We start from the raw sequence: 57,671 nt of genomic DNA on the forward strand, positions 1-57,671 counted from the left end.
ACGGTTTTGATCTAGGAAATCCAGATCATCGCAGGTGGGAGGCACCCTTCTCCTGTCAGGGCATCAGGTCACGGCCGCAGCTGAATACATGAGGTCAAGGCTCCTAACCCGACGCCACGCCGCAGTTCGAACTCAGCGACATTCCCGCGCTCTGGAGGAGTCGTCCGATTGCTCAACGCGCAGACACGGCAGCTTGCAGCGACCCTTCACATCTGATTACGTACAGTCTGTGACCGATATCGCACCTTCTGTGCGCGACAGTGCCCGTCGCCCCTTGAAGGCCGTGTCCGGCGATGAGAGAGTTCTCGGCCCTACACTGCCTTTCCCGTTCGGCTGGTTCTGCCTGGGCCTTTCCCGTGAACTGCCCAGCGGCGGCGTTGTGACGCGCCGGCTCATGGACCAGGACTGCGTGCTGTATCGCACCCGCGACGGCGTCGCACGGGCGGTGGAGGCCCACTGCCCGCATCTGGGCGCCCACCTCGGTCACGGCGGCAAAGTCGTCGGGCAACTACTCGTGTGCCCCTTCCACCGGCTCGGCTTCGCCCCTGATGGAGCTTGCGTCTCGTCCCCCAGCGGGTCGCCGCCGCACGCCCGGCTCGGCCACCTGCCGCTACGGGAGGTCAACGGGCTCCTGCTGGTCTGGCACGGGCCTGCCGACCCGCAGCCCTCATGGGAGCCGCCTGCCCTGCCGGGCTGGGCCAGACCGACGGCGCTGTGGAAACGCGAGGTGGTCGCGCACCCCCAGGACGTCATGGAGAACTCCTTCGACTGCCGCCACGCCTCCGAACTGCACGGGCTGCGCATGCGGCCGGTGGCACCACCCGAGGCGGACGGCCCGTTGATGCGTACCCGCGTGCGCATCCATCCCGCGAAGGGACGTCTTCTGCCCAGGCTGGACGGTGTCCTGGCCCACCAGACGATCACGATGGCCGGGCTGGGAATGCACACCACCGAGGTCATCGTGGACCGCCTCGGCCTGACCACATACCTGTGGACCCTGCCCACCCCCATCAGCCCCACCCGGACCGTCCTGCGCTTCGCGACCACGGCCGCCGTGACCGACAGCGCGAGGCTGCCCGGTGGGACAAGCCCGTTTCTGCGGACTGCCGCGTCCAGGGCTGCAGCACGCATCCTGCTGGGCACCGCCGTCAAGTACGCATACGAAGACATCAGGATCTGGGCTCACAAGCGGTACCTGCCCCACCCCAGACTCGCCTCCGACGAGCAGGCGATCGGGCAGTTTCGGCACTGGGCCCGCCAGTTCTATCCCACGTCTTAGCCTCGCCGTTTCGGTTGGGGTGATGAGACGCTGCTTGGGCATGCCGGCGTCCCGGCGCGGTGGTCGGGTTGTCCGGGGTCCCTCGGGTCGCGGGCGAGGAGGGTGGCCTCAATCTTGCATGAGGGTCCGTCAGCTTGCTGACGGACCCTTTCGACTTGTTCGGGGCGGAGATTTGTGCGGGTGAGCATGCTGGCGGCCCGGCTGTCGCGTCGGGTGGGCGCCGGGTTCCACGGCTCATGGGGCGGTGGGTGCTCGTCGAGGTCGTTGTCGCTGGTCAGCCGGCGTTCGGGAGGGCTCGTAGTCGCTCGAATGCGCTGGTGGTCACGTCGGTCCAGGGCCGGTGGCGGGCGAGGCGGAGGAAGCGGCGGCGGCCGGTGGTGACGAGCTGGGCGGCGGCGGAGAACAACCGCAGCCGCAGGCGCTTGGGTTCCCGTCGCCGGGCGGGCCCGGTCAGGGCGAGCATGGGCATCCGGGCCAGCAGGTCGAGCGGGATCCGGAGGATCCGCAGCCAGACCTGGTTCTGCGCGGTGTGGTGGAGAGGCAGGTTGCGCAGGCCGATGTCGCGGGCGGCGCGGATGCGGTCCTCGGTCCGAGCCCGCTGGCGGTGCCGCAGCTCCGGGTGCGCTATCGGCGTGCCTGCGGTGTTGGTGGCGAAGCAGGTCAGCGGCACTCCGTCGGCGTCGGTGAAACGCAACTGCGCGCCAGGACACGGCCGTTCCTTGCGGACCATCAGCCGTATCCCCTTGGGCCGGCCATCCAGGACGCCCCCGGCGAGTTCGGCCACCCAGGCATGCCTTCTGCTTCTCGCCTTCGCCACGACCTACTTCATCACTACGACCGTGCCGTGCATGAACGGGTGGATCGTGCAGTAGTACGCATATGTGCCCGGCGTATTGAAGGTGTAGTTGTACGAGCCGCCCTTGTTGAGTGTCCCGGAGTTGAGCGGACCGGAGCCGCTGCTCGTCACCGTGTGCGGAGTGGCGTCATTGTTGGTCCAGGAGACCGTGGTGCCCTCGCCGACGGTGAGCGTCGCGGGCGAGTACGCGAAGTTCGCCATGGTGACGTGCTGTGCTGCGGCGGCCGGAGACTTGGGCGTGGCCTTCAGGACCACCTGCGACACCATGGAAGCGGCAGCGCCGTGCGAGGGCGCGCCTGCCGGGGTCCAGGCGCCGAGTGTGGCGATTCCCACCGCGGCGCCGGCGGCCACCAGGGGCCTCGCGATCCGATTCCGCGCGTGGCCATTGCCGTCGGTGTTCGTGGACGACCTCTCAGTCACGATGCCCACCCCATGCGTGTGTCGGCTTGCCGCAGGTGAATTTAACGCGGGGTCGCTGCCTGGGCATCTCGGCAGCACATCCACGTCCGAATCAATTCAACTCGGCGTCGACTGACGCAAATAAGAGTTCGCGCTCGAGTGAGTCAGAACGCCTTTCCCACGTAGGCTGAATGCAACCTGATCGTGCATGACCCGTGCCAGGCCGGTCACGCGCGACTCCCGGAAGTAATAGGACGGTCGGAAATGATGACACGCAGAAGCGGCAAAAGCAACCGGGGCGAAGTGCGGCTTCACCTACCACCATTGTGGCTACTCCGGGTGGTGACCGTCGCCGCGTTGGTGATTGACGCGTACGTCCACGCCGACCTCGCCCCGAGTTACGACGCGGTGCGGGCAACGGTCAGTCAGGGGCAGCTCTTCAGGATCGAGGCGGCGGCGGCGGCCCTGGCCGTGGTGCTCCTCGTGGCCACCGGCACCCGGCGTGCGGTATGGGCGTACGCATTCGTCACGGCGCTGGCCGGATTGGCCGCGGTCCTTTTGTATAGATACGTCAACGTCGGGCAACTGGGGCCGTTTCCGAATATGTACGAGCCGATGTGGTACGGAGAGAAGACAGCATCCGCGGTGGCGGAGGGGGTCGGGGCGGTCACGGCACTGCTGGGGCTGCGGAGGGTATGAGCGAGTTCCTTGCGGGTGTGGTGGGGTTTGGGACGCAAGGTGATCCTGCTGGCTTGGGGCTGTTTTGAGTGCGCGCGAAATGCGGATCATCGGGCGTGACCGCCGCCGCGATGTCCGCGAGGTCGAGCGACCCGTCCTCCCGGTGCGGCAACGAATGCGGCTGAATCCCTCCGAGCGCGGCCGCACCGCCACCCTCGTGGCTGTAAAGGGGCTCGCAGTAGAGGGTGTAGTCGGGGTCTGTCGGTTTTCGAGGTCGCCGGCACCAATTTCAGGCTCGGCTGCACTCCTGTCCGAGCGCGACGAGACGTGCGCCGGGGAACGAGCTATGCACGCTCGACGGCTACCAGGTCACGCTCCACGACCGCGCTTGATCGACCAAACGCCACCGGACGATCATCAGCGGTTGCGCCCCAGTGACCTGAGTCGGAGATTCTCTGACAGTAGGCGGCGACTTTGTCGAGGATCTCGTCGGCGGTCTTCGTCCAGTGCGGTCACCCGACCGGGGCCTTCGGGGCGGTCGTGGTGGATCGGGGTCGGTGCGCCGGTCAGCGGTATGCCCGACCCGCCCCGGCGCGCCGCGACGATCTCGGCCGCGATGGACAGGGCGGTCTCCTCCGGCGTACGGGCACCCAGGTCGAGGCCGATCGGGGAGTGCAGACGGGCCAGCTCCTCCTCGGTGACACCCGCCTCGCGCAGCCGCCGGTTGCGGTCCTCGTGGGTGCGGCGCGAGCCCATGGCGCCGACGAACGCGACCGGCAGCCGCAGCGCCTCCTCCAGCAGCGGGACGTCGAACTTGGCGTCATGGGTGAGCACGCACAGGACCGTGCGGGCGTCGGTCCCGGTGCTGCGCAGATAGCGGTCCGGCCAGTCGACCACGATCTCGTCGGCCTCGGGGAAGCGGGCCCGGGTGGCGAAGACGGGGCGGGCGTCGCAGACGGTCACGTGGTAGCCGAGGAACTTGCCCGTCCGCACGAGCGCCGCCGCGAAGTCGATCGCCCCGAAGACGATCATGCGGGGCGGTTCAACACTGGACTCGACGAACAGCGTCACACCGCCCGGGCAGTGCGAGCCGTCCTCCGAGACGTCGACCGTGCCGGTGCGACCGGCGTCCAGCACCGCGAGGGTCTCGGCGGCCGCCGTCCGGTCCAGCCGCGGATCGGCGCCGAGACCGCCCTCGTACGCCCCGTCGGCGCGGACCAGCAGTGCGCGGCCGAGCAGTTCGTCCGGGCCCCGGACCACGCGGGCGACCGCAACCGTCTCCCCACCGGCGGCGGCCGAGAGCGCCGCCTCGAACACCCGCCGGTACGGCGCGTCCCCACGGACCGGGGTGACCAGGACGTCGATCACCCCGCCGCAGGTCAGGCCCACCGCGAAGGCGTCCTCGTCGCTGTAGCCGAACTGTTCCCGTACCGCGCGGCCGTCCTGGAGCGCCTGGACGCACAGGTCGTACACCGCGCCCTCCACACAACCGCCGGAGACCGAGCCGACGGCCGTGCCGTCGGCGTCGACGGCGAGCGCCGCGCCCGGCGGGCGGGGAGCGCTGCCGCCGACGGCCACCACCGTGGCCACGGCGAAGTCACGGCCCTCCGCCGCCCACCGGTGCAGTTCGATTGCGATGTCAAGCATCTCGGCCGGCCATCAGGACCCGGTCGGGCCGGATGGGCAGGTGCCGGTGGCGTACGCCGGTCGCGTGCCAGACCGCGTTGGCGATCGCCGCCGCGGCTCCCACGATCCCGATCTCACCGATGCCCTTGATGCCGACCGGGTCGTCCGGGTCGGGGTCGTCCACCCAGTCCGCCTCGATGACGGGGACGTCCGCGTTCGCGGCGAAGTGGTAGCTCGCGAAGTCCGCGCCGACGTGTCCACCCGTGGCCCGGTCCCGGACCGCCTCCTCGTGGAGCGCCATGGACAGGCCCCAGACCATGCCGCCGACGAACTGGCTGCGCGCGGTCAGCGGGTTGACGATCCGGCCCGCCGCGAACATCCCGAGCATCCGCCGTACCCGGACCTCGCCGGTGGTGACGTCGACGGCGACCTCGGCGAACTGCGCGCCGAAGGAGTACCGTTCCTTGCTCGTCAGCCTGCCGATGGCCTCGGCGGTGTTCGAGCGCGCCGTGATGCCCTCCGGCGGAATGCCGTCCGCGAGTGCCAGCCGCTCCCGCAGGTCGGCTGCCGCGGCCACGATCGCCCAGGACCAGGAACGGGTGCCCATCGAGCCGCCGGCCAGGATCGCCTGGCCGAAGTCGCTGTCCGCGATCCGCACCCGGATGCGCTCGGGCGCCACCTCCAGCGCGTCCGCGGCGACCAGGGTCAGCGCGGTGCGCGCCCCGGTCCCGACGTCCGCCGCGGTGATCCGTACGGTGAAGGTGCCGTCCGCCTCCGCCGTCACGGCCGCCGTCGACGGGGCGACCAGTACGGGGAACGTGGCCGCGGCCGTGCCGGTGCCCAGCAGCCAGCGGCCCTCGCGGCGCACGCCGGGGCGCGGGTCGCGGTCCGCCCAACCGAACCTGCGGGCGCCCTCCTCGAAGCAGGCGAGGACGTTGCGGCTGCTGAACGGCAGGCCGGAGAGGGGGCCGGCGTCCGGTTCGTTGCGGGTGCGCAGCACGATCGGGTCGAGGCCGCACTTCTCAGCGAGTTCGTCCAGCGCGGACTCCATCGCGAACGAGCCCGGCGCCTCGCCCGGCGCACGCATATAGGTGGGGGTCGGCACGTCGAGCCGTACGACACGGTTGACGGTGTGGTGCGCGTCGGCGTCGTACATCGAACGCCCGTAGTCGGCGCTGCGCTCGACGAACTCGTGGTTGGTGGAGGTGAGGCACTCGCCCTGGTGGTCGAGCGCGCGCAGCCGTCCGTCGGCGTCGGCGCCGAGCCGGACGCGCTGTGCGGTGGGGCTGCGGTAGCCGGTCAGGGAGAACATCTGGCGACGGGTGGTGACGACCCGGACCGGCCGGTGCAGAACGGTCGCCGCCATCGCGGCGAGGACCAGGTGCGGGCGGGTGCCCTTGGCTCCGAAGGCGCCGCCGACGTGTTCGGACAGTAAGCGTACCGAGCCGGGGTCGAGGGAGAAGATATGGGCGAGCTCGTCCGCCACGAACCTGCTGCCCTGGTTGGAGTCGACCACCTCGAGCCGGCCGTCCTCCCAGCGCGCGGTCGCCGCATGCGGCTCCATCGGGCTGTGGTGCTCCTCCGGCGTGCTGTACTCGGCGTCCACGACGACGGCGGACGCGGCGAGTTCGGCCTCCAGGTCTCCCTTCGACATCTCCGTCGTGGGGCCCTCCGGCAGGTACGCGTCGGGGTGCCCGGCGTGGAACTCGACGTCGTGCGGCTCCACGTCGTACTCGACGACCAGGGCCTCGGCCGCCTCCCTGGCCTGCTCGGAGGTCTCGGCCACGACCAGCGCCACCGGCCAGCCGACATACGGCACCCGGTCGTGCTGGAGGGGCTGGAGGATCGGGTCGGGCGGTCCGAACGGGCCCGCGTAGTTCCCGTCGACCCTGGGGGCGTTGCCGTGGTGCAGGACGGCGACGACGCCGGGCATCTCCAGAACCCGGGCGTCCTGCACCGAACGGATCCGGCCGCGGGCGACGGTGGACAACGCCATCCAGCCGTGGGCGAGTTCCGGGTACGGGACCTCTCCCGCGTAGCGGGCCGCGCCGGTGACCTTGGCGACGCCCTCCACGCGGGTGTGCGCGGTGCCGACGGCCTTCGTGACCGCGGCGGCCGGGGTGGTCGTGGTCATCGGGCGGCCTCCTCGGCGAGTTCGGTCAGCACGGCCACGACGAGATTGCGCGTCAGCGGCACCTTGTATCCGTTCTTCGGCAGCGTTTCGGCGGCTTCCAGTTCGGCGTCCGCGGCGGCGGCGAACGCCTCGGCCGTCGCCGGGCCTCCGGTCAGCAGCCGCTCGGCCTCCCGGGCCCGCCACGGCCGGGACGCCACCGCTCCGAGGGCGAGACGCACGTCTCGTACGACGCCGTCCTGGACGTCCAGCGCGGCGGCGAGGGAGCCGATCGCGAAGGCGTACGAGGCGCGCTCGCGCACCTTGCGGTAGCGGGAGTTGGCCGCGACCGGGTTCGGCGGGAGTGTGACGGCGGTGATCAGCGCGCCCGGCGGCAGGGCGGTCTCCAGATGCGGGGTGTCGCCCACGGGCAGATAGAACTCCGCGAGCGCCGATTCCCCCGGCCCGTCCGCCGTTTCGTACGAGACGACTGCGTCGAACGCGGTGAGCGCCACCGCCATGTCCGAGGGATGCGTGGCCACGCAGTGCTCGGAGGCGCCGAGGATCGCGTGGTTGTGGTGTTCGCCCTCGACGGCGGGACAACCGCTGCCCGGGACACGCTTGTTGCACGGTTTCGTCAGGTCGGTGAAGTAACCGCAGCGGGTGCGCTGGAGCAGGTTTCCGCCCACGGTCGCCATGTTGCGCAGCTGGCCCGAGGCGCCGGCCAGGACGGCCTGCGTCAGCGCCGGGTAGCGTCGTCGCACTTCGGGGTGGGCGGCGAGATCGCTGTTGGTGACGGTCGCACCGATGCGCAGTCCGCCGTCCGGCGTCGACTCGACCCCGTCCAGGGGCAGTTCACGCACGTCGACGAGGCGGGCGGGCCGCTCCACGCCTGCCTTCATCAGGTCGACGAGATTGGTGCCGCCGCCGAGGAAGCGTGCGTCCGGGTCGGCGCCGAGCAGGGCGACCGCTCCGTGGACGTCGAAGACCCGCTGATAGCCGAACTCCCTCACGCCGCGGCCTCCTCGGTCTCGGTGGTCTCAGTGGTTCCGGCAGCATCGGCCTGCGCCGCCCGCGCGACCGCCTGGACGATGGACACGTAGGCGCCGCAGCGGCACAGGTTGCCGCTCATCCGCTCACGGATCTCCTCGGGGGTGAGCGGGGACGTTCCCGCCTCGGGGCGCACGTCGGCGGTCGCCGCGCTCGGCCAGCCGGCGGCGTGTTCCTCGATCACCGCGATGGCCGAGCAGATCTGCCCCGGAGTGCAGTAGCCGCACTGGAAACCGTCGAGGTCGAGGAACGCCTGCTGCACCGGGTGCAGGCCGTCACCGTCGGCCACACCTTCGATGGTGGTGACCTCACGGCCCTCGGTGGCCACCGCCAACTGCAGGCAGGCCAGGGCCCGTCGGCCGTCCACCAGCACTGTGCAGGCGCCGCACTGACCTTGGTCGCAGCCCTTCTTCGTACCGGTCAGATCAAGACGCTCGCGCAGGGCGTCGAGCAGGGTGGTGCGGTGGTCGACGGGCAGCGTGTACTTCTCACCGTTGACGTTGAGCGTGATGGCGCTGGACGTCAATGGGCCCATGGTCAGCCTTCTTTCACGTTCGTGGTGCGCGTCGAAGTCGTACGGACGATCCTCGGACGTGGGGCGGGCGGGGGAATACCGGTCGCCGAATGGTTCCGGCCATCCACAAAGGCCGCGACTGCCGCTATCGTGAGTCCAAGCGGACAGCTGTCCGTTACGGATGAACCTAGCGGACAGTTGTCCGCTTAGCAAGGGTGGTCCGGCCGCGACTCCCACGGCGGAAACCGGCCGCGATTGCGGAAGGAGGACGGGTGCAGCAGAAGAAGGACGGCCCCCTGCGCTCGGACGCGCAACGGAATCGCGAGCGCATCCTGGCCGTGGCGCTGGAGGAACTGACCCGTTCGGCGGACGCCCCGCTCAGCGCGATCGCGAAGAAGGCGTGTGTCGGGCAGGGGACCTTTTACCGCAACTTCCCCAGCCGCGAGGCGCTCGTGCTGGAGGTCTACCGCTACGAGGTGCAGCAGGTGGCCGACACCGCGGCCCACCTGCTGGAGACCCGAGCTCCGGACCAGGCCCTGCGCGAGTGGATGGACCGGCTCCCCCGGTACGCCATGGCCAAGGCGGGCCTCGCCGAGGCGCTGAGCAAGGCCACCACCGCGGGCGGCACCCTGATGAACCTGAGCCGCGGCCCCATGACCTCGGCCGTCGCGCTCCTGCTGAAGGCGAACGAGGAGGCCGGCACGATACGCCCGGGGGTCACCCCCGAGGACTTCCTGCTCGCGATCGCCGGCCTGTGGCAGCTCGCCGCGTACGACGACTGGCAGCCACGCGCCACACGGCTGCTCGACCTGGTCATGGACGGGTTGCGCGTGGGGGCGCCGGGGGCAGCGCCGCAGAAGCCTCAGCCGGAGTGAACCGTATGAGCGACGAGGCCATCGCCCTCCGGCTCAACCACGACGGCACCCCCTTCCCCTCCGCCCACGACGCCACCCGCAATCCACACCGAACGAAGAGGGCATGGCAGGCCGGTGCGGTCAGAGCGATCCTCGCAACCCCCGCTACACCGGCCACAAAGTCTGGAACAAACAGCACGAGGAAGAACCACTGGATGCATGGATCGCCCGCGCCTTCACCCCCGAGCGGCTCACCGCCACCATCACCGCATTCAGCCAGGCCGGCATCGCGGCAAGCACCGCGCAGCCCCAAACCCCCGAGCAGGCCCAAGCCCGGCAGGCGATCAAGGAATGCGAGCGGCGCCTCGCTCGCTACCAGGCCGCCCTCGACTCCGGAGCCGAGCCGGCCGTCGTCACCCAGTGGATCAACGACGTCCAACGTGACAGGGAAGCGGCACACAAGAAGCTCGACTCACCGCCGACCAGATCCGTGGGATCACTGAGAGACAAGGAGACATCACACACCGTATCCAAGTCGCCGACGTCGAGAAGAAAGAGCCCCTCTACGAAGCCCTGGGCATCACGATCACGCACGACAACGCAACGAGGACCGCGACCGTTAGGTCGAGGCCCTCGCTTCCGTATCGCTATGAGTGTCCGAGGGAGGATTCGACCACTAACGATACGGTCCTGGTCGCGCGAGGGCGGCTCTGGCTACAAGGTCTGCTGAAAGGCCCCGCTCCCATCTTGTGAGACCTGGACCTGACGCACTCGCCAGTCAGCGACGAGTTGGACGGCCGCGGAGAACAGGCTTGATGAGCCTGGACCCGACCGGGAAGGGCCGCAACAGGTGGCTCTTTATCCCCGGGCCGCTCGCGACGCGGAGCTGACCGAGCACCTCACCGCCGTCCACGAGCACTTCCGCGGCGCCTACGGCGCCCCGCGCAACCACGCCGCCCTCGAGCGCGAAGGCTAGCCTACGGCCCAAGAGCGCCGCCCGTCCGATGCGGGCCGCCGGGCTCGCCGACCGGTACCGCCGACAACGACACCACACCACGATCCCTGATCCGCACACGCCAGGCTCCCCGACCCAGGCCTGCGCGACCTGGCCGCCAATGCGCTGCGGATGCCGCCGACCAGCCCCGCGGGTTCGGTGATCTTCCATTGTGGCCGCGACCGGCCAGCCAGTACACCAGCCGGAAATCCCAGTAACTCTCGTAGCAATACGGGCAGTTGGGGTCATTCCCCCGGTGTCTCCCTTGTGCAGGCAAAAATTCACGGCTTAACTTTTGGTGTGTATTGACGGCCCGGCGGGCGGCGCCTACCGTCCGATCGACATCGCGCCCCGCACGCGACCGAGGAGACACGCGTGACCAACGTTCTCGCCGTGCTCGTCCGAGCCCGCCGTCACCGCAGACGCACAGCCGCCCTCACGACCGCCCTCCTGCTGCCGGCCGCCGCCGGCATCGCGCTGGCCTCCGCGCCGAGTGCCACCGCCGCGACCATCCCCACCACCCCCACCACCGTCGTCAACGCAGGCAGCGGCAAGTGCGTTGACGCGCGTGGCGCGGCCACCGGCAACGGCACCGCCGTGCAGCAGTACACCTGCAACGGCACTGGCGCCCAGTCCTGGCAGTTCACCGCGACCGACAGCGGCTACTACCGGATCGGCGTGGCCTCCGCGCCGAATCAGGTCTGGGACGAGACCGACGTCTCCACCGCCGACGGCGCGCTGACCCAGCTGTGGCTCTACGGCGGCGGCGCCAACCAGCAGTGGCTGCCGGTCGCCGAGGCCTCCGGCACGTACCACTTCGTCAACCGCAACAGCGGCAAGTGCCTCGATGTGCCGTCGGCATCCACCGCCGACAGCGTCCAGTTGCAGCAGTACACCTGCAACGGCACCGGCGCCCAGTCCTTCACCCTCTCCAGCGGCATCACCCCGCCGCCCAACACTCCGGACTTCGGCCCCAACGTGACGGTATTCGATCCGTCGATGCCGATGTCCACCATCCAGTCGACAATCAACTCGGTCTACAGCACCCAGCAGACCAACGAGTTCGGCACCCAGCGCAACGCCCTGCTGTTCACCCCGGGCACGTACAACGTCGACATCCCCGTCGGCTACTACACCCAGGTCTCCGGGCTGGGCCTGTCACCGGACCAGGTGTCGATCACCGGCGGCGGCGTACACGTCGAGGGTCACACCAGCGACGGCAACGCCACCCAGAACTTCTGGCGCGACGTCGAGAACATGTCGGTGAGCCCCGGTTCGGGCAGCACCATGTGGGCCGTCTCGCAGGCCGACCCGTTCCGGCGGATGGACGTGCACGGCAGCATGAAGCTGTGGGACGACACCCACGGCACCAGCACCAACTGGTCCAGCGGCGGCTACATCGGAAACTCCCGGATCTCCGGTCAGATCAACTCCGGGACCCAACAGCAGTTCCTCACCCAGGACACCGCCATGGACGGCGGATGGACCGGGCACAACTGGAACATGGTCTTCGTCGGCGACACCGGCGCCCCGGCGACCAGCTTCCCCAATCCGCAGTACACCACTGTCGCTCAGAGCCCGGTGATGCGCGAGAAGCCGTTCATCTACGTCGACGGCTCGGGCAATTGGCAGGTGTTCGTTCCGTCGGTGCGCACCAATGTGCAAGGCCCTGACTGGGTCAACGGCGCCGCTCCGGGCACCTCGCTGCCGATCAGCCAGTTCTACATCGTCAAGCCCGGTGACACCGCCACGACGATCAACAATGCGCTCGCCGGGGGCCGGAACCTGATCGTCACCCCGGGCGTGTACCACCTGTCCGCCCCGCTGAACATCACCCGCCCCGACACGGTGGTCCTAGGACTGGGTCTGGCCACCCTCGTGCCAGACAACGGTGTCACCGCGATCACCACCGCCGACGTGGACGGCATCGACATCGCCGGGCTGCTGATCAGCGCGAACACCACCAACTCCAACATCCTGGTCCAGGTTGGCCCGGCCGGCTCGACCGCCAGTCACACCGCTGACCCGATCGTGCTGCACGACGTGTTCTTCCGCATCGGCGGCGACATCGCGGGCAAGGCCATCCAGACACTGGTGATCAACAGCAACGACGTCATCGGCGACGACCTGTGGCTGTGGCGGGCGGACCACACCAACGGCGTCGGCTGGACGACCAACCCGGCCGTCAACGGACTGATCGTCAACGGCAACAACGTCACCATGTACGGTCTGGCGGTCGAGCACTACCAGAAGTACCAGACCACCTGGAACGGCAACGGCGGCCGCACGTACTTCTATCAGAGCGAGACCCCCTACGACGTGCCCGACCAGTCCAGTTGGACCACCAGTGGAGGTGACCTCGGCTACGCCTCGTACAAGGTCGCCAACTCGGTCACCTCCCACGAGGCATGGGGTGTGGGTGTCTACGCCTACCTCCGCGACAACCCCTCCGTCGTACTTGGCCATGCCATCGAGGTGCCCACCACGTCCACGGTGAAGTTCCACAGCATGGTCACCACGGTCCTGGGCGGCGCCGGAACCATCAACCACATCATCGACAACGCCGGCAACCAGGTCACCGCCAGTAGCAACGTGGCCTACCTGGTCAGCTACCCGTAGTCCGGCGCAAACACGACCGCACGCAGGAGCGGGGCCGGCCGACCCAGAGGCGTTTCACGTCGGCCGACCCCTGTCCCGCGCGAAAATCTCTGTTCGAGACGTTGACCAGGCCGTTTGTCCGGACAAGTCGGGCTGCTTGCCGGTACTCGTCGATGAGGCCACCGAGTAGTCGGGTGCGGCGGACGCGGCCTTCCCATGGGACAACGGTTGCTGTCGGGCCGCCCTCTTCGGCGACCGTGACAAGGATGCCGAGATCCTGGCGCTGCGCCACCAACTGGCCGTGCTACAGCGGCAGATCGACAAGCCGAAGCTCTGCGGGTGCCGATAATTCATCCGCACAGGTCGGCGCACTGACGGACAGCTCAATCGGGCGCCGCATCGAGGCCAAATCGAACGCGTTCAAGCGTGCAGTCGTTATGTGTTGAACATGTTCAGATCCCATCCGCTCAGCGGAAGGTCATAAGGTCGCTGACCTGCGCGGACGTGCTTATCGGCACCCACAGGGTCGACCGGCACGGCAAACCTCCCGTCCCCGGGAGCCAACCCGGACCCCCTCACCTTCACCACGACTGCGCATCGGTCGGACAGCATGAGAAAGCTTCAAGAATCCCGAACCTACGTCACCCGGCGGCAAGACACCTGTAGGAGGAAGAACCCCCTGGCCACAACAGCAGATACTCAACCGGGTTCCGGAGAACTCACGGGATGTCGCACACACGGCCGGGTCGGCGCAGCAGGTGCTGCCCTGTTGTGGACGCTCACCGAGCAGGAGAAGCTCGCTCTCGTCACGCTCGGCCGGGGAAACCTGCTGCACGAGCCGCCCGCGATCCATCACGTTTCAGCAGACGGCCGCCCAACTCGCCGAACTGCAGCCGGAGGCCGGCTGGACGGCCAAGCGCGTCGAGCACAGGGTCGCCGCGGTACGCATACGCCTGTCGCGCGACAGGGTGCCGTGGCTGACCCGCGAGGAAGTCGGCAAACCGGGTCGGCAACACGCTCGACGACTACTGATCCGCACACTGATGGAGTCGACCGCCACCGAACCGATGGACCTGCCCCTGCTCGACGCGGCATGATCCCGGGGCCTTCCTCCGGCGCCGTTGGCCGTGGCAGTCGTGCCGCGGTTCAGGAGGACTTGAGCGAGAACGGTCCGGCCACGGCCGCAAATCCGGATCACGGAAGCGTGGAGGACTGGCACGCGTGCAACGACCCCGCCGAACTGCGCATCCGGCTCGATGTGGCGCTCGAGGAGAACGCCGAACTGCACGCGCCGCACTCGCCGAGATACGCACCGAGAACCTGCGCCTGCGCACCCGGCTGAGTATGCCCGCCGCCGACAGTACACCGGGGCTGCTCCCGGTCCCCGCCTGCATAGGTAACCGGCGGCATCATGATCTATCGTGCTACTGCGCCTGGCCTACCTTGCCGCGACCAACACCTTCGCGTTCCTGCGCCTGTTGCCGATGAGCGATAGAGACAGGGACATCGAGGTCCTCACGCTCCGGCACCAACTGCTGGTCCTGCAGCGTCAGGTCGGCAAGCCCGCCTTCACGGACACCGACCGCGCGATCCTCGCCGGCCTGCTCCATCACCTCCCGATGGACAAGCTGCGCCAGCTCCCGCTGCTGGTACACCCGGACACGATCCTGCGGTGGCACCGCAACCTGCTCAAGCAACGCCACGCTGCCACCTGCGTGCCGAAGCGTCGCGGACGCCCGCCCACCGTCCGCTCGATCCGCGCCCTGGTCCTCCGCCTCGCCCGAGAGAACAGTTCTTGGGGGTATCGACGCATCCACGGTGAACTCGCGGCGCTCGGCGTCAAGGTCGCCGCCTCCACCGTCTGGGAAATCCTCAAGGAGCACGGCATCCCACCCGCCCCGGAACGTGAGGGCACGACCTGGGCTGACTTCCTGCGCAGTCAGGCCAAAGCACTACTCGCCTGAGATCTCTTCGAGACGCGCACCCTGACCGGGGCGCGCCTCTACGTCTTCGCCGTCATCAAGCACTCCACCCGGCGCATCCGGGTCCTCGGCGCTACCGCACACCCCACCGCAGACTGGATCGTGCTTCTCGGACGCAATCTCCTCATGGACCTGGAGGACGCGGGCAGCAAGGCCAGGTTCTTGATCCGCGCCCGCGACGCGGAGTTCACCGCCGCCTTCGACGCCCTACTGGCCGACGCCGGCCTGAAGGTCGTCACCACCGGCATCCAGATACCGCGGATGAACTCCCTCATGGAGCGCTGGATACAGACCTGTAGGCGTGAGCTCCTGGACCGCACCTTGATCTGGAACTATAGCCACCTCCTCCACGCGCTCCGTGAGTTCGAGACCTTCTACAACAGGCATCGACCACGCCGAGCCCTCGCTCAAGCCGCTCCGCTCCCACCACTCCCCCAACCGATCAACGAACCAGCACAGATCAGACGTCTGAAAACCGTCGACGAGACCGACTCGGCGGAACCCTTCACGAGTACCAACATGCCGCGTGACCAGGCCGGATGATTTATCGGCACCTGCAATCCCCAAGGACGCCACGCTGAAGGAACGGATGGCCCGCAAACTGCGGACCAAGCCCGGCAAGGCCGCCTACAGCCGCCGAAGAACCATCGTCGAACCCGTCTTCGGACAGATCATGACCTGCCACAACGGCCGCCAGCTCCTCCTGCGCGGCGAGGACGGCGCCCGGGGCGAGTGGCGACTGCTGGCCGCCTGCCACAACCTCCGCAAGAGCTTCCGACACGCCGGAACCGCCGGACTGGCTACCGTGGCAGGCTGACCAGCCGGGCCACCCGCCCCCCTCACGGCCCCGCCAGGCCCCACACCCGACGGCCAGGACCGTAATCACAGCCACGCAGGTGTCAACAGGACGACCACGACCGATCCCATCGACCACGGCCAACTGGCCGCTCACTCGTTACCGACCCACGCTCCTAGTCCACTCGTGCAGAGCCAGGAGGGCGGGCGGGGTCCCGCCCTCCTGGCCTGCGTGGTCACTCGGCCGGGACCGGCTCCGCCCTTCCCGGCGTCACGGTGCCGCGGACACCCGGACCGGGGACGACCACGCCGAGCTTCCGAGTGCGTTTGTCGCTCGGACCTGCACGTACCAGACCTGGCGAGCTAGTTTGCCCGTCCTGTAGAGCCGGGGCCCGACGGGAATCCCCGGCGACGTCCCGGCCAACGTGGTGAACGTGCTGGTGTCACTCCACCTGACGGCATAGCCGGACTCGCCCGAGACATCACCCCAGATCACTTGGATACTTTCCTTGCCGCCGACCCGGGCCTGCCGGCACCGGCGGGGCCGACACCATGACCGTGACGGGAGGCGTCGTGCCGCGGCCGGCGATGTTCAGCGCCGAGACGCGGTACTGGTAGGTGGATCCCAGTGCGACGGTGCTGTCCACGAACGTGACCGGTCCGGTCTTGTTGCGGGCCGGGGCCGTGCCGACCTGGCTGAACGTCGCGCCGTTGTCCGTGGACCGCTCGACGACGAACCCGGACTCGTTGGTCGCGTTGTCGCGCCAGGTGAGGCCGACCTTCGTCCCGGTCTGCAACGCGGCGGTCAGGCCGGTCGGGGACTGCGGGGCGTTGACGCCGAACGGGTCCGACACCGACTTCACCGTCATGCTCGGGAACTCGCTGCCGTATCCGACCGTGTTGAGCGCGACCACCCGGTAGAGGTACGGCGTCGTCACCGATGCCGTCGGGTCGTCGAAGGAGCGGGCCTCATGGACGTTCGGCTTGTTCAGTGGCGAGGCGACCGTGCCGACGTCGGCCCATGTGGTTCCGTCACTCGACCGCTGGACGACGAAGGAGGTCTCGTTGATCGAGTTGTCCTGCCACGCCAGCCGGATCCGGGCGTTCTTGCCCGTGCCCACGACGGAGGAAGAAAGGCCGGTCGCCTTCGCAGGCGGCAGCACCAGCGATTCGGGGCGCATCATGTCCATCTCCTCGTGGCTGAGGATGTGGCAGTGGATGACGTACTCCCAGCCGAAGTTCACCAGCTTGTTGGTGATGGCCGCTGTCGGGTTGCCCTGCGGATCGACGCTGTTGAACATCGACGTGTCGCCGAGTGGCATCGCCGGGTTGAGTGGCCTGATGGAGTTCGGCACCTCGAACGGTACCGTCGGCACGACCGGCCGCAGCGCGACGATCGTGTCCTCCAATGGGCTCATCCGCACCGTGTCCTTCCACCCCAGCTCGTTGGCGTCCGGCGGGATGATGATGTTGTCCCAGGTCACCCGGTTGAGGACTTGGACGTCGTACAGATGGAAGTGGATCGGATGCGTGTCCACCCCGTTGTGGGTGAACCGCCAGATCTGCGTCCCGTCCGCGTTGGTTCTTATCGGCGTCACCTTCGTGTCGCCCTTGGGCAGGTCGGTGCCGTCGATCAGTTCGGTCTGCGGGTTGACGTACGGGTACAACGTCACGTTCTGGGCACCCGGTGACGGTGGCTGCGCCTCGATGCCGAGGTTGGCTTCCATCCGGCCGAAGTCGTCGAACGCGGTTGCGTTCATCTCGTCGTGGATGGCCTTCGGCTGCAACGGCATCGCCATCTTGCTGGTCGGTGACCTGAGCGTGTTGAAGCCGAACGTCGACGTGTCGTTCACGCGGACCAGGCCGTCACAGGTGTTCACGGACGTGTTCTTGACGTTGCAGTTGCTGCTGGCGGCAAAGCTCGTGCCATACGCCGAGTTGTAGGCTGCCTGCCCGACGATCGTCGGGTTCTGCCCGGACTCGAAGACGCCCGAGCCGTCCGCGTGGTGCTTGAAGGCGGCCCGCAGTTTCGCCAGGTCGAACGCCGGAGCCGGCGTCGTGTCCGCGATGGTCACCTGCATCACGGTGCGGGTGTTAGGCCCGTACCCCGGCAGGATCTTCGGTGCGCCGACCGGGCTGAGGTCGGGTGCGCCTGTGTAGTAGTCGTACGACGAGACGCGTGCCGGGTAGGCCGCGGGTGCGTCGTTGTACAGGATGAGGGTCTTTCCGGCGAACTTCGAGAAGTCCACCAGTACGTCCGCCCGTTCGGCCGGCGCGAGAGCCAGCGAGTGCTTGTCCACGTTTCCGACGTCGAAGCGCGTCGGGTCGGTAATCCAGGTCGTCGGCTGCTGACCGTCGATCACGGCCGGAGCCGGCAGGAAACCACCTTCGTTGGCGATCTGGATCCAGTCCGGCCCGGCGGCGTCGTTGTTCGCGTCCACCGGGGTGGGCGACACGTTCGGGTCGGTCTGCGCGGCCTCCAGCTCGTTCGGCTTCAGCGCCACCTCGGTCGTGCCGTCGCCCTGTTTCGGGTCGGCGGTGTACCACTGGAAGTTGAAGAACCGGTCGTTCGCGGCGTTGAGCAGCCGCATCCGGTAGGTCTTCGGCTGAAGCGTCGCCTTCGGGTAGGCGACCCCGTTGACGATGGGCGTGTCATTGAACTGCTCCATGCCCATCGAGATGTTCGGCGTGCCGGGGATCTGCTCCGGCTCGCAGTACGGGTCGGTCTGGTACTGCCAGGTCGACGGGTCGTCCAGCTTGCACTTCGGGTCGTAGTAAGGGTTAGCTATGGGCCCGTACTTGGCGTCGCCGGCCGGCGGCCAGAACCACGGCCCGTACATCCAGCGCCCGTACGCGCTCATGCCCGACGGGTCGCCCGGGTTCTGCGCGGGCATGTAGACGTGGTGGTACCAGAAGCTGCCCTTGGTGCCCCAGCGCTTGGTGTCCCAGGTCGGGTCCTGACCGTAGGAGACGACCTTGCCGTCGGCGTCCTTCTGCCCCTTGAGCTGTGCGTCGTCCGGGACGAACGTGCGGTCCTGGACGAGCAGCGGGAGGGTGTCGGCCGCGTCGGGGATGGTACCGCTCTTGACGAGCGCCTTCTCGGTGTCGTCGGTGATGGTGTAGCCCGCGGCCTCGCCGGCGTACACGTTCAGCCGGGTGATGCCGTAGGAGTGGTCGTGGTAGAACATCAGCCGCGCGCTCTGCTGGTTGGTGTAGTAGAACGTCGAGCAGCCGTCGTCCTTCGCGGCGCAGAGCGTCGCCCCGTTGCTGTCCACCATGTCCGGCACGTTCTGCACGGCGACCCCCTCCGGCCAGTCCGTGGTCTCGCCGGCCGGGGTGATCCACTGGTGGGGGGTGCCGTCGCTGATCCACGGCGTGATGCCCCCGTGCAGGTGCAGCGTGGCCCGGTTCTGCGTGAAGCAGCCGGTCCTGGCGTTCGTGCACGTCGGATTGCGCACCTCGTCCATGACGGTGCCGTCGTTCTTCGGTGTGGGCATCGCCATCGGGCCCATGCCGGAGCCCATGCCGGTGCTGTCGACCGGCAGGAACAGGTCACCGTCGGCGCCCTTCGGCAGCAGGTTGCGGAACACGATCCGCACCGGCCGGTCCTTGGTCGCGGCGATGAGGGGACCCATCCATTGCGGCGAGGTCACACCCGTGTACGGCAGCGGTTGCCTGGTGCCGTCCATCAGCTCGTTGTAGAGCGGGACCTTCCGTCCGGGCACCGCGTCCGTCGACAGCTGGACGTAGCCGCGCACCAGGGTCGGCGGCAGGTCCGAGGAGAACCGGGTGAGGTACTGCACGAGACCGATGACGTATTCGTCGGCCGGCTTGGCGCTGGTGGTGACGGGCTCCGGCACACCCATGGGGATGAACTTCTCCGACGGCTTCGTCGACGGCGCCTGCAGCTGGGGGACGTCGGGACAACCCGTGCCATCCGCACCGGGGTCGCAGGTGACCGGCAGCTCGTCCTGGAACTTCTTCATCCCGGCCGTGAGGTAACCGGCCCCCGGGTCAGTAACCTTGATGGCAAGGATGGCACCGACGTCCGTCACCGCGTTCGCCGTTGCCCCGGCGCCCTGCTTGCCCGTCGGGTCGGTGATCGTGACGTCGGGCGTTGCGGTGTAGCCGGAGCCGACCTTGTCCACGGTCAGCGCCACCAGCTTCAGGCTGCTGGAGGCCTTCGCCTCCGTCGCGCCGAGGATCGGGTCGGCCAGCGTGCCGTTGTGGATCGCGACGCCGGGTGCGCTGCTGTAGCCGCTGCCGGGATCGTCGACGGTCACCTTGGTGATGCTGCCGTCGGCAGCCAGATCGGCCGGCTCGACGTGGCCCTCGGCCACGGTGCCGTTCGGGTCGTCGGGAAGGTCGAAGTCCACCGTCGGCATGGTGTAGCCCGACCCGCCCTCGGTGATCGTCACGGCGTCCACCCCACCTGAGGCCGTTGCGGCGGCACCGCTCCCGCCGCCGCCGCTGATGTCCACCGCGAAGCCGCCGTAGCCACTGCCGCCCACGCCGACCTTGAGGCCGACCACACCCCCGCTCGACTGGACGGTGGCCTCCGCGGTCGCCGGTGTGGTGCCACCGTCGATGGTGACCGTCGTCGAGCTGGCGACGTAGTCGTGGCCCGGGGCGGTCACGTCGATGCTCGCGATGCCGCCGGTCTGCGGGTCCACGGTAGCCGTCGCCTCGGCACCGGTCCCGGCGCCCGTGGTGGACGTGATGTTCACACGGGCCTTCGACACGGTCAGCGGGCTGTTGGCCCAGTTCGGCGACGGGCCGAAGTAGTGCGGGACCTTCGTCTCGTCCGTCGGGCTGCTCGGCCCATCGGCGGCAGCCGCCGCCTGCGCCTGCTGGACCTGCGACGGTGGCAGACACATCAACATCGCCACCGCCGCCCCGGTGATGATCAGCGCGACGGCGAGCCGTGCCCACGCCCCAAGCGTGGATCTCTTCGCGCGTTGGATGAACACGCCTTTCCCCCTCCCCTTGGTGACCCGCCGCGGCCTCCCCAGTGCCGCGCCCCGCGGGTCTGCCCGACAACTGTGCGGCGGGACGCCGCGCGCGGGGCGAAGATGACGCGCCTCTCATCCAGCTGTCATGACGGGATGTCGAGAGGCCGGCCCGTGGGGGACGCCGGTGCACTGGACCCACCATTACAGTGTGCGCATGTCAACCTACTCAACGTGATATCAATCGCCTTCGGTAGGCATCAAACCGGGTCGAATCACGACACTATCCGAGATCGGCTGCGCAACCCCGGGTGCGGCATTTACAAAGGTCCGGGGACAGCCGCAGATGACAGCCCAGGGGGGACTGTCGAGTGCGGTGCAGGGGAGGTAGTAGCCACCATGGCACAACTGTTGGTCGTCGAGGATGAGGCACGGCTGCGTGCCTACCTCACGCGCACGCTGGAGGCGGACGGTCACGTCGTCGACGGCACGGGGTCCGGCCCGGCCGCCGTACGGCGCCTGCAAGACGGCGAGTTCGACCTGGTCGTGCTCGACCTCATGCTGCCGGGGTTCGACGGTTTCGAGGTGATGCGGCGCGCCTTCGAACTGCGACCCGACCAGCGGGTCCTCGTCCTGTCCGCCGTGATGGACGTCGCCACACGGGTCCGTTGCCTGCGGATCGGGGCCGTCGACTTCCTTGGCAAGCCCTTCGCGACTGCGGAGCTCGTGGAGCGTGTTCGCACCAGGCTCCGTACGCCCTCCACCGGCATGTCCCAGCGGTGGCTGCACGTCGGGGAGGTCACCCTCGATCTCGAGCGGCAGACGCTCAGCCTGGACGGGAGGGACGTGCCCCTGTCGCACCGGGAGTTCATGCTGCTCGGCCACCTCATGCGGCGAGCCGGGGAAGTGTGCAGCCGACGTGAAATCCTCACGAGTGTCTGGGGATATGCCGACGACCTCGGGAGCAACGTGGTCGATGTGACGGTCCGCCGGATCCGCGGCAAGGTGCCCCAGCCGGTCATCGAGACGGTGCGCAATGTCGGGTACGCGTTCCGTGCCGGCTGAGCGCCGGCGGCTCGTCTTCGCCGGCTGGGCGCTGTTCGCCGCGTGCAGCCAGCTGCTGATCTTCGTCGTGCCCGACCTCGAGACCGTGGCGTTCCACTTGGTGTGGATCAGCATGTCCCTCGTCTACGGCGTCCAGAACTGGTCGGCCCGCCGCACGTCCGTCGTGCTGACCGTGGTCACCCTGGTCACGGGTATGACGCTGGGCGGGGTCGTGGCGGAGGGCTACGCATCCCGGGACGAACTCGCCGAAGTGCCGCTGATGGCGCTGGTGTTCCTCACCATGGTCTGGCACGTACGCCGGCGGGCGGCTGCCCTCGCGAAGATGCAGAGCCTCGTCGAGCGGGAGCGTCGCGCGCAGGAGGTCAAGGAGCTGTTCGTCCGCAACTGCTCGCACGAGATGCGAACGCCGATCACGGTGGCCCGCTGCTACGCCGAGATGGTCCGCAACGAGCTGCCGACCCCGGAGAGCAAGGAGGACCTCGACGTCGTCGTGGACGAGCTGGACAAACTCGGCGGCCTCGCCGGGCGTCTCCTCGTCCTGGCCGACGCCTATGAGCCCACCGAGTTCGAGTGGGGGCCCGTCGACCTGGGCTCTCTCCTGCGGCGAACGGTCCAGCGGTGGCGGCCGGCCTCGGACCGTCACTGGCACCTGGACACGCCCTCCGCCCTGATCGAAGGTGACGAGTCACGGCTCGAGGCCGCCCTCGACGCCCTGGTGGAGAACGCCGTGAAGTTCACCGTGGACGGTGACGCCATCGCGCTGCGCTGTCACGCGACCCGCGACGGTGCCGTGATCGACGTGGAGGACGGGGGTATCGGTTTCGCCCGGTCGCAGGCGGACGACGGGAGCGGCGGGCCGCAGTCGTCGAGGCGCTCCGGCACCGGGCTCGGCCTGGCGATCGTGCGCGCCATCGTCGAGGGTCATGGCGGTGGCCTCACCGTGGTGTCCGAGCGGCCGAGCGGCTCGTTGCTCCGGATGGTGCTGCCGCGGCACCCACCGGCGGCCGAGCCGAGGTCGGCACCGGCCGGTCCGTCAGGGCTGCCACACCTGCCAGCGGCCCAGCCCGAGGAGTCCGCCACCGGCAGGGAGCGCCGGGCGACCGCGCGGCAGAAGCGGACTCCGGCGATCCGCCCGGACTGACGGGTGTGGCACGGGCTTGGCCCCTGCCCGAGTAGGGTCAGGGACTGTGCGGGTGCCGATAAATCATCCGCCCAGGTGACGGCCTTGATCACCGATCTCTGGCTGTGCCCACCGATCGCCCCGCTCTCTTCACCTTGACCAGGGACGGGCGGCATCATGATCTGTCGTGCTGCTGCGCCTGGCCTATCTCGCCGCGACCAACACCTTCGCGCTCCTACGCCTGCTGCCGATGAGTGACCGAGATAAGGACATCGAGATCCTGGCGCTGCGGCACCAACTGCTGGTCCTGCGGCGCCAGGTCGGCAAGCCCGTATTCACCGACACCGACCGGGCTCTCCTCGCCGGCCTGCTCCACCACGTCCCGATGGACAAGCTGCGGCACCTCCTGCTGCTGGTACGTCCGGACACGCTTCTGCGCTGGCACCGCAATCTGCTCAAGCGACGCCACGCTGCGACCTGCGTGCCAAAGCGCCGCGGGCGCCCGCCCACCGTCCGATCGATTCGCGCCCTGGTGCTGCGCCTGTCCCGCGAGAACAGCTCGTGGGGGTATCGCCGGATCCACGGTGAGCTCGCGGCCCTCGGCATCAAGGTCGCCGCCTCCACGGTCTGGGAGATCCTCCGCGCGCACGGCATCCCACCCTCGCCCGAACGGCAGAGCACCACCTGGGCCGACTTCCTGCGCAGCCAGGCCGAAGCGCTGCTCGCCTGCGACCTCTTCGAGACCCGCACCCTGACCGGAGCACGGATGTACGTCTTCGCCGTCATCGAGCACTCCACGAGGCGCGTCCGGATCCTCGGTGCCACCGCACACCCCACCGCGGACTCGATGGTGAAGCTCGGGCGCAACCTCGTCATGGACCTGGAGGACGCGAGCAGCAGAGCCAGATTCCTGATACGCGACCGGGATTCCAAGTTCACGGCAGCCTTCGACGCCGTGCTGACCGACGCTGGGCTGAAGGTCGTCACCAGCGGCATCCAGATGCCGCGGATGAACTCCGTGATGGAGCGCTGGATACAGACCTGCCGGCGCGAGCTCCTGGACCGCACCCTTATATGGGACCAGCGCCATCTGCTCCATGCCCTGCGCGAGTTCGAGTCGTATTACAACGGGCACCGGCCCCACCGGTCCCTGGGACAACCCGCTCCACTCCGCTCGCTGCCCGAACCGATCGCCGAACCAGGGCAGATCAGACACCTCGAGGTCCGTCGACGAGATCGACTCGGCGGGACTCTGCACGAGTACCAGCATACGGCCTGAGCTGGACGGATGATTAATCGGCACCCGCAGAGCCGGCGCCGCACCAGCGCCTCCAGTACGTCGTAGACGCGTTGGCGCGGCACATCGGCCTCACGCGCCACCTCCGCCGCCGTGTACGACTCGCGTCTGACCAGCGCGAGGTGGACCCGCGCCTCGTAGCGCGCCAGGCCCAGTGCCGTGAGGTCGTTGACCGGTCCGCCGTCCGCATCCGTGGCTCCACACGTTAGAGCTGATCGGCTGCGGACTCCCCCTGAAGCACCCGTATATCAACTCCCTTCCCGTTCAAGGTCGTTGATTCTGCAGAAGTTCATGCTTCAAGGACAAGCCTTTGCCATTGGCGGGTAGCGCCTTGGAGTGGGCGCTCACTACGTTTCGCCGAAGCCACCACTGCCAGGGGTGGCAGCTCGCAGCAAAGCACATGCTACTCGCAGCCCACAGGTACCAGTGGTTACGCGCCGCCTCGAATCATGTCATTTGACATGTTCCTGACATATACCTGGCGGCATCGATCCCCCATGGAGGGCAGTCTCTTGCGATCGCAGAACACCGACCACGCGAGACCCAACCGGCTCCGACGGCTCACCCGCCGCGGGGCCACCGCCCTGCTGTCGGCCGCGGCCCTGATCACCGGCGGCATGCTGGCCGCCGCGCCCCAGGCGGTTGCCGCACCGACGGCATCACACACGTCGAGCAGCTCCATCGCCAACCCCTACAGCCCCGCCTACCAGCACCCTTACCGGCACGGCGTGTTGCCGACCCTGCAGCAGCACGCCAAGATGAAGTCCTGGGCGGCCACTCATCCGGCCGCCACCGCAGCGACCGGACCGCAGACGCTGTCCTACGGCGGCGGCGTCGACGGCATCGGTGTCCAAAGCGGCCACTCGAAGGTCTACCTGGTGTTCTACGGCACCCAGTGGGGCACTCAGAGCACCAACAGCAACGGAGACATGACCTTCTCCGGCGACTCGGCGGGCGCCGCCCCCGTCGCCCAGGAGATGTTCAAGGGCATCGGCACCGGCAACGAGCTGTGGTCGGCCGACCTGACCCAGTGGTGCGACGGTCCCAACGTGGCGTCGGGCGCCACCAGTTGTCCCGCCAATGCCAACTTCATCCCCTACCAGAGCGGCGGCGTGCTCGCCGGCACGTGGTACGACAACTCGGCCGCCTCGCCCAGTGCCGCCACCGGGCACCAGCTCGGCGCCGAGGCCGTGAAGGCGGCCGGCCACTTCGGCAACACCACGGCCACCGCCAACCGCGACGCGTACTACGTCGTCCTGTCGCCCCACGGCACCAACCCGGACAGCTACCAGGGCCAGTACTGCGCCTGGCACGACTGGAACGGTGACACCACGCTGACCGGCGGTGCGGTCTCCTCGAGCTACGGCGACATCGCCTTCAGCAACCAGCCGTACAACATCGACTCCGGCGCGGGCTGCGGCGTCGGGTTCGTCAACTCCCCCGGCACACTCGACGGCTGGACCATGACGCTCGGCCACGAGTGGCAGGAGATGATGTCGGACCAGAACCCGGCCGGCGGCTGGACCAACCACACCGGCAGCTCCTACAACGGCCAGGAGAACGCCGACGAATGCGCCTGGATATCGCCGGGCAGCACGGGTGGAGCGGCGAACGTCACGATGGGTACCGGCACCTTCGCCGAGCAGGCCAGCTGGTCCAACGACACCAACTCGTGCGCCATCAGCCACGCGATCGTCGGCGGCAGCACCGGGAACACGGTCACCGTCAACAACCCCGGGAACCAGAGCAGCACCGTGGGCACGGCCGTGTCCCTGCAGATGACGGGCTCCGACTCCGCCTCCGGCCAGACCCTCACATACACCGCGACCGGGCTGCCGGCCGGACTGAGCATCTCCTCCAGCGGCCTGATCAGCGGCACCGCCACCACGGCCGGCACCTCCTCCGTCACGGTCACCGCCCACGACACCACGGGCGCCTCCGGCAGCACCTCGTTCACCTGGACCGTCAGCAGCACGGGCGGCGGCTGCGCCAGCCCCGGCCAGAAGCTCGGCAACCCCGGCTTCGAGACGGGCACCGCTTCCCCCTGGACAGCCAGCAGCGGCGTGATCGACAACTCCGGCAGTGAGCCCGCCCACTCCGGCAGCTGGAAGGCCTGGCTGGACGGCTACGGCAGCACCCACACCGACACCCTGTCCCAGTCGGTGACCATCCCCGCCGGGTGCAGCGCCACCTTCTCCTTCTATCTGCACATCGACACCGCCGAGACCACCACGACCACGGCCTACGACAAGCTGACCGTCCAGGTCGGCACCACCACCCTGGCCACCTACTCCAACCTGAACGCGGCCGGCGGCTATGTACTCAAGTCCTTCAACCTCTCCAGCTACGCCGGTCAGACGGTCACGCTGAAGTTCACCGGCACCGAGGACTCAAGCCTGCAGACGAGCTTCGTGGTCGACGACACCGCCCTCAACGCCTCCTGACCCCACCAGGCCCGGGCCCAGCAGGACACGTTCCGCCCCAGCAGGGAACCGCTGCTGGGGCGGAACCGTCTCACCGGCACACATTGCCGGGAAGGAGTCTCGTTCATGGCGCTCCCTCGCGCCCACTTCGCACCTTGCTTCGCCGTATGCCTGGCTCTCACCGCCATCTCGGCCTGCGGGGCCGACGCCGCGCAGTCTGCCGCGCGGACCACGCCCGCACCTCTCCGGCTGGATGAGCGCGCGAACCACACCACCGTCTCGGCCACGGTGGGCACCTCGGTGGTGGTCACGCTGCACAGCACATACTGGTCCGACCTCACCAGCAGAACACCGGATGTCCTGGCCGCCGCCGGCGCCTCGCGGGTCACATCGGCCCACACCTGTGCCCCGGGCAGAGGCTGCGGCACTGTCGAAGTCGCCCTGCGCGCCGTCCGGCCCGGCTCAGCAGACATCACGGCCCGCCGCACCAGTTGCGGCGAGGCCCGCCGCTGCGTCGGCGATGAGGGCCGATACAGCGTGACGGTGAAGATCCGTGGGTAGACAACGTCGCTCAGGAGCGTGGTAGTCGGCCCGTGTATCCGGATGGACAGGAGTCCCACGGGCGAAGACGAGGGTGTCAACTTAAGTTGACACACCCTGCTGGCGGTGATCGAGCACGCCACCCGCCGCGTAAGGATCCTCGGCGCCACGGCACATCCGACCGCGGCATGGGTCACCCAGGTCGCAAGGAATCTCGCCGTGGACGTCCAGGACAGCGGGGCGAAGATCAAGTACCTGTTCCGGGACCGCGACGTCCGCTACCCAGCGGACTTCGACGCTGTCCTGGCAGACGAAGGCATCGAGGTCGTGCGGACCGGGGTAAGGATGCCCCGCATGAACGCGATCATGGAGCGATGGATCCGCTCGTGCAGAACTGAACTCCTCGACCGCACCCTGATCTGGAACCGGACCCACCTGCTGCACGCCCTGCGCGAGTACGAGACGTTCTTCAACCAGCACCGACCCCACCGCACCCTCGCAGGCGCCGCACCTCTGCGCCCACTGCCTGAACCGATCACCGAACCCACCCGACTGACCCACCTGAACGTCCGGAGACGCGACCGCCTCGGCGGTGTCCTGCACGAATACCAACATGCCGCGTGACCAGCACGGACGTGATTCTCGGCACCTACAGGGCCGAGCCCCTTCCGCTGACCTGCGGCAACGCCGCCAAGAGCCGCGCTCTGTGCCGCGAGGAGGGCTCATTGCACGGAAAGTGCGCCAGAACCTGAAACGAGGGCCACGTACGGCGGATGAAAAGTGAGCCGATCGTCCTGTCAAGGTCTGGTCCACGATCCGCTGACGCACATCGACCGGATGCCCAGCCGACCGTCGTGCACACGCGCCGCCCCGCCGCCGCCAACCACCTCACGTCGCCGACCACGCCCAGCACGACATACACCTACGGCTATAACGCCGACGGCAACCGCACCACCGCGTCCAACACCAGCATCGGCCTGCGGCCGCCAGCTACCGCAGGAAGACCCGCTGCTCAGGCTGACAGCAGGTCGTGGTGGGATCGGCTGCAAGCACCAGCCTCTGCGGCGACCCCCCTCGACTGCAACCCCCCATAGAGAACTCGCCCTTCAGGTGAACGAGTGCAGTGTGATGACCCGAGCACCTCAACGTAACCAGCCCCACAAACCAGGCTTATGGACGAAGAGGAGCTTCTGGTCTAGACCTTGACAGCCACCCTGTGCGGCGCCACCTTGGGACGCACTCGCAACAGCGGCAGAAGCCTTGGCGATTTGAAGGGACGGTCCGACATGGGAGAGTCGACCATCGGCGCTCGTGTGCGAATTCGCAGACGCGGGCTACTGGTCGCGCTCGCCGCGCTCGCGCTGGCGGCGGCCCAGTTCCTCGCCCTGCCCGCGCAACCCTCAGCGGCTGCTGGAAACGCCGGCGTCAACTGGCAACTCGCCTGGGCCGACGACTTCAACGGTGCCGCGGGCGGCGCTCCGGACGGGTCGAAGTGGAACTACGACACAGGGGGCGGAGGCTGGGGCAACCAGGAACTGGAGTACTACACCAACAGCCGCCGCAACTCCTACCTGGACGGCGCCGGCAACCTGGTCATCACGGGGCGCAATGACGACGCCTCGGGTTACCAGTGCTGGTACGGCACCTGCGGCTACACCTCCGCGCGTCTGCAGACCTCAGGGCATTTCGCCCAGAGCTACGGCAGGTTCGAGTCGCGCGTCCAGATCCCGTGCGGACAGGGCATGTGGCCGGCGTTCTGGGCGCTCGGCGACAACATCGGCAGTGTCGGTTGGCCGACCTCCGGGGAGATCGACACGATGGAGAACATCGGCAGCCAGCCGGGCAGTGTCCACGGCAGTCTGCACGGTCCAAACAACTACAACACCACAAGCACATACAGCCTGGCCAACAACGCACGATTCTGCGACGGCTTCCACATCTTCGCCGCGGACTGGTATCCGGACCACGTTTCGTTCTCAGTCGACGGGCAGATCTACGACACCCAGTACAAGGCCAACGCGGGCTCCGGCTGGGTCTTCGACCACCCGTTCTTCCTGCTGCTCAACCTGGCCGTCGGCGGCAACTGGCCCGGCAACCCGGACAGTAGCACCCCGTTCCCCGCGAAGATGACCGTGGACTACGTGCACGTCTACCGCCCCGCCTACCCGTCCTCCGCCGCGACCGGCCAAATCACCGGAATCGGCGGCCAGTGCGTCGACGTGAACGGCGCCAACACCGCGAACGGCACCGCCGTGCAGCTGTACAACTGCAACGGTACCGCCGCGCAGAGCTGGACGCTCCAGACCGACGGCTCCATCCGGGCGTTGGGCAAGTGCATGGACCTCACCAGCGGCGGCACCGCCAACGGCACTCAGGTCCAGCTGTACGACTGCAACGGTAGCGGCGCGCAGAAGTGGCAGCAGGAGTCCAACGGCCAGCTGGTGAACCCGCAGTCCGGCAGGTGTCTGGACGCCACGGGCAACAGCTCCGCCAACGGTACGCGCTTGCAGATCTGGGACTGCTACGGCTCCAGCAATCAGCTCTGGAGCGTTCCGTAGTCTGCTCCTGCGCCTCAGACCGAACCAAGATTATCCGCCGGCTCGCGGTCCCCAGTACCCATGGGGGCCGCGAGCCGGCGGCCGACGGCGGGTCCTCGGAACCGAGCCGTCGACGACGCCCGCCAGGACGCTGGCCTTGTGCGGTCGGCTCATGGCGCGGAGGCACTTCTTCGCAGCCCTGCAGACGAAGGTGCAGACGGTGAAGAACTGGGAGGCGCGCAGGACGCGCCGCCGGCGGCCCCGGGGGACGTTCACCGGCCCCACCCGCGCCGGCTCCGGCTGCCGAAGCGCCGGCAGCGCCCGCGACGGAGCGTCGGGCGGTGGCCGCCAGGAGTACGTCGACGTCGCGCCACCCGGCGGTCGCCAGCCTGGATTGTGGCACCCCCGCCGCCTTCCGCAGCCGGGACCGACATCGGGCGACGGCAGGTTGGGTTCACCCGCCAGCAACGCATCGACCGCTGCGAACAGCTCGCGGCGAGGGACGGCCGGGTGCGGGCAGAAACGTAAAAGTTTTGGTCTATACCATTGTTCTACGGCGGGCTGTTGGCCCACTCTTGGAGGCCTGCGCCGTTCCCGGGATTGGCAACAGCGCCACCGCACGCGGGGACTGCGTGTTCAGCCTGCCCTTTTTACGCGAAAGGAACGATGGCATGTTCCGAAGAACACGCCTGGCCTCCGTCGGTATCGCGGCCGTTCTGGCCGGCGCAGCCGGCATTGCCGTGGCGCCGTCAGCTTCGGCCGCCACCAGTTGGCCAGCCCACGTATCGGCCCCGTATGTGGACGCCGGCATGGGCAACACCACATTGACCACCGTCGCAAGCAACTACGGCAACAAGTTCTTCACCCTCGCGTTCGTGGACGGTGCGAACTGTCAGTGGTCGATGTACAACACGTCCAGCTGGCAGACGCAGATCGCGAACCTGCGTGCGGCGGGCGGCGACGTGTCGATCTCCTTCGGCGGATGGGGCAGCGACAGCGGAGGAACCGACCTGGGCAACACCTGCTCCTCGGCCTCGGCTGCGGCAACCCAGATCGAGAGCGTGGTCACCACGTTCAATGTCACCCACCTCGACTTCGACATCGAATCCAACGGGCTCAGCAACCACACCGATGTCGACCGCACCAACCAGGCCCTCGCCCAGGTGCGCTCGTGGGCGAGCAGCAACGGGCGCGCGCTGTCGGTCTCGTACACCGTCCCGGTCCTGCCCTCCGGTCTGACCTCCGACGGCCAGTACGTGCTCAGCAGCGGTCGCAGCAACGGCTTCACCCCAGATGTCGTGAACATCATGGCCATGGACTACGGCACCTCGGGCACCGAGATGGGCACCGCCGCCAACCAGGCCCTGGACGCGACGGCCGGCCAGGTCGCCTCCGTCTACGGCAAGTCCACCGCCCAGGCGTACGCCATGCTCGGAGTGACCCCCATGATCGGGCAGAACGACAGCGCCGGGGAAATCTTCACGCTCGCCGACGCCTCCACCGTCGAGTCCCACGCCGCGGCCCAGGGCATCGCCGAGGTCTCTTTCTGGTCCGAGGGCCGCGACAACGGCGGCTGCCCCGGCCAGACCACAGCCTCCTCCAGTTGCAGCGGCATCAGCCAGAACACCGGCGACTTCACCGTAGCGTTCAACAAGTTCACCGGTGGCAGTAGTGGCACGGCAACGGGTGCGATCACCGGATACGCCGGTTTGTGCGTGGACGATCAGTCCGCGAGCACCGCGAACTACAATCCGATCCAGGTGTACACATGCAACGGGACCGCTGCCCAACAGTGGACGGTGGTGTCCAGCGGCAACACGTTGCACGTGCTGGGCAAGTGCATGGACGTCTATGCCGCGGGCACGGCGAATGGGACCAAGGTCGACCTGTACGACTGCAACGGCACCGGTGCGCAGGTGTGGGTGCCACAGGCCAACGGGTCGCTGCTGAATCCGAATTCGGGTAAGTGCCTGGACGACACGAACTGGTCGACCACGCCCGGCACCCAGTTGCAGATCTGGGACTGCTCCGGCAACGCCAACCAGCACTGGAACATCCCCTGACCGAAGCCTCGCGCCTCCTTCTGCCACGCCGCCCCGGTAACGCCACGGCCCACCGAGGCGCGTCGGCGTGGCAGGTGGAGGCGCGAGATGAAGCTCGCCCTGGATCCGCCTGTGTCCCCACTGTGCGTTCTCTCGAGCGAGCCGCAAGACCAGCTTCCTGAGCGCCGCCCTGGCCGTTGGTCGTCCGGTGCGGGCGCGCCGCGTGTGTAGTCCCACTTCGCTGCGATGAGTCGGCGATGCCAGGCCGACAGGGTGTTGGGAGTTGACCGGGAAGACTGCCCGACAGCGGTGACGGGGTATCAGGCTGGACAGTGCCGCCTGCCAGAACCGGTCTGCGGACTCGTAGCGGACCGGGCCGGCGATCTGACGGCGCGGCACTGCGTTCTCATGCCGGAGCACGAGTGACTCCGCGTCCTTGGCGGTGTCGCAGCGCACCATAGCCCCGGGGACGGACAACAGCTTGCGGGCCACCTTGTACACCAGTGAGACGATCACGCGGACATGGTCCCGGCCGAGAATGTCCTACTCCTGCCAGCAGCAGCGATGACTTTCCGAGCCCGACAAGTTCTCGGGCGAGGATGACCGGGCTTAGGCCGGGGCGGGGAGATCTGCCTCCGGTTGCCTGCGTTCGAGGCCACGGGTGATTCGCTGTTCGAGCCTCGCCCGACAGTCCGGCCGCTCCGCTGTGGTGAACGAGAAGATCGCAGAGTCACGGAGCCGGCCGTCCTCGCCCGGCGCCCACGACCGGGACGCGGCGGCGCCGCCGGGCGCATATTGCGCGCCCGGCGGCGCCGTCGGTGATCGTACGATGTCAGATCATGAGTGCCAGACCTGGAACTCCGAGAGCTGGCCGGCCGGCCAGCCCGTGTTGGCGGTGACGTTCACCCGCAAGTAGCGCTGGGTGGTGGCCGGGAAGGTGATGGTGACGGTGTTGCTGGTGGTCGGGTCGAAGGTGTAGCTCGCCGACGCCACGAGGGTGGTGAAGGTGCTGTTGTCGGTGCTGCCCAGGACGGACAGCGTCTGGCTGCGAGCGCCCCAGCTGGCGGGGAGCTGCAGGACGATCCGGCTGACGCTGTTCGAGGAGCCGAGGTCCACCTGCACCCACTGCGGAAGGGCGTTGTTGGCGCTCTCCCAGTAGGTGCTCTGGTTGCCGTCCGTCACGTTCGACGAGACGTACGTCTGGGTGTAGCTGGACGCGCTGGTGGCCTTGCCCGCCGCCAGGTTGGTGTTCGTCGGGGCGCCGGTGCCGGTCAGCGCGACCGTGGTCGGGCTGTTCGACGCGTTGCTGGTGATGGTGAGGTTGCCGGTCCGGGTGCCGGACGCGGTCGGGGTGAAGGTGACGTTGACGGCGCAGGAGGCGCCCGCCGCGATCGACGTCCCGCAGTTGTTGGACTGCGCGAAGTCACCCGTGGTGGCAATACCGGAGACCGACGCGGACGCCGTACCGGTGTTGCTCACCGTGATGGTCTGCGCGGTGCTCTTGGTGTTGACCGTCTGGCTGGCGAAGGTCAGCGAGCTCGGGCTGGTTGACAGGGTCGCCGATGACGTGCCGCCGCTGGCGGCGGGGTACACCGCGAAGTCCGACAACTGGCCCGCGTTCCAGCCTGAGTTGGCGGTGATGTTGGCCCGGACGTACCGCGCGGCGGTCGCGTTGAAGGTGATGGTGACGGTGTTGTTGTTGGCGTTCGGGTCGAAGGTGTACCCGGCCGAGCCCACTATGGTGGTGAAGTTGGTACCGTCCGTGGAACCCAGCAGGGACAGGGTCTCGGTACGGGCCGACCAGGACGTCGACGGCGGGAGCCTGAGGACGACCTTGCCCACGCTGTAGCTCTTGCGGAGGTCGACCTGCGCCCACTGCGGGAAGGAGCCGTTGGCGCTCTCCCAGTAGGTCGAGGGGTCCGCGTCGGTGAGGTTCGCGGGCACGTACGTGCCGTTGCTGGAGCTGGCCGACGTCGGCGTGCCGGCCGCGAGGTTGGTGGTGCTGTCGATGCCCGCGCCGGTGAGGGCAACGGTGGTGGGGCCGTTGTTGGCGTTGCTGGCGACGCTCAGGGAGCCGGTACGGGTCCCGCCCGAGGTCGGGGTGAAGGTGACGTTGACCGTGCAGGACGCGCCCACCGCGATGGTGGAGCAGTTGTTGGTCTGGCTGAAGTCACCGGTCACCGAGACGCCCGAGACGGTCGCCGAGGTGGTGCCGGTGTTGCTGATGGTCACCGCCTGCGCGGCGGCCGACGAGCCGACGACCGTACCGGCGAAGGACAGGCTCGCCGGGTTGGCGTTCAGTACCGGACCGGGCGCCGTGCCGGTGCCGGTGAGGCTGACGGGGTTGTTCGATCCGCCCGCGTTGACGGTCAGGGTGCCGGTACGGGTACCGCTCGCGGTCGGACTGAAGGTGACACTTACGGTGCAGGAGCCGTTAGCCGGGATGGACGATCCGCAGTTGCTGGTCTGGGCGTAGTCACCGCTGACGGTGATGGAGGAGACGGGTACGGCCGAGCCGGTCGGGTTGTTGACCAGCACGTTCTGCGCGGCGCTGGTCGAACCCGTGGCGACGGCACCGAAGTCCAGCGCGGAGGGGCTGACGTTGACCGAGTCCTGGTAGGGCGGGTAGATCGGGGCCGGCCATGGGCCGCAGAACGAGCCGGTGAGGCCGGAGTTGCCGCCGCCGTCGGTCACCACGAAGTTCGATCCTTCGCAGTTGTAGGCCGCGGACGACGATGTCGCCGACTCCGACGATGTGGCGACGCCGGTCGCCGTGACGTTGTTGAACGTCGCCGCGCCGCCGGTCTGCTCCTGCAGGGCGAAGGTGCCGGTGCCGGAGATGGTGACGTTGCTGAGGTTGACGCCGCTGATCGTGCCCTCGACCCACTGCACGGCCTCGTACGGGCTCTGCTGGATCACCATGTTGGTCACGTTGATCGGGCCGGTGATCGCGCCCTGGCTGGCGTCGAACCACAGCGAGCCCACGCCGAACTGCCAGTTCGGGTCGAGGCTGCCGTTGCGGATCAGCGTGTTGCCAGTGATGTTCGTGGTGCCGACCGGGGTGGAGTTGAAGCGCTGCCCGACGTGGATGCCGCCGCCCTGGGCGATACCGGTGTCCCGTACCAGGTTGCCGCTGACGGTGTTGTCGTGGCCGCCGTAGATCGCGATGCCGTTGGCCAGTATCTGCAGTTGCACGGTGTTGTTGGAGATCGTGTCGAAGGCGTCTGCGCCGAGGCTGGAGTCCGCCCAGGTCGCGATGCCGTCGTCACCGGTGTTGCGGAGATCGCTGTTGGTGACGGTGGAGTTGGTGACGCCGCCGTGGAAGTTGATGCCGTCCGCGGTGGTGTCCCGGATGCGCACGCCGCTGAAGGTCAGTTTGTCCATCGGCCCGTCCATCCAGGCGCCGACCTTCATGTGCTCGATCCAGACGCTCGACACGCTGGAGTTGCTCATCGCGCCGCCGATGCCGTTGACCTGCGCGCCGTCGTTGCGTTCCTGGACGTTGCCGGAGATCGCGAAGTTCTGCAGGTGCACGTTCTGGCTCGGCGTCGGCGCGGAGTTGCCGTAGAAGCCCGGTGCCGTACCGGTGACCGTCGAGTACCACATGCCGGCGCCTGCCACCGTCACATTGTTGACGGCGATGTGGCCGGGGATGTTGAACGAGCCCGGCGGGATCCACACCGTGCCACCGGGGCCGGCCGCGCTGATCGCCGCGTTGAAAGCGCTGGTCGAGTCGGCCACACCGCTGGGGTCCGCGCCCTTGCTGGTCACCGACACCGAACCCGAGGGCTGCGGCAGCGCCGCGCCGACGTTCTCGAAGTCCGCGAAGTCGATGGTGTAGGAGGACGCGGTGTCCTCGGAGTCGACCTGCAGCTTGAAGGTGGTGCCGGCCGGATAGGTCGTGCTGAACAGCCGGTGCACCTCGTCGTAGAAGTGGTGCGGGTTGCTGCCCGGGGAGTTGGTGAACGGGTAGCTGCCGTAGTACCAGCTGTAAGCGTTGGTGAGGCTGAAGTTCGTCTGCTTGGTGCCGTTGACGTACAGCGACAGCGGGGCGCTGTAGACCGAGCCGTCCGCGGTGTCCGGGATGCTGTACCGGAAGTCGATCGAGTTCGTCGCCACCGGCGTGGTGAAAGTGACGTACTTGCCGGCGCCCTGCAGAGTCACCGCCTGGCGGCGCGACGCCTCGTCGGCGAGCTGGCCCTGGGTATAACTCGGACCGATGGCAGCGCCGTTGGTGGCGGAGTTCTCCGCCTGCACCTCGGCGTACGGCAGGCTCGCGCCGCTGCCGCCGGTGGCGGTGGAGGCGGCAGCAGCGGGCGTTGCCGTCAGGGCGAGTACGCCGGCGGAGGCCAGCAACGCCCCGGCACCTCCCACGGCGACCGCTCGTCTCAGCCTTCTCATGGATTGGAACACTTCTTGCTCCCTTCGGCACGGGATGCCGGATCTGCGTTTCCGGCGCCCCGCGGTTGATGAGGGTGAGGAGTGACGCGGCGCACAACTGCGGTGCGGTGACGCCGGGCACGCCGAACCTCCCACCGGCGGGTGTGCGGGCAGGCGACGACGCCTGGGGCGGCGCGACAGGTGTCCGCGGTATGGCCATGCGGTGGGGCTTGTTGGGTGGGGGATCAGGTGGGGGGGCGGGGAACTGAGCTTCGGGACATGGGGAGTTCATAGGGCACCAGCGGAAGGCACCGTAACCCCTACGACATAAGCCCGCAATATCTAGATGCATCTCTGTTAAAAATCGAATGGTCTTCTGCAAGATTTCATGTGAGAAGGCGAGGATTTCTGGCAACTCGCGATCCCGGGAAGCGGACAGGGCGTTCCGGTGGCCGGACGCGCAACAGCCGGAACGGCCTCGGCATGTGCACCGAGGCCATCGGCTGCGATGAGATGTGCGTCGAGCTCCGGCCAGGCGCCGTAACGGTCACTCCAGCGCGCCGCTGATCAGGCCCGCCGCCGCGCACTTGGCCGGCGCGGGCGTCGCACCGGCAGGCGAGCCCGGAGTGCGTCCGGGTCCTGCTCGTGCCGTCGGCGCACCAGGCCGCGGAGGCCGCCGGAGCGCCGATTTCGCCCACCGCACGCGACTCCGGGGAAAACCGCTCTGCCGGCGGTGCCCATGCGGGCGGCAGGCTGCACCGGTGGTGTGCATCGCAGCGGTCGACTGGGACGCACCTGGACCATATGCCCTGCTTTGTGGGACTGGTTGCGTTCAAGCCCTCAGGTCATCACACTGCAGCAGCCGTTCATCCGAAGGGCGAATTCTCTTCGGGTGGACGGCAGTTGCCGGTCGGGGCCAGCGGGTTCGGTACGTGTGGTCTCTGCGATGCCGCCGGGCTCCGGCGGCCCGGCCGAGGGAGTTGACCGTGTCGTTCTGGAACGCGGGATCGTCGTCGAAGGGCGCGGGCGTCGGTGTGGCCGCCCTTGTCCTAGGGGTTGTCATGACCTCTGTATTTCCGGCATTCGCGATCGACTCGTACAACGCCACGCCCGCGCCCGAGCGGACCGAGGTGGGGCCCTGATCGCGCAGTGGGACGACGACGCGAACCCGGCGACGCCCGACCGGCTGGACTGGATGTGCTCGGGCACCATGGTGGACCGCGACACCTTCGTCACCGCGGGGCACTGCACCACCGACTGGCCTTCCGGGGTGCGGTTCTACGTCTCGCGGGACCAGGACGTGCAGTCCGCGCTCGACACCGCGGCGGTCGCGCACCCCGGTGATCCGTCTGCCGTCGCCTCAGCCGTGGGCGTCGAGGGCACGGCGCACACCGACTCGGCTTACCCCGGGCCGTCCGCCGACCCCCACGACATCGCCGTCATCCAGCTCCCTGCCGCCGCGGTCGCCGCCCGGTGGACCTTCGCCCCTGCCACCCTGCCCGCCGCCGGCGACCTGGACGCCCTCGGCCCGCGGCAGTTGAACGCCAACGCCCGGCCGCCCCCAGGACGCGGGCCGGATGGTTGGCGGGCTCGATGACGGCGGAGGATACACAGTCGCGCCGTTCAGGGCCGCGGCGGTGAAGACACAGGCCAGGATCGCGTGGGCCTGGCCGAGCAGGAAAGAGGCCCAGGGCTGGAGGCCGCGATCTCAGGCGAACCGGCCCGGGAACGCCCCACGGCGCCCGGACCCATTGACCCATTGGTCCATACCAATTACGATCCCTGACACACGGTGACCGTGTCATGCCCAGGTCTTCTTCTGCCCCCATCCCGGCCGGACCCGACGTGAGGAATTCCCTTGAAACCTGACAGTCACAGATCACGGCATCGGCTGACCCTTCTTCGGCGCCTCGTCGCCGTCTGCGCGATCGGCGCACTCGCCGCCGTCGGGCTCACGGCCCAGGCGCACGCCGCGGGCACGAACATCCTCACCAACCCCGGCTTCGAGTCCGGCCTTACCGGATGGACCTGCACGGCGGGCAGCGGCAGCACCGTGTCCAGCCCCGTGCACGGCGGGTCGTCCGCCCTCAAGGCGGTGCCGACCGATTCCGACAATGCCCAGTGCTCGCAGACGGTGGCCGTCCAGCCCAACTCCGCGTACACCCTGAGCGGCTACGTCCAGGGCAACTACGTCTACATCGGCGCCACCGGCACCGGCGGCACCGACCCGTCGAACTGGGTCACGACCACCTCGTACCAGCTGCTCAGCACCAGCTTCACCACGGGCGCGAGCACGACCTCGGTCACGATCTGGGTCCACGGCTGGTATTCCCAAGGGGCGTACTACGCCGACGACTTCTCCCTCGTCGGCCCGTCGGGCGGCGGCACGACGGACAATCCGCCCTCGGCGCCCGGCACACCCACGGCGAGCAATGTCACCAGCACCTCGCTGACCTTGAACTGGACTGCCGCCACCGACGACCACGGCGTCCAGAACTACGACGTCTACCGCGGCACCACCAAGATCGCCACGGTCACCGGCACCACCTACAACGACACCGGACTGACCGCCGCCACCACCTACACCTACAGCGTCAAAGCCCGCGACACCGCCAACCAGGTCGGCCCCTCCAGCGGCGTCCTGACCGTGACCACCGCGGGCAGCGGCACGGACAGTCCGCCCTCGGCGCCTGGCACACCCACGGCGAGCAATGTCACCAGCACCTCGCTGACCTTGAACTGGACTGCCGCCACCGACGACCACGGCGTCCAGAACTACGACGTCTACCGCGGCACCACCAAGATCGCCACGGTCACCGGCACCACCTACAACGACACCGGACTGACCGCCGCCACCACCTACACCTACAGCGTCAAAGCCCGCGACACCGCCAACCAGGTCGGCCCCTCCAGCGGCGTCCTGACCGTGACCACCAGCGGAACCAGCAGTGGCGGCGGTGGCAGCACCGTGAAAATGGGCTACTTCGCCGACTGGGGCGTCTACGGCCGCCAGTACTTCCCCAAGAACATCGAGACCTCCGGCAGCGCGTCGAAGCTCACCACGATCAACTACGCCTTCGGCAACGTCACCAACGGCCAGTGCGCCATCGGCGACGCCTACGCCGACTACCAGATGACGTACACCGCCGCGAACAGCGTCGACGGCACCGCCGACACCTGGGACCAGCCGGTGGCCGGCGCGATCAACCAGCTCCGCGAACTGAAGAAGCTGCACCCGGGCCTCAAGATCATCTGGTCCTTCGGCGGCTGGTCATGGTCCGGCGGCTTCGCCCAGGCCGCGGCGAACCCGGGCGCCTTCGCCACCTCCTGCTACAACCTGGTCGAGGACCCGCGCTGGGCCGATGTCTTCGACGGCATCGACATCGACTGGGAGTACCCGAACTCCTGCGGCCTGTCCTGTGACACCAGCGGCCCGGCGGCGTACACCAACCTGATGTCCGCGCTCCGCGGCCGGTTCGGCAGTGACCTGGTCACCGCGGCCATCACCGCCGACGGCTCCTCCGGCGGCAAGCTGGACGCCGCCGACTACGGGGGCGCCGCACAGTACGTCGACTGGTACAACGTCATGTCGTACGACTACTTCGGCGCCTGGGCCGCACAGGGACCGACGGCCCCGCACTCCCCGCTGTACTCCTACAGCGGCATCCCGACCGCGGGCTTCTACTCCGACGCCGCCATCCAGAAACTCAAGTCCAAGGGCGTCCCGGGGAGCAAGATGAACCTGGGCATCGGCTTCTACGGCAGAGGCTGGACAGGCGTCACCCAGGACGCGCCGGGCGGCACCGCGACCGGAGCCGCGGCCGGCACCTATGAGCAGGGCATCGAGGACTACAAGGTCCTCAAGACCAAGTGCCCGGCCACCGGCACCGTCGCCGGCACCGCATACGCCCATTGCGGCAGCGACTGGTGGAGCTACGACACTCCGTCCACCATCGCCGGCAAGATGACCTACGCCAAGAACCAGGGCCTCAGGGGCGCGTTCTTCTGGGAGTTCAGCGGCGATACGAGCAACGGCGAACTCGTGACCGCCCTCAGCAACGGTCTCGGCTAGGAAGCACTGAAGCCGTACCGGGCAGGCGGGGTCGCCCCCGCCTGCCCATCCGCCGCACCCAACTACTAGGCGGCCCCATCAACGACCACCGGCAAGCAGCCCAAGCAGTGGGCCTATGAGGACCGCCTCACCACGGCCCAGACCGAGAGCCTGCGCGCCGTCAACCGGTGGTTCCGCGATACCAGCAACCGCCCCGAAGCCCGTAAGCCGCTGTCCTTGCGGGAACGCTCGCACGAGATATTCACGACGGGAAACGCCTCGACACCCTGATCTCCGGTGCGCTGTTCGCCCCCGAACGGCTCGACCTGGACCTGCTCGCCACGTACCGGGAACCACCCCCACTCGCCTACCGCCGACTGGGCGACGGCGACACCATCATCGTCATCGAGAACAGCGACACCTACGCCACTCTCCGCCGCCTCCTCGCCCCCAGCCCCGGGCCGACCCTGGAGAAGATCACCGAACGCGAGCAGGCCGTAGCAGCCGAGGCCGAGACGGCGCGAACCCAGATCGAGCAGCTCACCGGACGCCTGCGCGAGAGCCGAGCCGGCCGAACTCGCCACCGCCCGCAAAGTCGTCCTCGCCCTCGATCAGAACGAGGGCGAGAACGCACGCACCACGGGCCTGCCCGAGAACCCCCTCTACCAGTGGTGCAACGCTCCTAGGAGTCGGCGCTCCTCGCTGCGCCGTTCGCGTGAGCGGTGTGGGCCTCGGGCAGCCAGGCGTCGGCGAGCGCCGTGGGTACGGCTGGTGTGGGGACCAGTACGGTCGGGGAGGGCGGGGCCTGGAGACTGCCGTAGCGTTCCATTCGCTGCCAGCGCAGCCGCGAGCCGGCCAGGGCGGTGAACACCGACTGGACCACCACCAGGTACATCAGCTGCCGGTAGACGAACTGCTGCAACGGCAGACTCCACAGCGGTCCGGTCCGTTCGCCGTCCCGCCGGAAGGCGTACCAGCCCATCGTCAGCTGCAGCAGCAGGAAGCCCAGCCACACGGCGATGACCCGCGTCGGCTGGAGGAAGACCAGCCCGTAGACGGCGAAGACGTCCACCACCGGGCCGAGCAGCGGCAACAGCGTCTGGAAGAGCAGCAGACAGCCGAGCCCCCGGCGACCGAGCCGGCCGGCCGGGCAGCGCCGCACCAGGGCTCCGCGGTGCTTCCACATGGCCTGGAGGGTGCCGCAGCACCAGCGGTAGCGCTGTTTCCACAAGGCACTGGAGGCCGGGGCCTCGGTCCAGGCGATGGCGCTCTCCTGGAAGACGACCCGCCAGCCGTCCCGGCACAGGGCCATGGTCAGGTCGGTGTCCTCGGCGAGCGTGTCGTGCCTGACCCCTCCCACGCGCCGTAGCGCCTCGCGGCGGAAGGCGCCCACCGCGCCGGGCACGGTGGGCATGCACTCGGCCAGGTCGAACAGGCGGCGGTCCAGGTTGAAGCCGACGACGTACTCGATGTGCTGCCAGCGGCCCAGCAGCCCGCCCTGGTTGACGACTTTGGCGTTGCCCGAGACCGCGCCCACCCGCGGGTCAGCGAAGGGCTGGATCAGCATGCGCACGGTGTCGGGCTCGAAGACCGTGTCGCCGTCGACCATCACCACCAGGTCGTGGAGGCGGCCGTGATGCCGGTGTTGAGGGCGGACGGCTTGCCGCCATTGCGTTGGCGGATCAGCCGGACGCCGGGCAGGCCGAGCGCTTCCACGAGGTCGGCGGTGCCGTCGGTGGAGCCGTCGTCCACCACGATGATCTCCACCGGGTGGTCGGAGGCGGCCAGGGAGCGCACCGCTGCCTCGATGCCTGCGCTCTCGTTGTGCGCGGGCACGATGACCGACGCCGGCGCGGTGACCGGCGGGCCCCACGGCGTGCGCCGGGCCCCGTACCGCTTCAGAATGGCTGCACAGTCCGTGACCTGGGGCGACGCTCCGCGGACCGATCGGGCACCATCGGACCTTGTGCTCGTACGGATGCTCTACCTGATCGCCACGCGGATCTTCGCGTGGCTGGTCCTGCTGTCCCGATCCTCCGCGGCGAAGGAGGCCGAGATACTGATCTTGCGACACGAAGTCGCGGTACTACGCCGCCAGGTCGCGGCCCCCAAGCCCACCTGGCCCGACCGGGCACTGCTCACCGCCTTCGCCCGACTCCTCCCACGGGCGCTACGCCAGCATCGGATCGTCTCCCCGCGCACCCTCCTGGCCTGGCACCAACGTCTGATCAAGGACAAGTGGACTCAACCCTGCGGGTGCCGATAAATCATCCGTCCCGGTCGGGTCCGTGATCCCCACACTCCGACCGTGTCCGCTGATCGCGGCAGAGGCTTCGCCTACACCGGGGATCATGATCTGTCGTGTTGCTACGACTGGCCTATCTCGCGGCCACCAACACCTTCGCGCTCCTGCGTCTGCTGCCGATCAGCGACCGGGACAAAGACATCGAGATCCTTGCCCTCCGACACCAACTGCTCGCCCTTCAGCGCCAGGTCGGCAAGCCCACGTTCACCGACACTGAGCAGTCCGCGTCGGCCTGCTCCACCATCTCCCGCTGAACAAGCTGCAGCACCGGCGCGATTCCGGCCGAACCCCCGGAAGTCCGGAACCCGCGGGGTGGGACGGGGGGCGGGGGGAGGACGTACGCTGCCACTGCACGACGAGCCCACGGGGACCCGGCGTCGGCCGGTGACCGAGCGCATCGGAGGCGATTGCCCTGCTCACGTTGGATCTGCACCCGATCTTCCGCAACAACCGCGACATCGATGTCGCGCTGCGCCAGACCCTCTTCAAGGCCGCCGCCACTGGGGTCGACGTCGTGCAGATCATCACAGGCAAGGGGACGGGCCAGCTGAAGAAGCGGGTGCTGGCCGTGCTGGCGCAGAAGCACATCAAGAAGCTCTACGTCCGGGTGGAGACCGACGCGACCAACGCTGGCCGGGTCCTGGTCCATCTTCGATGACTCTGCCGGCGGACGCGCGGTCGGGCTTCAGATCTGGGCGAGGCCGCCGTCGACAAAGAGTTCGGCTCCGGTGGTGAAGGAGCTCTCGTCCGAGGCAAGGAAGACCGCCGCTGAAGAGACTTCGTCGGCGCGGCCCATCCGGCCGAGCGGAATCATCGTCGCAAGGGCGTCCGCGAGGTGCTGTTCGCCCTGTGCCGGGCTCCCCAGGCCACGGATGCCGGGGGTCTCGATGGGGCCGGGGCTGATGGCGTTGACCCGGATGCCGCGGGCCGCGAGCTCGGCGGCCCAGGTGCGGGCCAGGTTGCGGTCGGCTGCCTTGGTGGCACTGTAGACGCCCATCGCCTCGAAACCCTTCGACGCGTTGATGGAGGAGAGCACGATCACCGAGGCGCCGTCCGGAAGCAGTGGAAGCGCCTTCTGGACGGTGAAGAGCGTCCCCTTGACATTGACGTCGAAGGTTTTGTCGTACTGCTCCTCGGTGATCTCCCCTAGTCTGGCGAGTTCGGCGACGCCGGCGTTTGCCACGACGACATCCAGCCGTCCGCTGCGCTCCTCGATGGTGGAGAAGAGCCGGTCGAGATCGTCGAGATGCGAGACATCGCTCTGGACGCCGACGGCCCGTTCGCCGACGGTTTCCACGGCCGCGTCCAGTTCGGCCTTGCGCCGGCCGGTGAGGTAGACGGTGGCGCCTTCGTCGGCGAACCGGCGGGCGATGGCCAGACCGATCCCGGTCGAGCCACCGGTCACCAGGGTCACCTTGTCATCGAGCTGTCCCATGATGCCCACTTCCTTGAAATAGCTCATTTCACTACATCTGGGAGCCTTTCAATGCATCTCGTAGCGCCGACGCTGCGGCGAGTATTCCCGCCGGTGACGACCTTCGATGGCAAACCAGCGCCTGGTGAAGAAGAAGTGGACCCAGCCGCCCCTTCCAGGTCGCCCGCTGCTGCCCGACGAGCTTCGAGACCTGATCGTCCGGCTCGGCGCCGAGAACCCTCAGTGGGGGTTCCGCCGCGTGCACGGCGAGCTGCGCCGACTCGGGCACAAGGTCAGGCGCGGCCACCGTGCGCCGCGTCCTGCGTGCCGCCGGCATCAGCCCGGCGCCACGCCGCCACCCGGCGCGCCGCGAGTGGGCCGCCTTCCTCAAGACCCATTCCAGCGGATTGCTCGCCACTGACTTCTTCCACGTGGACACCATCGCGCTGCATCGGCTGTACGTTCTGTTCGTGATGGACGTGCGCACTCGCACCGTGCACATCCTGGGCGTCACCGCCCACCCCACCGCCACATGGGCGACCCAGCAGGCCCGACAGCTGCTGTGGCAGCTTGGCAACCGCGCCGCTGACTTCACGCACCCCATCCGGGATCGGGACGCGAAGTTCACCGATGCTTTCGATGCCGTCTTCGCCAGCGAGGGCGGTTGCCGTGGCGGAAATTCCTCCCGCAGCCCCAACTGCAACCCGTACGCGGAACGGTTCATACGCTCGGTACGCGAGGAGTGCACCGACCGCCTGCTGATCTTCGACCGAGGCCACGCCGAGAAGACCTCTACGACTACGCCCGGCACTTCAACGGCCACCGGCCTCACCAGGGCCGCAACCAGCTCGCGCCCCACGACGACCGAACATCATCCCCTGCCCGCTGCCCGGATCGAACGCAGCCAAGCCGGCGCCGGCCTGATCAACGAGTACCGGCAGGCAGGCTGACCGCCCGACAAACTCGCAGATCACAGCCGATGAAGCCATTTTGAAGCCCTACGAGGCGTCCGTGCCGGTGCCGGCCGCGTGGGACTCGGGTTGTAGCCCTGCTGGCCGGTGATGTCTCCCTTCGTCCATGTGCCGGTCTTCGCCGTGTTCTGGGTGTCGAAGTTGTCGACCAGGACGACCGACTTGCCCGCCGGGGCGCCGTCGTCCGACCGGGACCTTAGCGCGCCGTCGGGGTAGTACGACCAGGACATCGTGCGGTCCGAGGAGCCGCCCGCCGAAGTCAGGGTCCGCTTGGTCTGCTGGCCCAGCTCGTTGTAGTCGTAGGTCGTGACGATGCCCCACGGGTCCGTGGACGACCTCGACCCTGCTCGTCGAGGTCTACGAACGCTCACAGGCTGAGGAAGCCATCGATCCCCAGCCCCACAGACGGACCAGTCATGACACAACGTCCAGATATCCTCCAAACGATCTTCACATTCAGCCGACACAACCCCACACAGGCAAAAGCGCAGGTCAACGCCGACACCCGTGACATCAGCCCCGGCGAACCGGCCATCACCTCGCACAAAGGCCTGGTCAGAATGCTGACCAGGCCTTTTGGTTTGTGTCCGAGGGGCGAGTTGACCACCAACGATACGGTCGTGGTAGCGCAAAGGCGGCTCGACCTGCGGAACTCAACTTGATTCCGCAACGGCCTCGTGCCCTGCCTGGGTCGGCCCGGCGTCGCTCCTTCAGGTGTGAGCGAGCGGTTCAACAGGTGCCGCAGCGCGCAGCACAGCACCTTGTAGCCGGGTGAGGTGTTCGATGACGCAGATCGCGAGCACCGCCGCGCCGAGGGTGAGTGTCGCCGCCGCCACGATGAAGGGGATCGCGGTGGCCTGTCCTGCCGTGAGCGCCACCGCGCCCACCACGAGATGCGCGACCCAGACCGCCCACCAACCGTTCACCAAAGCCGCCTTGCTCGCCTTTTGCGACACGTCGGCACTCGCGCGCTCGATGTCCAGGACGAACTGGCGTGGAAACCACCAGTTGAGCACGGGAATGAACCACGCCACGACAGCCCAGACACCGGACGCCCCGACCGTTGCACCGGTGAGAATCTGCGCGTTGCGCCGACAACGCCCCAACCACACGAGGAAGAACACGGCTGCCACTGCCATCACGTAGACGAAGACCATCGACGCAAACCCGGACTCCTTCAGCGACGCATCCGTGGGATGCACGACGTGATCCCTTACGGCCATGGCTCGGTACACGTCCGCCAGGGCCGCCACCGCTATCGCCGCTTGCGCAAAGCCGGCCTGGAGGCGGGGGGACTTGGCCTCAGGGCTTGTCATGGTGGAAATCCTTCTGCTTGCGGTAAGGGCCTCAGCGCGGCCGTCGGAACGAAGCGCGAGGCCTTCCCATAACACACCTGTGCGCGCCACATCTGCGCGACCTAATTCATCTCACGGAACGAAAGAACCTCCCGCTTTCATCGCTTCACCCGTCGACATGTCCCCATTGCGCTTCAAAACTTGGGGGCCATTCCTGTGAAAAATCAAACAGCGCGGGATCGCTCCTTCGCCGTACAGCCTCTCGCCAGGACGGGCGCCCGGACACCACGAAGCTCATCCCTTGGGGATCAATCAGATACGTCGACTCGCTATCGCTCTCCTGGATTCCAGCAAAATCCGAGATACGACAGAACTCAGAAGGAGAGGCTCGACGAACTCGGAGAGAGTTGTACGTCGGTCGAATAAGCATAAATTCGACATGCCCGAAGTACACCTCCACGCGAGTCGTCGTGTCGTCCAGTCGAGACGGATCACTTCGAATAATTAGTTGACGGTGTGAAGGGTCATAGCTCCACACCTGAAAGACTCGGCCCGATCGGGCAAATTCAGACATCCCACTCCCTCCTACCAGCCGGGATCATCCAACTCAACACGCTCTCCACTCCAGTACCACTCGATCGAAGACCAATCCCGGTTGCCCAGGATAACCGCGCGAGCCACTACGCCGAGCTCCCAAGCCGTTTGGTTCCCCGACTGTTGCGCCTTCGTCCAGTCGGCGCCAGCAAGTGCCCGACCGCGCGGCAAGGTCCCGTCAAACGCCTCCTGCGCGGACCCGAACTCATCGCCGTTCTCATCGAGCAGGCCGTCAAGATTGAACGTGATCCGTACCCGCGGATTGTTCGCGGCGTCGGGAACCGCATTCATCCAATTCGGCCTTCCATTGACGTCGCTCACATCTCCCCATGGCTTCTTGCCATTGAGCGTGAAGCGGCTCCCGCCATCGTCTGCATTGAGTGACTCAGCGAGATTGTCTGAGATCCGATGCGCGCCATTCACGCCGAGAACGAGGTGATCTCCATCTTCGATCTTCGACCCGCAGACGTTATGGACGAGAATTGGCGTGTGCCCGGCAATGACGTAGTACGTATGGACATCGGCGACGGTGAGGTTGTAGCGCGTCGCCGTGCCCCGGGTCGCGCGGACGGCGACGATACGGACCGTGTGGCCGTCCTTGGTAACGAGGGCGTCGTGCGCCGCAAGCTTTCCCGCGGGCACCCACGCATGAGCGGTCTGGTCCCAGAAAGGGTGCGCCGACGTGCTGTGCAGGGTCGCCGTGCGACCGTCGACGCGCACGATCACGTCGACCAGATCGTCGTCGCGATGTGCCAACGTCGCCGTCACAGTGTGCGGCCCGTCGTACTTGCCCGTCACTGGGTCGGCGGCCTCGACCTTGTCACCATCCTTGATCTTGCCAATAGGCTTGGTCCCACCTCCCTTCATGAGGACCTTGGTATCGGGCGAGAAACTGCACGTCTTGGTACCTGCTTCACCGGTGGCGGGCCCGCTGGGCCGGGCCGCCTCGGCGTCCGCTTCCTTGGCCCGTTCCTGCGCGTTGGCGCGCTTCGCCGCGACGATGTCGGCCTCGTCGGCGGCAGCTTCATTCACAGCGTCGCTACCCGCGCTGGCTGTGGCGGCCGCGTCACCCTCGGCCGCGCCGTCGAGCGCACCTTCTGCATCGCCTGTCGCGGCGCCCTCGGCGGCTCCTGCGCCGCTTCCCTCTAGGCCTCCGCCCGAGATGACGCCGCCGGCCACGTCGCAGGCCTGATCGTGGCCCGCGCCGCCCCCGCCGATCCAGAACTCGCACTTGGCGACATCCCACAAGGGCTTGAGGACGACCTTGACGACGACCTTGACGACGATCTTCGCGGGATCGTGCTTGTAGTTGACCGACGGTCCACATTCTCCAAATCGGCCACAGGCGTAGGAGTTTCCCGGGGAGCTGGAGGTCGAACCACTGCTCGATTGGCCGCTGTTGCTCTCTGCGTCGCCGCTGGAGGTGTCGGTGCTACCGCCAGAGTTCTTCGTCTCGTCGATGGTGCCGCCGTTGGCCGTGCAGTTCAGGTAGTAGGCGCAGTTGTCCGGCTTGAGGCCCGTCGGGTCGCTGCCCGATGCCGGGTTGTCGCTGGCGTAGGCGTAGCCGCCCATCTGGTTGGGGTCGACCGCTTCGAAGACCGGGTCGGGGGTGAGGAAGCGCCCGAGGGTGGGGTCGTAGTTGCGGGCGCCGAGGAGGTCCAGCCCCGTGGTGGCGTCAGTGGGTTTGCTCAGGAAGCCGTGGTTCTCGTCAGCGGCCACCCAGGTGGTGGGTTCGGTGCCGCGGGGGTTGCCGTAGGGGTCGTAGTAGCGGCGGGTGACCGCGAGCGAGCTCGCGTCGATCGCGGTGGTGGCGGTGCCCTGGAGGTTGGCGACCTGGTAGCTGACCGTGCCGGTGCTGGAGCGAGTGACCGTGGTGCCGTCGGGGCCGGAGTAGTAGCGCAGACCCGTCCAGGTCTTGGCGGAGACGTTCAGCGTGATCTGTTCGGTGCCGCCGAACAGATACAGGATGCGCGTCTTGTCGGTGCCGCCGGTGCTGCTGGTCTGCTCCAGCAGGTTGCCGTCGGCGTCGTAGAGGTACTTGCTCGTGTTGTTGGTGGTGCCCGAAGGGGTGGTGACGGTCGCGGTGCGGCCTTCGGCGTCGTAGCTGAACGTCTGCGTCTGGCCGGCGGGGATCTTGGTGCCGGAGTCGACCGGCTTCCAGGTCTGGGCCGTGGTTCCGTTGCAGGTCCAGATCTGCAACTGGGTGCCGAGCGTGGTGGAGCTGGACGGGTCGTCCAGGCACTTGCCGGACTGGGGGTTGACCAGCGAGCCGCCTGCCGCGGCCTTCCACTGCTGGGCACCGGTGCCGTTGCAGGTGTACAGGTCGATCTTGGTGCCGTTGGCGGTGCCGCTGCTGGTGACGTCCAGGCACTTGCCGCCGATACCGCGGACGGTGCCGTCCGTGCCTACCGTCCAGTTCTGGGCGCTGGTGCCGTTGCAGGTGTAGATCTGGATCTTGTTGCCGTCGGTGGTGGACGAGGTGGCGTCATCGACGCACAGCTTCTTGCCGGTGCTGGTGGTCAGCGCCGAGATGAGCGGACTGGTGGTGGAGACCTTCCGGCTCATGGTGTTGCCGGCGTTCTTGTTCGGCGTGTAGCCGGTGTCCGTGTAGCTGGGGGTCCAGGTCGCGGTGCCGTTGGTCGGGTTGCTGCTGGTGGTGGTGCCGGCCTGGTTGGGCAGCGTGGCGATGGTGGTGGCGTCTGTGCCGGTGTAGGCGGTGGCCTGGGCTGTGTCGTTGAGGGCGTTGCCCGTGGTGTCGTGGTCGACCATGCCGGTGCGGTCGCCGAGCAGGTCGTAGGTGTAGGTCTGCCAGTACGGCGCCGGGCCGCCGACGGTCGTGGTCGTGATCGGTGCCGCGGTGGTGGTCTGCACGGAGGCACTGTTGCAGCCGCCGACGGCTCCGACCGGGGCGCTGGAGGAGTCGGTGATGCCTGCCGTGTCCGTCCAGGCGGCGGTCAGGCGCTGGAAGGAGTCATAGGTGAAGCACTGGGTGTCGTGGGTGGTGTTGTTCTGCAGGTCGTCGATCGCGGTGATCTCGCCGGCCTGGTTGTAGCGGTAGTTACACCCTGGCCAAGGGCTACCGGACCTCGTCCACCCGCTACGTGGGCGGCGCCTCCGGGGCGGCGTACACCGAGGCGGTCACCGGCTACAACACCGCCTACCAGCCGACCGGCAGCACGCTCACCATCCCGGCAGGCGACGGCTTCGCCGCAGCCGGGCAGTCCACTGCGCCCACCAGCGGTACCGTCACCTACACCCAGTCATCCTTTTACACTCCGACGGTCGGACTGCTGTCCACGCTCCGCTACCAGGCCGACGGCAACCTGCCCGCCGAGGATGTCGGCTACGGCTACACCCAGCAGGGCAATCTGGACGGCATCGGCGGCTTCATCACCGCGGCGAACACGCCCGACTACCTCGACACCGCCGTCCACGACCCCTTCGGCCGCGTCCTGCAGGCCAACTACGGTCCGACCGGCAAGGAACTGGCGACCTTCGCCCAGTACGACGCCACCACGGGCCGAGTGACCCAGACGTCCAGCATGCTGCAGACGTCCGCCACCGCCCTGGACGTCACCAGTTTTATGCATCAGGGCTGGTCAGGTACCCACACATCAAGCAGAAGAGCCAAAAAACGGGCAGTGGAGCGTCACCCTGACAAGCGCCGGCCGGCACTACCTGGCACACGGCACGTACCCTTCCCGCGGATCACGCCCGCGGGAGACCCAAGCCACCGCTCCACAACCCCGGTCCACCCGAGCGCAGGAAAAGTCGGCCACCCAGCGGAAGCCAAGTTCTCCATCACAGCCTCGCGTAACGTTCACGGAGCAGCTAATACAAGAACTCGCGGAGGCCGGCGGCAGGATCGTCAAGATCGGCAGCGGTCCCGACTTGGAGAAGTGGCCGTCCCGCGTCGCCGCCGCACGCAGATCCGGAAGGATTCCGGAGACGAAGGATCTGTACGGAAGCTGGTGCCGTGACGGGTACGAGATCAAGCTCGTCGACATCCCCGCCTGGCGTCTTGCCGTCCTCGACCCCTTCCCCGTGCCCTCGCGCCTCACCCGGCCGCACACCGTTATCCGGGCCATGCAGAACGAACGCCAGCCGCTCGGCCTGACCAAGGCCGTCCAAGGACGCGCTCTCCGACTCATCCAGGCACTGATCACCGCCGCCGAGGCCGACGGACACACCTGCTCGGCCGGCCAAACCGGCTTCGCACCCCCACCGCATCGCCGCCGCAGGGCACATCCCCACTTCACCATCACCGCACAGGGCCAGACCGTAGGGTTTCTCGTCCTCCAGGAACAGGACCGGACCGAGCACGTCGCCACCGAGAAGGAACTCGCCGACGCCAAGAAGCACTCCTGGGTCAGGATCCCCCGCTTCGACTACACCCCGTCCGAACGCCTCCGCATCATCCTCAGCGGCGGCCAGCCACACCGGGCAAGCGAATGGGCCGACGCTCCCCGCCACCCCCTCGAAGAGCAGCTCGCCGAGACCGCACAGGAGGTCACCCTCCGCGGCGAAGCCGCCGAACGCAGACGCCAGGACGAGGCCGAAGCGGCACGCCAGAAGCGTTCATCAGTCTTCTATGCGTCGTTGGCGCACCGGAAGCCAAGGTTCCCGGCAGATGAGTCCGGTGTGTTCGAGGAACGGGCGGCCACTCGGTAGCGGTTGCAGTACGAGTCGTGGCAGAGATAGGAGCCTCCGCGCAGCACGCGCGTCGTGCCCGCCTCGGGGCCGTGCGGGTCGTCGACCGGTGCCTGTGCGTAATACGTGGGCGAGAACCAGTCGGCGCACCACTCCCATACATTGCCCGCGGTGTTCCACAACCCGTAGCCGTTGGGCCGGTAGGACCTGACCGGTGCGGTGGTCAGATAGCCGTCCTCGGCGGTGTTGTGGTCGGGAAACCGGCCCTGCCAGATGTTGCAGCGCCAGCGGCCGTCCGGGGCGAGCTCATCGCCCCAGGCGTAGCGTCGGCCCGCCAGACCGCCGCGGGCGGCGAATTCCCACTCGGCCTCCGTGGGCAGCCGCTTACCCGCCCACTGGGCGTATGCCGTCGCATCGTTGAAGGAGACGTGGACGACCGGGTGGTTGCGGCGGTCCGCGATGCCGGAGCGCGGCCCGTCCGGGCAGCGCCAGTGCGCGCCTCGCACGTTGATCCACCACGGGGTACCGGCGGCTCTGCCGAGCAGATCGGCCGGTGCCGCGTCGACGGCGAGGTGGAAGACGGCGGAAGAGCCGTAGCGCTCGGCGTCGGTCACGTGCCCGGTGGCCTTGACGAACGCGGCGAACTGGGCGTTGGTGACCGCTGTCTCGTCGATGTGGAAGGGCTTCAGACGCACCTGGTGGACGGGACCCTCCCCATCGGCGGGATACCCCTCCCCGAAGGCGTCCCCCATCGCGAATTCGCCGCCGGGTAGGCGGACTTGTCCCTTGGTGGACCGCAGCCGGACAGCCTGCGCCGATGGCTCGACCCGGGTCGGCACGGCGCTGACAGTCGTGGCGCTCGGCGTACAACAGGGGCGGTGGTCGCTGGTCATCCTCGGTCCTCGTTCTGCGGCTCCCGTCCGACGGGCCGGCCGGCTACGGCTGGTAGGTGGACTCGTCGAGCCCGCTGAGCGTCGGGTCGTGCCCCACCTCACCGATGTCGTACATCGACGTCATCCAGTGATAGAAGTTGTCGCCGCGCTCGCGCAGCACGTCGTAGAGCCGGCGCATCATCCGGCTGCGGACCTCGGCCCGTTCCGGGTGCTCGTAGACGTTCTGCAGTTCGTCCGGATCGGTGTGCAGGTCGTACAGCTCGTTCACCGAGTCCGGGTTGACCACCAGCTTGTAGCGGTCCTCGCGCAGCATCCGCTGTGGATACGGGAAGTGGTGGCCGTGGAACTCGCAGACGATGTCCTCGTCCCACTCCGGGTCCTCGCCGCGCACCAGCGGCAGCAGACTGCGCGAGTCGACCGCCGGCTTCGGGTCGATGCCCGCGAGCTCCAGGATGGTCGCCGTGCAGTCGAGCAGGCTCACGAACTCCGAGCGCACCATCCCGGCGGGCGCGCCCGGGACCCGCAGCAGCCCGGGGGTGCGGTAGATGTCCTCATACATCGCGGGGCCCTTGTCGTGCAGCCGGTGGGAGCCCGTGAATTCGCCGTGGTCGCAGGTGAAGAACACCGCCGTGTCATCGGCCAGGCCGAGCCGCTGCACCGCGTCCATGACGCGGCCGATCTGCCGGTCGATCAGCGCGACATAGCCCCAGTAGACGGCGATGAGCTTGCGGGTCGTCTCGATCGGCATGGTGTCGAAGGTCCAGTGCGCGCTGTAGTTGCGCTGCACCGGTGGCTTGCCTTGGAAAGTCTCGGAAACGGACCGGGGCAGTTCGACGTCCGCCGGGTCCACGAGGTCGAAGTATTCGTCGGGAAGGATGTACGGCAGATGCGGCCCGTAGAAGTGCAGGGCGAGGAAGAAGGGCTGCTCGCGCTCGCGGTGGTCCGCCGCGTACTTCTCGAGGTGCTCGATGGTCCGTGTGGCGAGGTAGTGCTCGAAGGTGGCCTCGACGGGCTGATGCAGCCGGGCGGCCAGCAGATTGCCGGGGCCGCCGTTGGGCAGGGTGCCTCGGATGCGGTCGCTGATCTCGTACGGGGGGAGCCCTCGCTCATCGAGATAGGCGAGGTAGTCGGGGTTGTCCACCGGGTTGTGCCAGCCGGGCAGTTCGGGCCCGTCGAAGCCGTAGTCGGCGGCGGTGCGCCGGTTGCCGGCGTGCCACTTGCCGATGAGGCCGGTGTTGTAGCCCTCTGCGCGCAGGGCCCTCGCGAAGGTGAACTGGCCCTCGGGGAGGTCCTCGAGATAACCGACGTTGCGCTCGTGGTTCGCGAGGACCCGGTGGCGGAACGGCGCCTGGCCGGTGAGCAGGCTCGCGCGGGCGGGGGTGCAGATGGCGGTGGGGGTGTACCAGCGGTCGAACCGGGTTCCGGTGGCGGCGAGTTCATCGAGAACCGGCGTGTGCGCCAAGGCGTTTCCGTACGAGCCGAGTGTGTCCACGCGATGCTGATCGGTCATCAGGAAGAGGATGTTCTTCCGGTCGCTGCGGGACTCGCTCACTTGCCGGCCTCCATGAAGAGGTCGCCGGTGTAGTACGACTTCGGGTCGACGGGCTGCTTGAGTTTGCCCGCCTGGACGAAGTAGTCGTTCATGCCCTTGAGCCACTTGTCGACGGTGCCGGCCTTGGTCAGGGCATCGAGCTCGTCGACGCTGAGCAGCTTGTTGTTGGCGGCGTCGGCCTTCACCTGGTCCACGGGGATCTTCAGCTTGGCGGCGGTGAGTTGGATGGCTTCGTCGGTGTGCTCGGCGCGGAAGTCGATGGCCTCGCGCAGCACGGCGAGGACCTTCTTGACCTTGTCAGGCTGTTCCTTGACCAGCTTGTTGCCGGCCACGAAGGCGGTGGGGAAGGAGACCTCGTCCTTGAAGTCGCTGTTCTTGGCGAGCTCGACGAGGCCGGGGACCTGCTTCTTGATGGTGGCCGCCGCCGGGTACCAGAAGCCCGCCGCGTCGACCTTCTTGGAGGAGACCGCGGCCACGATCGTCGACGGGTCCATGGGGACGACCTTGATGTCGCTCTTGGTCATCCCCGCCTTCTTCAGGGCGAGCGTGAGAATCATGTCGCCGGAGGTGCCCTCGGGTACGGCGACGGTCTTCCCCTTGAGCTCCTGCACGGAGTTGATGCCGGGCTGGGCGATGACCCGGTCGGAGTCGCCGAGCGTGTTGAGGGCGATCACCTTGGCCTTGCCGGAGGCTGGCAGCCACATGGCGCCCGGGCCTATGTAGCCGAAGTCGAGGTTGTCGGTGCCCAGTGCCTGGATCTGGAGCGGGCCGTTGGTGAAGACCTTGCTGTCGGCCTCCAGGCCGTGCTTCTTCCACAGTCCCTTGGCGTCTGCGATGGCGATCAGGCTGGCGCCGTTGAAGTCGCCGATGTAGCCGAAGCGCACCGTGTCGCCGCCTCCGCCGCCGGCCGAACCGCTGCCGCAGGCTGCGAGGAGGGCCATCGTCGCAATGCCTGCGGCGGTGGCGAAGAGGTGTCTGCGGGTGAGGGTGGGTGCCATGACATCCGTTCCTTTTCAGATCAGGTGGTGGCTCAGCGGGTGGCGGTGAGGGCGGCGGTCGCGCCGTCCTGGTGGTACACCGAGTGCCATACGCGATTGCGCAGTTGGGCGAACTCGGCGCTGAGGCGGAAGTCCTCGTCGCGTTCGACCGCGGGGACGTCGATGACGTCGTAGATCCGTCCGGGGCGGGATGCCATGACGATCACGCGATTGGCCAGGAAGACGGCCTCGTCGACGTCGTGGGTGATGAACAGGACGGTGCGTTTGTCCTGGCTCCAGGTGTCGAGGAGCTGTTCCTGCAGCTTGACGCGGGTGAGTGCGTCCAGGGCTCCGAAGGGTTCGTCCATCAGCAGGATCGAGGGGCCTACGGCGTAGGCACGGGCGATGGCGCAGCGCTGGCGCATGCCGCCGGACAGCGTCTTGGGCAGGGCGTCGGCGAAACGCTCAAGACCCACCAGCTTGATGAAGTGCTCGGCGCGCCTTCGGCGTTCGTCCTTCGCCATGCCCATGGTGCGCAGCCCGAACTCGACGTTCTGGCGCACGGTGAGCCAGGGGAAGAGCGCGTACTGCTGGAAGATGACCCCGCGTTCGGGGCCGGGTCCGCTGACCTCTTCGCCATCCACGAGTGCCTGGCCCTCGGTCGGGGTCTCCAGGCCGGCGAGGATGTTCATCAGGGTGCTCTTGCCGCAGCCTGAGGGGCCGACGACGGTGACGAACTCGTTGTCCGCGATGTCGAGCGAGACGTCGTCGAGCGCGGTGAAGGTCTCGCGGCCCAGGGCAAAGGTCTTGGTGACTCCGCGGACGGAGATCTTCGCGGGCTTGGACTCTGTGGCGGCCTTCGCGGTCGCGGCCGGCTTGCTGGTCATCGGCGTTCCTGCCATCCGGTGAGCTTGCGTTCGGCGAGGAGCAGGACCCGGTCCATGAGCAGGCCGAGGATCCCGATCGAGATGAGCCCGACGAAGATGGTCGGGAGGTCGTAATAGAGCTGGGCGTTCTGCATGCGGTAGCCGAGCCCCTGCTGGGCGGCGATCAGCTCCGCGGCCACGAGCGTGGCCCAGGCGGAGCCGAGCCCGACCCGCATGCCGACGAGGATGAACGGCGTGGAGGCCGGCACCACGACCCGGGCGAAGATCCTGCCGTCCTTGGCGCCGAGCACCCGTGCCGCGTCGATCAGCGTGCGGTCGACGTTCACCACACCCTGGAAGGTGGAGATCACACAGGCCAGGAACGCGGCGAGGAAGATCACGAAGATCTTGGGTGTCTCGTCGATGCCCATGACCACGATGGCCAGCGGGATGATCGCGAGCGGCGGGATCGTACGGAAGAACTGGATCCAGGGCTCGATGAGCGCACGGGCAGTGGCGTACCAGCCCATCAGGAAGCCGACGGGTATCGCCACCGCGGTACCGAGCACGAAGCCGATCACCACTCGTGTCAGAGAAGCGAGTACGTCGTCGGCAAGCGTGCCGTCGCTGATCAGCGCGCCGGCCCGGGAGACGACCTCCGGTGGGGTCGGGAGCTTGAATCCGGTGGCGGCCAGGGCCCACCACAGGGCGATTCCGAGCACCACGGACAGAGCGTTGAGCAGAAGTGCTCGCCTCTGATTGCGCTTACCGGACGGCGTCCTGGCGGACTTGGCTGCTGCGCCCGACGGTGCCTCGGGCGTCTTGTCGGGCAGGGCATCCATGGGACTGGCACCCTGCTGGTCAAGCACGTGCATGGGCGGTTCTTTCTGTGATGGAGTCGGGTGCATCCGTACGGCCCTTCACATCAGCGGTTTCGGGGTACTTGGCGAGCAGCGGGGAGCTGTGGAAGACCGCCGCGAGCGCACCGAGCGCTCCGTCCTCGTCCGAGAGATGGGCGGCCTCGACCACAGGTCCGGCCGACGCGGTGGGAAAGAGTTCGGCGGCGAGGGTGGCGGCGACCTGTTCCACGATCACCGGGGCGAGCCTGGTGATCTCCCCGCCGATGACGACCTTCGCCGGGTTCAGCGCCATCGTGGCGGCGCCGACGACCCGGCCGAGCGCCGCCGCGGCCTCGCGCAGCACCCTGTCCACCACGGGATGAGCGCGGGACACCGCGGCCGCAAGGGCGCCCAGGTCTTCCAGGGGAAGGCCGAACTCCCAGCATTTGGCAAGGATTCCGGGCACCGAGACGACGGTCTCCAGACAGCCGCGTTTGCCGCACCGGCAAGGTCGGCCTGCCGGTTCGACGGTGACATGCCCCAATTCGCCCGCCAGTCCTCCGGATCCGGTGACCAGCTGACCGCCGACGACCAGGCCGCCGCCGACACCGTCCGAGAGGCGTACGTACACCAGGTCGGCGACGCTCGTCGCGCCGCTGATCGCCTCGGCGAGTGCGGCGAGGCGGGTGTTGTTGTCGACGATCACGGGTGCGTCGAACCGTTCGGCGAAGGCGGCGTCGACGCCTTCGGGTGCCGGGCGCAGCACGGTGGCGCCGGCCGAGGCACGCGGCCAGGGCGCGCCCTGGGGCGCCGGGTAAGGGCCGGGGACGCCGATGCCGATGCCCTGCAGCGCACCGTAGTGGACGGCCGCCTCGGCGCTCAGCCGGTCGAGCAGGGCGAGCGCGAGCTCCAGGCGTACGGGCCAGGAGGCCGAGTCCTCGTAGCGTACGGAGCCCGAGACCATGATCTCGTGGGAGGCGTCGGCGACCGCCACATGGACCCGTCGGTGCCCGAAGTCGACCCCCATGAACTGCGCGGACGCCGGGTCGAGTGCGAGGCGTTCGGCCGGGCGGCCGCTGCCCGAGCGCCGAACGGCGTCGGTGTCGACGACGACGATGGCGCCGCGCTGCAGCAGGCTTCCGGCGATGTCGGACAGCGTGGTGCGGGACAGGCCCA

General features: G+C 68.1%; 41 protein-coding genes and 9 pseudogenes (1 of these 50 running past the window's edge). 27 read left to right on the plus strand and 23 right to left on the minus strand.

Annotation, left to right across the window (positions count from 1 at the left end; all coding sequences use genetic code 11):
* Positions 1 to 88 precede the first annotated feature (88 nt).
* Positions 89 to 1,279, plus strand: a complete 1,191-nt coding sequence (locus AB0N14_RS29300) for a Rieske 2Fe-2S domain-containing protein (protein ID WP_366028771.1) — start codon at positions 89 to 91, stop codon at positions 1,277 to 1,279.
* Positions 1,280 to 1,553: 274 nt separating this feature from the next.
* Here the strand turns inward: AB0N14_RS29300 and AB0N14_RS29305 are convergent.
* Together AB0N14_RS29305 and AB0N14_RS29310 are read right to left on the minus strand one after the other, a co-directional pair.
* A pseudogene (locus AB0N14_RS29305) lies at positions 1,554 to 2,069 on the minus strand (transposase); the annotation flags it as partial.
* A gap of 30 nt (positions 2,070 to 2,099) precedes the next feature.
* Positions 2,100 to 2,555: a cupredoxin family copper-binding protein gene (locus AB0N14_RS29310; RefSeq protein WP_366028714.1), complete on the minus strand. Its 456-nt coding sequence runs from the start codon at positions 2,553 to 2,555 to the stop codon at positions 2,100 to 2,102.
* 336 nt (positions 2,556 to 2,891) lie between these two features.
* On the opposite strand from AB0N14_RS29310, the gene AB0N14_RS29315 reads away from it, so the two are divergent.
* Complete coding sequence (locus AB0N14_RS29315; protein WP_366028715.1) at positions 2,892 to 3,233, plus strand: hypothetical protein; 342 nt, start codon at positions 2,892 to 2,894, stop codon at positions 3,231 to 3,233.
* 516 nt (positions 3,234 to 3,749) lie between these two features.
* On the opposite strand, the pseudogene AB0N14_RS29320 reads toward AB0N14_RS29315, so the two are convergent.
* From AB0N14_RS29320 to AB0N14_RS29335, 4 genes and pseudogenes are all read right to left on the minus strand, one after another.
* Positions 3,750 to 4,859 (minus strand): annotated as a pseudogene (locus AB0N14_RS29320) (XdhC/CoxI family protein); the annotation flags it as partial.
* Complete coding sequence (locus AB0N14_RS29325) at positions 4,852 to 6,972, minus strand: xanthine dehydrogenase family protein molybdopterin-binding subunit (protein ID WP_366028716.1); 2,121 nt, start codon at positions 6,970 to 6,972, stop codon at positions 4,852 to 4,854. The gene AB0N14_RS29325 and the pseudogene AB0N14_RS29320, both read right to left, overlap by 8 nt.
* Positions 6,969 to 7,961: a xanthine dehydrogenase family protein subunit M gene (locus tag AB0N14_RS29330; RefSeq protein ID WP_366028717.1), complete on the minus strand. Its 993-nt coding sequence runs from the start codon at positions 7,959 to 7,961 to the stop codon at positions 6,969 to 6,971. The genes AB0N14_RS29325 and AB0N14_RS29330 overlap by 4 nt, the downstream gene beginning before the upstream one ends.
* Positions 7,958 to 8,533 carry a 2Fe-2S iron-sulfur cluster-binding protein gene (locus tag AB0N14_RS29335; protein ID WP_366028718.1) on the minus strand — a complete coding sequence of 192 codons (576 nt, stop codon included), beginning with the start codon at positions 8,531 to 8,533 and terminating at the stop codon, positions 7,958 to 7,960. The genes AB0N14_RS29330 and AB0N14_RS29335 overlap by 4 nt, the downstream gene beginning before the upstream one ends.
* 251 nt (positions 8,534 to 8,784) lie before the next feature.
* Between AB0N14_RS29335 and AB0N14_RS29340 the strand changes: the two genes are divergently transcribed.
* The 6 genes and pseudogenes from AB0N14_RS29340 to AB0N14_RS29365 all read left to right on the plus strand — a co-directional run.
* Entirely contained in the window at positions 8,785 to 9,387 is a 603-nt protein-coding gene (locus AB0N14_RS29340; protein ID WP_366028719.1) for a TetR/AcrR family transcriptional regulator, read from the plus strand.
* 829 nt (positions 9,388 to 10,216) lie between these two features.
* On the plus strand, positions 10,217 to 10,342 hold the full coding sequence (locus AB0N14_RS29345) for a hypothetical protein (RefSeq protein ID WP_366028720.1): 126 nt from the start codon (positions 10,217 to 10,219) through the stop codon (positions 10,340 to 10,342).
* Positions 10,343 to 10,810: 468 nt separating this feature from the next.
* The gene (locus AB0N14_RS29350; RefSeq protein ID WP_366028772.1) at positions 10,811 to 12,979 is read left to right on the plus strand and encodes an RICIN domain-containing protein; all 2,169 of its coding nucleotides are present in this window, start codon (positions 10,811 to 10,813) and stop codon (positions 12,977 to 12,979) included.
* 1,135 nt (positions 12,980 to 14,114) lie between these two features.
* On the plus strand, positions 14,115 to 14,300 hold the full coding sequence (locus tag AB0N14_RS29355; protein WP_366028721.1) for a hypothetical protein: 186 nt from the start codon (positions 14,115 to 14,117) through the stop codon (positions 14,298 to 14,300).
* 79 nt (positions 14,301 to 14,379) lie between these two features.
* Positions 14,380 to 15,470, plus strand: a pseudogene (locus AB0N14_RS29360) (integrase core domain-containing protein).
* A gap of 29 nt (positions 15,471 to 15,499) precedes the next feature.
* Positions 15,500 to 15,757 (plus strand): annotated as a pseudogene (locus AB0N14_RS29365) (transposase); the annotation flags it as partial.
* A 460-nt stretch (positions 15,758 to 16,217) separates the two neighbouring features.
* Here AB0N14_RS29365 and AB0N14_RS29370 read toward each other — a convergent pair.
* A complete protein-coding gene (locus AB0N14_RS29370) occupies positions 16,218 to 20,705 on the minus strand; it encodes a multicopper oxidase domain-containing protein (protein ID WP_366028722.1) in 4,488 nt (1,495 codons plus the stop codon).
* 378 nt (positions 20,706 to 21,083) lie between these two features.
* Here AB0N14_RS29370 and AB0N14_RS29375 point away from each other — a divergent pair, with 378 nt between their 5' ends.
* The 3 genes from AB0N14_RS29375 (at position 21,084) to AB0N14_RS29385 (ending at position 24,148) form a co-directional block, all read left to right on the plus strand.
* Positions 21,084 to 21,749, plus strand: coding sequence for a response regulator transcription factor (locus AB0N14_RS29375; RefSeq protein ID WP_366028723.1), 666 nt, complete (start codon positions 21,084 to 21,086; stop codon positions 21,747 to 21,749).
* A complete protein-coding gene (locus AB0N14_RS29380) occupies positions 21,739 to 22,890 on the plus strand; it encodes a HAMP domain-containing sensor histidine kinase (RefSeq protein WP_366028724.1) in 1,152 nt (383 codons plus the stop codon). Before AB0N14_RS29375 ends, AB0N14_RS29380 begins: the two co-directional genes overlap by 11 nt.
* Before the next feature lie 166 nt (positions 22,891 to 23,056).
* Positions 23,057 to 24,148 carry an integrase core domain-containing protein gene (locus AB0N14_RS29385; protein WP_366028725.1) on the plus strand — a complete coding sequence of 364 codons (1,092 nt, stop codon included), beginning with the start codon at positions 23,057 to 23,059 and terminating at the stop codon, positions 24,146 to 24,148.
* A gap of 47 nt (positions 24,149 to 24,195) precedes the next feature.
* Here the strand turns inward: AB0N14_RS29385 and AB0N14_RS29390 are convergent.
* Positions 24,196 to 24,321: pseudogene (locus AB0N14_RS29390) on the minus strand (helix-turn-helix domain-containing protein); the annotation flags it as partial.
* A gap of 357 nt (positions 24,322 to 24,678) precedes the next feature.
* On the opposite strand from AB0N14_RS29390, the gene AB0N14_RS29395 reads away from it, so the two are divergent.
* The 6 genes and pseudogenes from AB0N14_RS29395 (at position 24,679) to AB0N14_RS29420 (ending at position 31,729) form a co-directional block, all read left to right on the plus strand.
* A complete protein-coding gene (locus tag AB0N14_RS29395; protein ID WP_366028726.1) occupies positions 24,679 to 26,610 on the plus strand; it encodes a putative Ig domain-containing protein in 1,932 nt (643 codons plus the stop codon).
* A 105-nt stretch (positions 26,611 to 26,715) separates the two neighbouring features.
* Complete coding sequence (locus AB0N14_RS29400; RefSeq protein WP_366028727.1) at positions 26,716 to 27,150, plus strand: hypothetical protein; 435 nt, start codon at positions 26,716 to 26,718, stop codon at positions 27,148 to 27,150.
* Between the two features lie 96 nt (positions 27,151 to 27,246).
* Positions 27,247 to 27,753: pseudogene (locus tag AB0N14_RS29405) on the plus strand (integrase core domain-containing protein); the annotation flags it as partial.
* Positions 27,750 to 27,881, plus strand: coding sequence for a hypothetical protein (locus AB0N14_RS29410; protein WP_366028728.1), 132 nt, complete (start codon positions 27,750 to 27,752; stop codon positions 27,879 to 27,881). The pseudogene AB0N14_RS29405 and the gene AB0N14_RS29410, both read left to right, overlap by 4 nt.
* Before the next feature lie 561 nt (positions 27,882 to 28,442).
* Complete coding sequence (locus AB0N14_RS29415) at positions 28,443 to 29,687, plus strand: ricin-type beta-trefoil lectin domain protein (RefSeq protein ID WP_366028729.1); 1,245 nt, start codon at positions 28,443 to 28,445, stop codon at positions 29,685 to 29,687.
* A 611-nt stretch (positions 29,688 to 30,298) separates the two neighbouring features.
* Positions 30,299 to 31,729 (plus strand): ricin-type beta-trefoil lectin domain protein, encoded by a 1,431-nt coding sequence (locus AB0N14_RS29420; protein WP_366028730.1) that lies wholly within the window; start codon positions 30,299 to 30,301, stop codon positions 31,727 to 31,729.
* 90 nt (positions 31,730 to 31,819) lie between these two features.
* Here AB0N14_RS29420 and AB0N14_RS29425 read toward each other — a convergent pair.
* The 3 genes and pseudogenes from AB0N14_RS29425 to AB0N14_RS29435 all read right to left on the minus strand — a co-directional run.
* A pseudogene (locus tag AB0N14_RS29425) lies at positions 31,820 to 32,224 on the minus strand (integrase); the annotation flags it as partial.
* A gap of 93 nt (positions 32,225 to 32,317) precedes the next feature.
* Positions 32,318 to 32,479: pseudogene (locus tag AB0N14_RS29430) on the minus strand (N-acetyltransferase); the annotation flags it as partial.
* A 66-nt stretch (positions 32,480 to 32,545) separates the two neighbouring features.
* Positions 32,546 to 36,109: a choice-of-anchor D domain-containing protein gene (locus AB0N14_RS29435; RefSeq protein ID WP_366028731.1), complete on the minus strand. Its 3,564-nt coding sequence runs from the start codon at positions 36,107 to 36,109 to the stop codon at positions 32,546 to 32,548.
* A gap of 965 nt (positions 36,110 to 37,074) precedes the next feature.
* On the opposite strand from AB0N14_RS29435, the gene AB0N14_RS29440 reads away from it, so the two are divergent.
* The 3 genes from AB0N14_RS29440 (at position 37,075) to AB0N14_RS29450 (ending at position 40,160) form a co-directional block, all read left to right on the plus strand.
* Positions 37,075 to 37,230, plus strand: a complete 156-nt coding sequence (locus AB0N14_RS29440) for a hypothetical protein (RefSeq protein WP_366028732.1) — start codon at positions 37,075 to 37,077, stop codon at positions 37,228 to 37,230.
* A gap of 68 nt (positions 37,231 to 37,298) precedes the next feature.
* Positions 37,299 to 37,685: a hypothetical protein gene (locus tag AB0N14_RS29445; protein WP_366028733.1), complete on the plus strand. Its 387-nt coding sequence runs from the start codon at positions 37,299 to 37,301 to the stop codon at positions 37,683 to 37,685.
* Positions 37,686 to 37,946: 261 nt separating this feature from the next.
* Complete coding sequence (locus tag AB0N14_RS29450) at positions 37,947 to 40,160, plus strand: glycosyl hydrolase family 18 protein (RefSeq protein WP_366028734.1); 2,214 nt, start codon at positions 37,947 to 37,949, stop codon at positions 40,158 to 40,160.
* A 113-nt stretch (positions 40,161 to 40,273) separates the two neighbouring features.
* Here the strand turns inward: AB0N14_RS29450 and AB0N14_RS29455 are convergent, their stop codons facing one another.
* A complete protein-coding gene (locus tag AB0N14_RS29455; protein ID WP_366028735.1) occupies positions 40,274 to 40,723 on the minus strand; it encodes a hypothetical protein in 450 nt (149 codons plus the stop codon).
* A gap of 98 nt (positions 40,724 to 40,821) precedes the next feature.
* Positions 40,822 to 42,011: pseudogene (locus AB0N14_RS29460) on the minus strand (glycosyltransferase family 2 protein); the annotation flags it as partial.
* Between the two features lie 31 nt (positions 42,012 to 42,042).
* Here AB0N14_RS29460 and AB0N14_RS29465 point away from each other — a divergent pair.
* From AB0N14_RS29465 to AB0N14_RS29475, 3 genes are all read left to right on the plus strand, one after another.
* Positions 42,043 to 42,405, plus strand: a complete 363-nt coding sequence (locus AB0N14_RS29465; RefSeq protein WP_366028736.1) for an integrase — start codon at positions 42,043 to 42,045, stop codon at positions 42,403 to 42,405.
* Positions 42,406 to 42,500: 95 nt separating this feature from the next.
* Positions 42,501 to 42,698, plus strand: a complete 198-nt coding sequence (locus AB0N14_RS29470) for a hypothetical protein (protein WP_366028737.1) — start codon at positions 42,501 to 42,503, stop codon at positions 42,696 to 42,698.
* A 158-nt stretch (positions 42,699 to 42,856) separates the two neighbouring features.
* Entirely contained in the window at positions 42,857 to 43,102 is a 246-nt protein-coding gene (locus AB0N14_RS29475; protein ID WP_366028773.1) for a Smr/MutS family protein, read from the plus strand.
* 27 nt (positions 43,103 to 43,129) lie between these two features.
* Here AB0N14_RS29475 and AB0N14_RS29480 read toward each other — a convergent pair whose 3' ends face one another.
* A complete protein-coding gene (locus tag AB0N14_RS29480; RefSeq protein WP_366028738.1) occupies positions 43,130 to 43,879 on the minus strand; it encodes an SDR family oxidoreductase in 750 nt (249 codons plus the stop codon).
* Positions 43,880 to 44,166: 287 nt separating this feature from the next.
* Here AB0N14_RS29480 and AB0N14_RS29485 point away from each other — a divergent pair, with 287 nt between their 5' ends.
* Entirely contained in the window at positions 44,167 to 44,808 is a 642-nt protein-coding gene (locus AB0N14_RS29485; RefSeq protein ID WP_366028739.1) for a transposase, read from the plus strand.
* A 20-nt stretch (positions 44,809 to 44,828) separates the two neighbouring features.
* Here the strand turns inward: AB0N14_RS29485 and AB0N14_RS29490 are convergent, their stop codons facing one another.
* Positions 44,829 to 45,200, minus strand: coding sequence for a hypothetical protein (locus tag AB0N14_RS29490; protein ID WP_366028740.1), 372 nt, complete (start codon positions 45,198 to 45,200; stop codon positions 44,829 to 44,831).
* A 45-nt stretch (positions 45,201 to 45,245) separates the two neighbouring features.
* Here AB0N14_RS29490 and AB0N14_RS29495 point away from each other — a divergent pair, with 45 nt between their 5' ends.
* Complete coding sequence (locus AB0N14_RS29495; RefSeq protein WP_366028742.1) at positions 45,246 to 45,491, plus strand: hypothetical protein; 246 nt, start codon at positions 45,246 to 45,248, stop codon at positions 45,489 to 45,491.
* Between the two features lie 48 nt (positions 45,492 to 45,539).
* Here AB0N14_RS29495 and AB0N14_RS29500 read toward each other — a convergent pair whose 3' ends face one another.
* Together AB0N14_RS29500 and AB0N14_RS29505 are read right to left on the minus strand one after the other, a co-directional pair.
* The gene (locus AB0N14_RS29500) at positions 45,540 to 46,145 is read right to left on the minus strand and encodes a DUF4328 domain-containing protein (protein ID WP_366028743.1); all 606 of its coding nucleotides are present in this window, start codon (positions 46,143 to 46,145) and stop codon (positions 45,540 to 45,542) included.
* Positions 46,146 to 46,709: 564 nt separating this feature from the next.
* Positions 46,710 to 49,589 (minus strand): ricin-type beta-trefoil lectin domain protein, encoded by a 2,880-nt coding sequence (locus tag AB0N14_RS29505; RefSeq protein ID WP_366028744.1) that lies wholly within the window; start codon positions 49,587 to 49,589, stop codon positions 46,710 to 46,712.
* Positions 49,590 to 49,819: 230 nt separating this feature from the next.
* Here AB0N14_RS29505 and AB0N14_RS29510 point away from each other — a divergent pair, with 230 nt between their 5' ends.
* Together AB0N14_RS29510 and AB0N14_RS29515 are read left to right on the plus strand one after the other, a co-directional pair.
* A complete protein-coding gene (locus AB0N14_RS29510; protein ID WP_366028745.1) occupies positions 49,820 to 50,698 on the plus strand; it encodes a hypothetical protein in 879 nt (292 codons plus the stop codon).
* 106 nt (positions 50,699 to 50,804) lie between these two features.
* The gene (locus AB0N14_RS29515; protein ID WP_366028746.1) at positions 50,805 to 51,389 is read left to right on the plus strand and encodes a hypothetical protein; all 585 of its coding nucleotides are present in this window, start codon (positions 50,805 to 50,807) and stop codon (positions 51,387 to 51,389) included.
* On the opposite strand, the gene AB0N14_RS29520 is transcribed toward AB0N14_RS29515, so the two are convergent.
* The 6 genes in view from AB0N14_RS29520 to AB0N14_RS29545 are tightly spaced (at most 43 nt apart) and all read right to left on the minus strand, a layout consistent with a single transcriptional unit that may run on beyond the window.
* Complete coding sequence (locus AB0N14_RS29520; RefSeq protein ID WP_366028747.1) at positions 51,308 to 52,261, minus strand: formylglycine-generating enzyme family protein; 954 nt, start codon at positions 52,259 to 52,261, stop codon at positions 51,308 to 51,310. The genes AB0N14_RS29515 and AB0N14_RS29520 overlap by 82 nt on opposite strands.
* A 43-nt stretch (positions 52,262 to 52,304) precedes the next feature.
* Positions 52,305 to 53,813: a sulfatase-like hydrolase/transferase gene (locus AB0N14_RS29525; RefSeq protein WP_366028748.1), complete on the minus strand. Its 1,509-nt coding sequence runs from the start codon at positions 53,811 to 53,813 to the stop codon at positions 52,305 to 52,307.
* Positions 53,810 to 54,811, minus strand: a complete 1,002-nt coding sequence (locus tag AB0N14_RS29530) for an aliphatic sulfonate ABC transporter substrate-binding protein (protein ID WP_366028749.1) — start codon at positions 54,809 to 54,811, stop codon at positions 53,810 to 53,812. Before AB0N14_RS29530 ends, AB0N14_RS29525 begins: the two co-directional genes overlap by 4 nt.
* Before the next feature lie 32 nt (positions 54,812 to 54,843).
* A complete protein-coding gene (locus AB0N14_RS29535; protein WP_366028750.1) occupies positions 54,844 to 55,677 on the minus strand; it encodes an ABC transporter ATP-binding protein in 834 nt (277 codons plus the stop codon).
* Positions 55,674 to 56,531, minus strand: coding sequence for an ABC transporter permease (locus tag AB0N14_RS29540; protein ID WP_366028751.1), 858 nt, complete (start codon positions 56,529 to 56,531; stop codon positions 55,674 to 55,676). Before AB0N14_RS29540 ends, AB0N14_RS29535 begins: the two co-directional genes overlap by 4 nt.
* Positions 56,518 to 57,671, minus strand: partial view of an ROK family transcriptional regulator gene (locus AB0N14_RS29545; protein WP_366028752.1) — the 3' portion only. 112 nt of this gene lie beyond the right edge of the window; the window shows 1,154 of its 1,266 coding nt (coding positions 113–1,266); the start codon falls outside the window, past its right edge; the stop codon is at positions 56,518 to 56,520. The genes AB0N14_RS29540 and AB0N14_RS29545 overlap by 14 nt, the downstream gene beginning before the upstream one ends.

Origin of the sequence: Streptomyces sp. NPDC051104 (genome assembly GCF_040682835.1) — a bacterium.
Lineage (GTDB): Bacteria > Actinomycetota > Actinomycetes > Streptomycetales > Streptomycetaceae > Streptomyces > Streptomyces cynarae.

What these genes read in the sequence shown, in the direction of transcription:
- AB0N14_RS29400 (WP_366028727.1), top strand. Translation starts at nt 26,716, where the DNA reads ATGGCGCTCCCTCGCGCCCACTTCGCACCTTGCTTCGCCGTATGCCTG.
- AB0N14_RS29445 (WP_366028733.1), top strand. Translation starts at nt 37,299, where the DNA reads ATGGTGGACCGCGACACCTTCGTCACCGCGGGGCACTGCACCACCGAC.
- AB0N14_RS29465 (WP_366028736.1), top strand. Translation starts at nt 42,043, where the DNA reads ATGGCTGCACAGTCCGTGACCTGGGGCGACGCTCCGCGGACCGATCGG.
- AB0N14_RS29300 (WP_366028771.1), top strand. Translation starts at nt 89, where the DNA reads ATGAGGTCAAGGCTCCTAACCCGACGCCACGCCGCAGTTCGAACTCAG.
- AB0N14_RS29520 (WP_366028747.1), bottom strand. Translation starts at nt 52,261, where the DNA reads ATGACCAGCGACCACCGCCCCTGTTGTACGCCGAGCGCCACGACTGTC.
- AB0N14_RS29325 (WP_366028716.1), bottom strand. Translation starts at nt 6,972, where the DNA reads ATGACCACGACCACCCCGGCCGCCGCGGTCACGAAGGCCGTCGGCACC.
- AB0N14_RS29495 (WP_366028742.1), top strand. Translation starts at nt 45,246, where the DNA reads ATGACACAACGTCCAGATATCCTCCAAACGATCTTCACATTCAGCCGA.
- AB0N14_RS29375 (WP_366028723.1), top strand. Translation starts at nt 21,084, where the DNA reads ATGGCACAACTGTTGGTCGTCGAGGATGAGGCACGGCTGCGTGCCTAC.
- AB0N14_RS29435 (WP_366028731.1), bottom strand. Translation starts at nt 36,109, where the DNA reads ATGAGAAGGCTGAGACGAGCGGTCGCCGTGGGAGGTGCCGGGGCGTTG.
- AB0N14_RS29530 (WP_366028749.1), bottom strand. Translation starts at nt 54,811, where the DNA reads ATGGCACCCACCCTCACCCGCAGACACCTCTTCGCCACCGCCGCAGGC.
- AB0N14_RS29480 (WP_366028738.1), bottom strand. Translation starts at nt 43,879, where the DNA reads ATGGGACAGCTCGATGACAAGGTGACCCTGGTGACCGGTGGCTCGACC.
- AB0N14_RS29540 (WP_366028751.1), bottom strand. Translation starts at nt 56,531, where the DNA reads ATGCACGTGCTTGACCAGCAGGGTGCCAGTCCCATGGATGCCCTGCCC.
- AB0N14_RS29515 (WP_366028746.1), top strand. Translation starts at nt 50,805, where the DNA reads ATGCAGAACGAACGCCAGCCGCTCGGCCTGACCAAGGCCGTCCAAGGA.
- AB0N14_RS29335 (WP_366028718.1), bottom strand. Translation starts at nt 8,533, where the DNA reads ATGGGCCCATTGACGTCCAGCGCCATCACGCTCAACGTCAACGGTGAG.
- AB0N14_RS29500 (WP_366028743.1), bottom strand. Translation starts at nt 46,145, where the DNA reads ATGACAAGCCCTGAGGCCAAGTCCCCCCGCCTCCAGGCCGGCTTTGCG.
- AB0N14_RS29535 (WP_366028750.1), bottom strand. Translation starts at nt 55,677, where the DNA reads ATGACCAGCAAGCCGGCCGCGACCGCGAAGGCCGCCACAGAGTCCAAG.